This window comes from Proteus sp. PR00208, assembly GCF_016238545.1.
GTDB lineage: Bacteria > Pseudomonadota > Gammaproteobacteria > Enterobacterales > Enterobacteriaceae > Proteus.
In genome coordinates, this window is the sequence record NZ_JAEHQE010000017.1 from 1 (window position 1) to 55861 (window position 55861).

A 55861-nucleotide genomic window follows, 5' to 3' on the forward strand; every position below is an offset into this window, starting at 1 on the left:
CAGATAAAGGTGTCGTTGTTTCAACAGCGACTTGATTTTCATCTTTAACTAAAATAGGCGTTTCTTCATTCGTTTGAATTGAAGGTAATAACGTTGAATCATCAATCAGTTCAACTGAAATATCTGGATTAAATTCTAATCGCCCTTTTGCAATAGTAACAATAATGTTTTCAATGCCATAATGACGAAATGTTTTTCGTAATAAACTCAAATATTGGTTTAAATTACTGTTTGATGAAACTAATCCGTTATCATCCCAAACCCGTTTTAATACTTCATCACGATTAACAACTCCAGGGTGCTGAATAAAATAAAAGAGTAACGCATTTGCGGTAATAGAAAGATGTGTATCAACACTCTCTTTTTCTAACGATATCGCGCCATCCGTTGCGTCGTAATAAATTAAGGCATTTATTTTGTATTTCATTGTGCCCTCATTCATCCTGATTAAAATTACTGATTTGCTGTGTTTGCCATATAGTCAAATGTCATTTCAGATAATCGTCTAACTAATGCACTACGCTCTTCTTGTGAAATCGTAGGGCCTTCTGTTAATTCAGATAACCAAAGACCATCGGCAGCATAACGAATTAAAGTCCCTAAATAACTATTATCTAATTTATCGCCTTTGGCTAAATGTTCTAACATCCAATCTCGCCAGCATTTGCGCATAATAGGTTCATTTGGCATGGCTAAAGACAATATGGCTAATTGGCGACTTTCGTCTGACTGTTTTAAATCAGAAATATAAGTTAAATATGCGCGAGAAAAACGCCCCGCTTCAATAGGATCATTGTCCATAATAACGGCAATACGGCTATCCATAATACCTAATAAACGTTTAAAGACCGCGTGCACCAACTCTAGCTTTCCGGGGAAATGATGAAGTAGCCCACCTTTACTCACTCCCGCTTCTTTTGCTACGGCATTTAAAGAAAGAGACGCTATACCTTCATTAGCCACAATAATACTTGCCGCTTCCAATAATTGTTCTTGAACTCGGATAGGATCTTTTTTTCGGTGATGCGCAGTTGTATTCATACATAGGATGATACCGACCAGTCGGTATGTTCCTTATTGATCGAAATCAATCCCTTTTAGACTCAAGTCGATTAATTATAAATATTGTAGTTCACTTCACACTCCCTTATTTATTTAACTATATTATTTTTGAAAATATAAAATAAAAATATAAATATTGATTTCATCTTTATATTTATAAATTTGAGATAATAACAATTTGACTATTATCAACAAACAATAAACCATTAAAAATATTTACTTATTACTTGTCAATTTTACCCATTATTTTACTATTTAACCAAAGGAATACCTTTAGCCAAAGCATAAGCAGCAAGTTCAATAAGGATCTCAGGACTATTAAGCATGTGAGGGCTTCTATCAGCTTTTAATTGATGAATAATATCCTCTAATGATTGGTTATTTTCCCCACTATTATTTATAGTATCCATTATCTCCTTTATAACAAAGAACTCACTTGTTCTATTCATTCCATCAGTTCCATGAATAAGGAAGTTATAGTTGTCTGTCTCTAACTTTTCTTTTTCTATAAACTTAATCGTGTTTTCTAAGATAAAAGGATCCATTAATGTTCCAGCTCTCCAATTATTTATATGAACAAATTTAATATACTTTTCTTTATCTCGATCGCTTACATTATTAGTATATAATTCAAAATTTATAATAGGATAATTATCATACATCTCACTTTGTTTTTTTTCATAACTATTTCCTATTACAGCCACATCATTATTATTCATAAAATAATCAAAATACTTAAAATATTTAAATTTACCCCCATCAAGCATAAAAGAATTATTATTAACATTGTTTCTTTCAATTGATTTTATATCATTATAATTAAAAATCTCATTTTTATCAGATAAAATATAGACAACATCAATATTTTCATTTAACAACATTTTTAGATATTGATTTAATTCTTCCTTCGTATGTAATGGATATTCAGATAAAATAGCCTTATTCTCTGAAGGCGTTAATATTTCATTAGCTGGAAAAATTTGAGATGAATTTTTAATTAGTGTATTTTGACAAAATTGACTGTGCTTATTCCTTTGATTATCTACTTGGGTATATTTATCTTTAGGATAAACATAATTATTTAGATTATTAAGCAACTTATTACTTTGCTTACCAATTTCTTTAAGAGTTATATTTTCCAATTTAGATAAAACACTATTATTTATACCATTTAAATTCATTTTCCTCAGTTTTTTTTGATAGAAATTGAGTTTATCTGCCACATTCTCTATAAAATAAGGTAATTTCATTCCATTCATAGATGTATAGTAACTGTCTTGATTTTCTATAACATTTCCTCCATTCTCAAATAAAATATAATCTTTCTTATTTACTTCTCTTTTTTTACCATTCCCTAGCTCTGTATTTTCCTTTAAATCACTACAATTATATTTATCATTGCATTCATAAATGAGATTATCCATATCAACTCTATTATTAATATTTATTTCTTCTTTAATTTTCTTTAACTCTCTAGCAAACAGAATTTCACATTCAGGTTTAAAAGATTTATATTCAACAGAAGTATTTTTTATATCTAAAAGATATTCACCAGAAGGATGAGAATATCCACAATCACAATTTATTTCAGATACTTTTGGTAAAACTTTATTTTCGCCAATAGGTTCTAGCATGATTATTCCTTATTTTAAATAAATCCATTTCACATTCCATAGAAATAAAAAATCTTACCAAGCTTGGTAAGATTTTCATAAGAATAAAATATAAAGTGTTTTTTTATTTAAATACTGGCCATTAATGCCTGCTCTAAATCTGCAAGAATATCGTCAATATGTTCAATACCAATAGATAAACGAATTAAATCACGTGAAACGCCTGCACGTTCTAATTCTTCATCATTTAATTGGCGATGAGTGGTTGATGCTGGATGACATGCTAATGATTTTGCATCACCGATATTCACAAGGCGAACAATGAGTTGCAATGCATCAATAAATTTCGCCCCAGACTCTGCCCCCCCTTTGATCCCAAAAGAGAGAATACCCGCAGGTTTACCTGACATATAACGTACCGCTAAATCATGTTCAGGATGATGAGTTAAGCCCGCATATTTAACCCATGCGACTTGAGGATGACTTTGCAGATATTCTGCCACTTTCTGTGTATTTTCAGTGTGGCGATCCATGCGTAGCGCCAACGTTTCTAACCCTTGTAGAATTAAAAAAGCATTAAATGGCGATAGTGCCGCCCCCGTTCCACGCAAAGGAGCAACACGACATCTTGCTATATAAGCAGCTGCACCAAAATGCTCAACATAATTTACCCCGTGATAAGAAACATCGGGTGTATTTAATATTTCAAAGCGATCTTTATGTTCAGCCCACGGAAATTTACCAGAATCCACAACAATACCGCCAATCGAATTACCGTGACCACCAATATATTTGGTTAACGAATGAATAATAATATCCGCACCATGTTCAAAAGGACGGCACAAATAAGGTGTTGCAACCGTATTATCAACAATTAAAGGCACACCATGACGATGAGCAGCATCTGCTAATGCTTTAATATCAACAATATTCCCACTTGGGTTTGTTATTGTTTCGCAAAATACCGCTTTGGTATTTTCATCAATTAGCGCTTCAAGTGCAGCAATATCATCATGAGGAGCAAAACGCGCTTCAATACCAATTCGTGGAAATGTATGCGCCATTAAATTATATGTGCCGCCATAAAGCTTCGCGACAGAAACAATATTGTCACCCACTTGGGCAATAGTTTGAATAGCGTAAGTAATTGCCGCCATACCTGATGCCACAGCAACAGACGCAATTCCGCCTTCTAATGCCGCAACCCTTTTTTCTAATACGTCATTGGTTGGGTTCATTATTCGGGTATAAATATTTCCAGGCACTTTTAAGTCAAAAAGATCAGCACCATGTTGCGTATCATCAAACGCATAAGAAGTCGTTTGATAAATAGGCACAGCAACAGCTTTTGTGGTTGGATCAGGTGAATAACCGGCGTGAATAGAAAGTGTCTCAAGTTTCATAGCAATCCCTTTTTATTGCATTTGTTCTTATCGTATTACTTAGATACTAAATCGAAGTAGGATCTTTTAGTCTATAACTAATATAGATAAGCTGATATTCCACCTATCGCATAGTGAAATAATTTCAACTTCGATTAATTAACTGGAAGACGAATAAAATTCACTTCTCAATAAATACGCAATTTGGTTTATATTGAAGCTAATTTTTGTGCTATTTAGCCATTTTAAGTGGTTTTATCCTTTTTTGACGAGTGGCTAACCAGCAAATTAAAGAGCCACCAGTCACCATCATTACGCCTTGCCAAAATGAGAAAGAGAGTGCGGTAGACAATAATATTGATGAGAATGCAGTAGAAATAACGGGAGTAAAATAAGAGAGTGTGGCTAATAAGGTCACATTGCCTCTGATCATGCCGATTGTCCAAGCCGCATTTGCAAGCCCAATAGCCGCACCCGTTATTAATAGTAGTGTGATACTTTTTGTATTCACGATCCACTCTACTGGTGCTGAAAATAGGTATTGCCCCCACAATGCAAGTGACGTTAATAAAAAGAAAGGTACAATGCCGTTATTCCCGCCAGACATAAGGCGAGTTAAATTGCTATAAAACGCCCATAGAATGGCACCTGAAAACGCCAATATATAGCTTAATGGATTGCTTTGAATATTCTTCCATAAACCGTCAATTGTCAGCGGATTATCGCCACTCACAACCCAGACTAATCCACTAAATGCACATAATAATCCGACAATCAGTAAAATAGAGAATCGCTGCTTATTAAGTATTACGGCAAGCGCTAGTGTAAAACTAGGCCATAAATAATTCACCATTCCTAGCTCTATGGCTTGTGTTCTGTCTGTTGCAAATCCCAAAGCTAAAGATAAACAGACTTCATAAGTAACAAATAATAGCCCTCCCCAGAAAAGATAGCGTTTAGGAAAGCGTGATAACTTAGGTACACCTAAAATCAAAATAAGAAAGAGTGTACCTGTGGTATAAATCAGTGCGGCACCCCCTACAGCACCAAAATACTCACTAATATTACGAATTAAGCCAACAATGGTGCTCCAAAGTAGAATGGCAACAATGCCATATAATGTCCCTTTTGATGAGCTAGATATCATTTTTTTGCCTTCGAGTTCAAGATCCGGTCATTAGAACCGATATTAAAACAGAATCAATGTAATTGCTTTAATTACTATCATGCAAAAAATGAAAAACGAATAGGCAAAAATAAAAAGGAAATCTTGAGCAATGAAACATTTTGTTACAATTTATATTGAAAATAAAATATATTGATCCACTCCCCTTGGTTGTAAAAAAAGAGAGAAGAATTATAAATTGTAAAATTATGACATCTAATTTCAAAAAAAAATGAATTAATATTACTTCTATTTTTTTTTGAAAAAGCAAATTTAAATCTTTTATTTCTGTAAAAAAACATTCTATTTCGTTTCTTTTCCCCTCAATACGTGTAAATTTTTGTTTCACCATGTAAATATTTTTATCATAAAATATATATTATGAAACATAATGTTATACGTATAAACACCTTATCTATTTTGGATAATCATTATTTGACTGCAAAAAATACAATAAATATCAATCAGATAAATTCAAAATTAACATACATTATATAAACTTATGTATTTTCCCATTTCTTAACATTAATTTTTACCTATAGTTAATAGAATATCCGTAGTTTTTAACTATCGAACCTATCAAAAATTATCGTTTTAAACGATTTCTATAATTTTTTTAGCCCATCTATAATTTTCGCTAATTTGACTTAAGTGCAATATGAATTTTATTCCTGTTTAATGTGAAATTTGATCTATTCGTTCTTATTTTAATAGGTGTATTAATAATTCTATTTACGCTTCTCAAACCTATTTTAATCACTGCTTCTTCATTTATTAAGCAGGGTTAAATATAGCTTATTTTATTAAGCTAAAAACAAAGATATATATTGAAAATATAGGAACAATGCATGAAAAAGTTATTATTATCTGCCATTATTACTTCAACAATGGCAGTTATTGCAGCACCTGCATTAGCAGCAACTACCACCACTGTAAATGGCGGTTCTGTTAACTTCGAAGGTTCTGTCGTTAATGCGGCTTGTGGTGTTGATAGCAGCTCATCAAACCAAACCGTTCACTTAGGTCAATTCCGTGTTGTTGAATTCGCAGCGAAAGGTGATGAAACAAACCGTATTCCTTTTAGTATCAAATTAAATAATTGTGATACTACAGTATCAGCTAATGCTGCAATTACCTTCAACGGTACGGCTTCAAGTGGTGATGCAAATGCGTTTGCATTATAAGGTGCTAATTCAGCAGAAAATATTGCTTTAAAAATTACTGATTCTACTAGTGCCATTGTTGCACCAAACCAAGCTTCTACAACTCAAAAACTGATTGATGGTGAAAACCAATTACATTACAACGCCTCCCTTATTTCAACTGAAGATGCGGTTAAGGCAGGTAGCGCAAACGTCACCACAAACTTTATGATTACCTACTCTTAATTGCTAATTATTTTTGATTGATATCTTATTGCCAAGGACGGCATATTTTTCTATCAAAAATACAATTGCCCGTATTCATTACCTAATGTATCTTTATTATGAAAAAAATACTTATATTCCTTGTTGTTTTTCTCTTTCCATTATTATCTTATTCTAATGGTGTTTCATTGGGTGCAACACGTATTGTTTATAATTCTAATATTAAACAAACGAATCTTGTAGTAACGAATTCAGATAAAGAAAATAATTTCCTCATTCAATCATGGGTTTCAGATATCGATGGAAATAAAACAACTGATTTTATTGTTACGCCTCCTTTATATATTTTAGATGCCAATAAAGAAAATGCATTAAGAATTATGTATGTCGGTAAATCATTACCAAAAGATAAAGAAAGTTTATTTTGGATGAATGTAAAAGTTATACCTTCATTACAAAAAGGGCTTGAGAAAGAAAATACCATGCAAATTGCGATACAAAGTCGAATTAAATTATTTTATCGCCCAAGTATTTTACCGGCTTATAGTGAAAAATTTGCTAATGAAATTAAGTTTTCTTATCAAAATGGGGAACTTATTGCCACTAATCCAACGCCTTATTATATTACGATGGTAAATCTAGCCGTAACAGGTAGTCAACTTCCATCAAGTATCATGCTCAATCCTTTATCCCAATTAACATTGGGAAAAATAAATCGAAATGAAAATACAATTTCATTCCAAACAATTAATGATTACGGCGCACAGACCCCAGTATTAAAAAAAGAAATTACTCATTAACAATTACATCTGCTTTTAGCTTGTTGGTTAAAAATCATGGTTAATAAAAATACAGTTTGTTTTCTTTTTTCTGGCATCATTACGATTTCATTAATATTGCCATTTCCTTCATATAGTGCAAACCGATTTAATCCTGCATTTTTATCTGATTCACCTGAAGCAGTCACTGATTTAAGCTATTTTGAAGCAGGAAACAGTATTAAACCCGGTGATTATCCTCTGGATATTATTTTTAATAATGAATATCTACGAAATGAAAGTATTCATTTTATTAGCAATAATAAAAATGTGATCCCTTGTTTAAATAAAGCTTTTTTACAGTCACTAGGGATTAACATTAAGTTAATTACTGACTTTGATTTAAAATCAGAAAAAGAATGTATTGATATTTCGGATTCTATTCCTAATACCAGCGTTAATTATGATATTGAAAAACAAGCATTAAAAATTCAAGTACCTCAAGCCGCATTAAATCTCCAAGCACGAGGTTATATTCCACCGGAAAAATGGGATAACGGAATTACCGCAGGTTTATTAAATTACAGTTTTAGTGGTGCCAATAATTGGGGAAATTCTCATAATAATAGCTATTACCTTAATCTACGTAGCGGGATCAATATTGGCGCTTGGCGATTGAGAGATTATTCCACATGGAATTCATCAAATGGAAAGCATCAATGGGATCACATCAATACCTATCTTCAACGAAATATTGTGTCATTAAGAAGTCAGTTAAAAGTTGGCGATAGTTATACCTCATCAACATTATTCGACAGCGTTAATTTCCGAGGTGTTTCTTTAGAAAGTGATGACACCATGTTGCCAGATAGCCAACGAGGATTTGCACCTGTTGTGAGAGGTATTGCAAGTGGCAATGCCAAAGTTGTTATTCGACAAAATGGCTATGTTATTTATCAGACTTTTGTCTCTCCTGGTGCATTTGAAATTCGCGATCTTTATCCCACTTCAAATAGTGGCGATTTATATGTCTCGGTTGAAGAGAACGATGGAAGTAAACACGACTATATTGTGCCTTATTCTGCTGTACCTATTTTACAACGAGAAGGTCAAAAAAAGTTTGTTATTCAAGCGGGTGAAGTTCGCCAAGATAGCCAAAATAAAAAGCCTCGCTTTATCCAAGGTCATCTTATTTATGGTCTTCCTTATGACAGTACCGCTTACGGTGGTGCATTAATTACCTCTGATTATCAATCTTATGCGCTAGGTGTAGGTCGGAATATGGGAACTTTAGGTGCATTCTCAACGGATATCACCTTTGCCCATAGTAAATTACCTGATAATTCCACTTCTGAAGGGTACTCCCTGCGCTTTCTCTATGCCAAATCATTAAACCAATTTGGAACAAATTTTCAATTATTAGGATATCGCTATTCCACTTCGGGTTTTTATACGCTAGATGAAACACTTAATACTCGAATGTCAGGCTATCTCTATGAAAATAATAAAGAAGAACCATTACGCTATTTTAATTTACACAATAGAAAAAAAGGCAGTCTTCAAGTGAATTTATCACAGCAACTTGGAGATTATGGTTCTGTTTTCATGACAACCAATTGGCAAAATTATTGGGAAACCAATGAAAAAAATGTTCTGTTTCAAGCTGGTTATAACGGCAATGTAAAAGGCCTCTCTTACAATATTATTTATGGATACAACCGCATGATGAATAGCGGTCAGCGCGATCAAACACTCTCTTTGGGTATTTCGATTCCATTGCAATTATTAATGCCTTCAAGCTATCAATCCGTAAATAGTGCTTATCTCACTTATAACTATAGTCATAATGATAATGGTTATTCAGCACATAATGCCGGTGTAGCAGGCACATTATTTGAAGATAACACGCTCAATTACAGTGTTCAGCAAGGCTATAGTAATCAAGGCGGAAGTTATACGGGTAACGCAGCATTAGGTTATCAAAGTCGCTATGGCAACCTTAATGTGGGTTATAACTATAACAAAGAGGCTCAACAACTGAATTATAGCGTTGCTGGGGGGATGTTACTTCACAGCGAAGGTTTAACGTTAAGCCAGCCTTTAAGCTCAAATACCATTCTTGTTGATGCTCGCAAAACCGCAGACGTTCCCATCGATAATGCAACGGGGATTTATACCGACTGGCGTGGATTTGCCGTTATTCCTTATGCAACCGCTTATCGCCAAAATAAAGTCGCGCTTGATACCACAGCACTTCCTGATAATGTCGAAATTGAACAGAATATTCAGCAAGCTATTCCGACCCAAGGCGCTGTTATCAAAGTCAATTTTGATGCTAAAACAGGATATCGTCTACTCCTAACACTGCAGCGACAAGGGCGCCCACTTCCTTTTGGTGCCATAGCATCCGACAAGCAAAATCACCTATCCGGCATTATTGGTGATGATGGCTTACTTTACCTTTCTGGTGTCCCTGAATCAGGCGTATTAGATATTCGTTGGGGAAGTCGTGCGTCTGAACAGTGCCAAGTAAATTATAAATTACCTGAAAATCAACAAGATGAACCTTTTGTAAAAATGACACAGGAGTGCCAATAATGCATAAACTCACGCTTATTTTGGCTCTATCACTCCTTTTTATGACTAAAGGATATGCCTATGACACTTTAGTGCAAATTCATGCACGAGTGACAGGCAACACCTGCACCGTTGAGACAAACTCAGAAAATATTACAGTGAAACTTGGCGACATTGCGACGAAAGACTTCACATCAACGGCGATGAGCCAACAACGAACACCAGTTATTCCTTTTAGTATCAAATTAGTGGACTGTCAGCCAGAGGCCAGTGCGGTGAAAGTCAGTTTTAACGGTACGGGTGATCTCTCTGATAATACATTACTGGCGATTAATGATAATGGCGCAAAAGGTGTCGCTATTTCAATTATGGATAAAAATAGAACATCAATCGCAGTTAATGATAAAAGCCAATCTTATCCCCTGTTACCTAATCAAGATAATACCCTGCAATTTTACGCTCGCTATGTCGCCACTCAAGTGCCAGTCAGTGCAGGACAAGCCAATGCAACCACCACATTTTTATTGGAGTACCAATAATGAAACGTATTTTATTCCCCCTTACATTACTGGTTTCCCTTGTTTGTCTTCCCACAGAAATGGCATGGGCGGTGGCAGATCCTCTTGTAGTTTCACCGCCGCCAATGAATTTTGATGGCGCAGCGGATGGTACACCCACAGGCACTCCCATAACCTCAACGTGGATAGGTGAAACTTCCGTTTTTAATGGCTTTAAATGTGAAAATCAGTTCTTACAAAAATGTTGGGTAGAAACACTGTATGCCAATGCGTTAGGCTCAAAAATTAGTGGTATTTACTATTACGAAGGGGGAGATCGTTACCCAATTTATTCACTACCCGGAGTCAAAGGTATTGGCTATGCTTTTGGCCTAAAAGATAACAATGACAGTGTTTCTTATGTGCCAATTGATGTTAATAATGGTTCTGGTGCAGCCATTATTTATCCAGCGGCAGGCTCTACTGTTAACCATAATGTTGACCGCATTTCATTAAAAGGCAAAGTAGTGTTTGTTGTCACAGATGAACACTTAGAAACGGGTATTTATAATATTCCTTATACCGTTATCGCCAATACTTGGTCTGAATATGGTGGTGCACATAAAGGTAATAACACCTCTCTCGTTGCTATTAACCCTGTGACAATCACCATTAAAGCCAGAGGTTGTACGGTCAATACGAAAAATCTCACCTATGAATTAGGCGATATCTCAATGCGAGATATGGCAACCATTGGTTCAACGTCAAAAACACAAAGTAAGCCCATTTCTGTCACTTGTGATACCAATGTTCACCTATATGCCAGCATGACCGACCAATCTACCTATTCTAATAATACAGATGTACTCACACTAACATCAGACTCTGATGCTTCGGGTATTGGGATACAGTTTCTTTTTAATGATAATCCAACCCCCGTCGTTTATGGGCCTGATATCAGCGCGACTGGACAACCTAATCAACGTTTACTTCATATAACAACTTCTAATAACGAAAACTACACATTAAACCTGTCAACTCGCTATATCACGACTGGAACACTAAAACCTGGTAAAGCAAACGGGTTAGCCAGTCTGACTTTTTCTTATCAATAATGATTTGAATTTCTAAGGCTGATTAAATGATTGATAACAGCAAAACCATTAATTTTCGTATAGGGCAACGAATACGTCATTTACGAAAGAAATTAAAATACTCAGGAGCCCTTTTTGCTCAAGAGTTAGGAATAAGCCAACAACAACTTTCTCGTTATGAACGGGGAACAAATAGGATAAGTATTGAATTTATTTATCTGATTTCTGAAAAATTTGATGTTCATATTAGTTATTTTCTACAGAGCAATTATTTAATTAATATTGAACAACAACGCAAAACGCAAGAAAAAAATAGTCGACTTGTTGCTGAATGTTGTATAAAAAAATAATACAAGTCACGCTTATTTTCTTTAATTATCTTTGGCTTACACAACCTCTCTCATTTATTTTTATTGTTAACTTAATGGAAACCTTATGCCTTTTTCGACATAAAAAAAGCCACCTTTATAAAGGTGACTTTTTAGCAAATAAGATGCGATTAGCGTCCCGCTTTTAATTTTTGATAATAGCTTTCATACAACACTGTCGCATCACCCACATCATTTTGCCATTCGCCTTTATTGATAATCTCTTCTGTTGGATAAAGAGAATTATCTTTAGTGATCACATTTGGCAGTAGCTTTTGCGCAGCGAGATTAGGTGTTGGGTAACCAATGTTTTCAGCCACTTTTGCTGCGATTTCTGGGCGTAATAAGAAGTCGATAAGTTTATGCGCACCTTCGACATTTTTGGCATTAGCAGGAATAGCTAAGCTATCCATCCAGAAAATACCCCCCTCTTTTGGCCACACCATTTCAATAGGTGCACCAGCATCGCGAGCAATAAATGCAGAGCCATTCCAAATCATTCCTAAATTAACTTCCCCTTGCATATAAGGGTTAGCAGGATTATCTGAATTAAAGGCCAATACGTTTGGCATCAGCTTTTGTAGCTCTTTATAGGCTTCTTCAATCTCTTTAGGATCGGTTGTATTACCCGAATAGCCTAATTTTAATAATGCCATTTGGAAAACTTCACGGGCATCATCGGTTAATAACAGGCTATCTTTATATTCAGGTTTCCATAAATCTGCCCATGAAGTAATGCTACTCACATCAACTTCATCGCTATTAATACCAATAGCGGTCGCACCCCAAATGTAAGGAATGGAGTAATCGTTTTCTGGATCGAATGATTTATGTAAGAGGCTAGGATCGAGATTATCAAAATTGGTTAATTTTGATTTATCGATTTTTTGTAGCATACCTTCATGACTCATTTTAGAAATAAAATAAGTAGAAGGAACCACCAAGTCATAAGCACCTTCTTTATAGGTCTTTAACTTGGTATACATGCTTTCATTGGATTCATAGGTGGAATAAATCACCTTAATCCCAGTTTCTTTCGTAAACTGTTCAAGCAGACCAGGCGGCACATACTCCGTCCAGTTGTAGAAATATAATGTCTTACCATCATCAGCCGATGCTGTGCCGATACTTAATGCCATTACGCTGGCAGCAAGTACTGAGGACCACTTTTTCATTTATGTTTCCTTCAGTGGTTGATGCGTTAATATCAAATAGGCAGCGAGCCTACCTCCAACAGATTGGTCTTCAAGACCCCAAAAAGTACGAGAAACTCGCACTAATGCATGTTTACGCTTTGCCAGTTCTGTCTCTTAAGATCAACTGACTAATTAATACTAATACTAAAGATAGACCTAAAAGGATGGTTGCAAGCGCATTCACTTCTGGCGAAACGCCCACTTTTACCATTGAGTAAATTTTCAGTGGTAAAATTTCATAGCTTGGCCCTGTCACAAAAGAGGAAACGACAACGTCATCCATAGATAACGTAAAGCTTAATAACCAACCTGAAGCTACTGCTGGCATTGCCAGAGGCATAATGATTTTACGTAAAATAGTAAATTCACCTGCCCCTAAATCTTTAGCAGCTTCCAGCATTTTTACATCAAACCCACTTAATCGTGAATACACAGTCACCACAACAAAAGGCAGGCAAAATGTAATATGTGAAAATAGAAGCGACCAAAATCCTAATGAAACACCTAGGATCATAAACAGTACAAGTAACGAAATCGCCATCACAATATCCGGCGACATCATGACGACAAACAACATACCACCGACAAATTTTTTGCCACGAAAACGGTAGCGATAAAGTGCAACCGCCGCTAATGAGCCGATTAATGTGGCGAATGTCGCAGAGGTGACCGCCATTGTTAATGAATGTCCTGCCGCTTGAAGCAGACTGTCATTATTAAATAAAATGGCGTACCAATCTGTGGTAAAGCCTTTCCAGTTGATCCCGAAACGTGATGAGTTAAAAGAGTTAACTATCAGAATGATGATCGGGATATAAAGATACGCGTAAATAATGGACATAAATCCACCACGCAATAACCGTCCTATCATTCTATTTCTACCTTCTTATGCAGTAGCTTCACGGCTCGGTAATACACAAACAGCATTAATCCCATCACCAATGTTAAACAAATACTTGTGGCTGCACCGAAAGGCCAGTCACGAATATTTAAGAATTGGCTCTTAATTACGTTACCAATTAATAAGTTTTTCGCACCACCCATTAAATCAGCAACAAAGAATAAGCCCATCGCAGGTAACATCACGAGTAAACAACCCGCAATAATGCCCGGCATTGTTAATGGAATAATAATACGAATAAAGGTTTGAAATTTATTAGCACCTAAATCGCGCGCTGCTTCTAAACAAGGTTTATCTAACTTTTCAATGCTGGAATATAACGGTAATACCATGAAAGGTAATAAAATATAAACCAGTCCCAGCACAACGGCTTCTGGGGTATAAATAATTCTGAGTGGCTTATCAATAAGTCCAATCCACAACAGGAATTCGTTAAAATAACCTTTCGTACTTAGGAATATTTTTAATCCATAAATACGAATAAGCGAGTTTGTCCAAAAAGGTACAATCAATAAAAACAACATTAATGGCTGTATTTTCTTAGGCATTTTTGCGAGGAAATAAGCAAAGGGATAACCTAATAATAAACAAGCTAATGTTGCGACTACCGCCATATTAATAGAATGCAGTAACACTTCTGCATACATCGGATCAAATAAGCGATAGTAGTTATCGAGTGTAAAGACCATCTCGACAAGGTTGGCATCATTACGCGTTAAAAAACTGGTCGCAATGATCATGATATTCGGCAAGAAGACGAACAGCATCAACCAACCCACAACACCAGTAATAACGATGTTTTGAAATAGTTTACGTGTTTTCTTCATCTGCCAGTACGACCTCCCAGCTTTCAACCCAAGTTACTGCAATTTTTTGGTCTAACGAGTGATCAACATCTGGATCATCTTCATTAAAGAATTCACTGACCATCACCACCTTGCCATTTTCCATTTCAACAACAGAATCTAGCGTCATGCCTTTATAGTTACGTTCACGAACATAACCAATTAACCCAGGAAGGTTTTCAAGATCGTGAATTTCTTCAACACGGAGATCTTCAGGTCGAAGTAATACTTTGAGTTGCTGATTTTGTGTCACAGGTAATGTGGTATAAATATCACATTCATGACCTTCAACATCAGCACGAATACGTGTTTCATCAATACGATGGAGCACACGCGCATCAAAGATATTAATTTCACCTATAAATTGCGCAACAAACAGATTTGTTGGCTCTTCATAAATTTCACGCGGAGTACCATCTTGCTCAATACGCCCTTCACGCATCACCACGATCCGGTCTGACATGGTCAGCGCTTCTTCTTGGTCATGAGTCACGAAAATAAAGGTGATCCCTAATTTACGTTGTAAGGCTTTTAATTCATTTTGCATCTGTTTACGTAATTTGTAATCCAGTGCAGATAATGATTCATCAAGCAATAAGACCTTTGGTTTATTCACAACAGCGCGCGCAATCGCAACACGTTGTTGTTGTCCACCAGAAAGGTGTGCTGGGCGACGTTGTGCGAAATCTTCAAGTTGCACCATACGCAATGCTTCTTCAACGCGAATATTAATCTCATCAGCAGGTGTTTTCTGCATGCGAAGACCAAATGCGACGTTTTCAAAAACAGTCATATGTGGGAAAAGCGCGTAACTTTGAAAAACCGTATTTACAAAACGTTGTTCCGCTGGGATATCCGTAATATCTTGTCCATCAAGGATAATTTGCCCATCGTCAACGTCTTCTAAACCCGCGATTAAACGCAAAACCGTCGTCTTACCACAGCCCGAAGGACCGAGGATGGTTAAAAACTCGCCATGGTTGATAGTGAGATCGAGGCGGGAAATAATTTGTTTTCCGTCGAAACCTTTACTTAAGGATTTTAATTCGACAACTGGTGTCAGAGATGTTTTCTCAGTCATTTAAGGTAATACTCTATCCCGAAGAATAATGCAGATAGAACCGCCACTGGAAAAGACTGTGTGAGCTGCCGGAGCATTATGCTCCACAGAAGCCCAAAACCAGCGACGCCGTATGTATAGTACAAGCGGAAAATGATAAACGCAGTGACGTGAAATTGAAAGCAAAAAGGTGCATAAACAATGAAAAACTATTCATATTTAAGTTTTTCATCATAAACCATGCCCTTTAGGGTTTATGCTAAAAACACAATAAAATCATAATGCTATTAATTTATATAAATCGTAAAAATCGATTAAGTTTATAATTAAATAAATTTTCTCTTAGAAGTTGTCTAATCGCCTTATTTTCCTATAAAAACTTATTAGCTCGTTTATTTGCAACGCTATTTTATGGTCGTTGTTTATACAAGAAAAGTTTATTAAATTACGCTTCTTTTTATATTTTCATCTTATTATGATGATAAAAACTTTATATATCATATAGATGAAATTTAAATAACACCTCCTAATATTTAGGAGGTGTTAAGGGAATTAATACTATTGTACTTAATGACGTTTTATTAATTTTTTTAAATACAAAATTGCGTTGTTCACATTTGGTAAAGGGCCGATTTTGTCATTTAACAGTGGAAAAGTGCCTGTTCTAATTAATAAGTCACGCATTTGTATCGGCGTTAACACACTGTTTGTACGGTCTTTATACCAAGATTGGATCACAGCAGCGGCTCCCGCAACTAAAGCACTGGCTGACGATGTTCCACTAAAATTAGCGGTATAAGTATGGTTATCATCACTTCGAAACAGATCACCATAACCCGCTGTTGCAACATCCTCTCCCCACGCTTGTACATGAATAGGTGAACCATGCGTTGAGAAAGGTAATCGATTTAATGTATAAGGCGAACCTGCACCAACACGTATTGAGTTATTATCATGGCGTTGTCGGTAACTTTCATAAGCAGGTAAATCCAGATCTACGCCCCCATTACCTGCTGCCATAATCACAATGATCCCAGCATCTGTTAATGCGCGAGTCGCTTCCCAAATATGCATTTCATAATCCGCAGGTACATAAGCTTGATGTTCACAAATTGTCTGCATTTCATATAAAACAATATCACCAGCATGTAATATGCGTTTACTCGCAATAATCGCATCAATACGCCCACAAGTTAATTCAGAGATGGCATAAAACATATCTAATTTATAAGCGAGTCCAGTGATCCCTTTACCATCATTTTTTCCCATTATTAATCCCGCAACCGCTGTACCATGATCTGCCTGACTGGTTTTTTCATTAAATGGTAATAACGACGTAATATTATCCGTTGATAAATCATGATGAGAAAGATTGAAATCCCATTCAATATCAGCGACTTGTATTCCTTGCCCATATGCTTCTTGCTTCCATGCTTCACAAATCCCTAATCCTTTAATTTTATTAATATTCACTGTTTTTTCTGGCGTATTTAAGTATTGCTGATATTGAGTAAAATCAGGCGTAATATTAGGAGGTTCAATAGGTTGTATCGGTACCGTTTGTACATATTCAATATCAGGGTGTTGTTGTAATATTTTAATCACTTCATCTAAAGAATAATGATTATTCTCTGGTAAATTAAGGTAATAATATTTATTTAGATCATTAAAGTTTATTGTAATAGAATCTATATAATTTTTGGGTGGTAATTGATGAACAGATGATATTACCGGAACTAAAGGTATATTAGTTAAAAGGGAATGATGCATTTCATGGGAAGTAGAAAATGACAGTTTTTTATTATCATAATCAAGATTATTTAATTTTATAAGGATCTTTCTTTTAATGTTCATATTCAATGCTCCTCTTTTTATTTTTTCGCTTTATAGCGTAAAACCTTGAGCAGTGACTATTTCCATTTTTAATAGAGATAATATAAATAGGCTATTTTATAAAAATAAATATCAAGTCTATGTTCTAAAAAATAGACTTAATATTATTTGAATGATGTTCATTAACTAAAATCAATATGTAGGCGTAGTTTTCCACAACAATCACATATAACGGTATCATCTGTGATAAAAGCTCCTGTTTTTATCGGTTCAGGATGATATTTAATTTAAAATAAGGCAATGCTCTTTTTTCTGTTGGCATATAAGTTCCTATTTTGTTGTTTCTGACGACTCTTCTTGAGTTCATTAAAACACAGATCCACCATGCGTTAGTTATTCTCTATGCTATAATGCGCCCTCATTTTCTACCCTCACAAAAAAATAAGGGTAGCAACGCCTAAATAGACGAAAGAATTACAGCATGTCAGAAAATACAGAACTCAATAAACCAACAGAAAATCATCGTGTTAATAGCCATTCAAATACATATAATTTGAACCGTTTCTCTGTTGCGCCGATGCTCGATGGAACCGACCGAGTTATATAATCAATCAGTTATCAATTTCTGGTGCGCTATTGGTGTCCTGATTTTATATCACTTAAAAATACCAGAACTCAAATCAATAAAATGCTCTAATGACAACTTACCTTCAAACTTGTCTCCATATTCCCGATTCATTGTCTGCATGTCTAATTTGAATGATATATTCTTAAATTTACCTGATTTATTTATAGGAATTAATTTATTATCTAAAAAAAACTTAATAACTTTTTTATGCCCTTCAATGTCATCAATATTTAAGTAAAAACACGCAACTCCAGATTCAGCATTATTCGTATATTTACAATGCTCGACTACACTATTTAAAATTGCTTTTTGACATATTTTATCTGTGAATTCCGCATCATTAAAAAAATACATCCACTTACCAATTTTGTCGTTATTTGTGTTATTACTTTCATTTTTAGATGAAAAATAAACCCAAAAATCATTTTCTCTAATCTTCATAAAACACCTAACTTATACATGATAATATTTTAGTGTAGCACTCTAATTATTATATTAAACTTCCTCTTCTTTTTGTCTACGTTCCTCTTCCACTTTCTGCGCTTCTTCCATCTCACGCATTCTCACGTTATAGATGGATTGCTCAGGCATCTGCACACGAACGGAAATAAAGCGACCGGCTGGAATATCAATTGGATCCCCGTTATTGAAACCGTCAATATCATTACGGGCAAACTCAAGCGCACTAGGGTGAGTACGGTGATACGTTTTAACGAGAATCGAACCGTCTTTGTTAACTTTAGAGTTAACCCAAATTAACGGTTGTTTATTAACATCGAGAGGAATTTCAATACCGCCGTCAACACCGCCCCATCCTGCGTCTGAATTAAAACCTAGCACACCTTCAATGAGATATTCACCCTGAGCTACTCGAGTAACCGTAGAGCCTTCTGATTCGTCGTTAGTTGTAAATGCGCCATCGGAGTTGATGTTAACGATTGGAGAAGCTTTTTTGATGAACCCTTGTGGATCTGTTGTTGTATTTGATGTAGAAAGTACAGTTTCTATATCCCTAATAGCCATGCCATTTTGAGTTCTGAATGTTTTTATTGCCTTTAGAGTTGGGTTGTAAAATATTCCACAACCATACTGCGGATCGGCTATATGTATACCGTATCCCCACCCTAGAGTTTCACTACCCCCTGAAATTGAAAAAAATTTAGTAACATGTGGATTTGCGATTTCACTATCTTTTATATATCCATTGAAAGTGCCTAAGCCATAATCACCACTCCTCATCACTGGTTTACCATTTATTACGCATGCTGATTCAGTTAAAACAATAGAGCCTCCGTAGCTAATATCCAACGCATTAACATAACTACCACCACCACTAGACCAGCCCGCTATTTTAAATTTATCATTATCACCTTCTGTGCTCATTCCTGCTCGCCAGCGAATAACCCCACTATCAGATAAAAATGCTAACCAAGACGCTTGGTCTTTATTTCTCTTCAATACTGTTTTATCAGCCCCAGTGTTAGCTAGTGTTAAATTAGCCGATGTTGTTAAATTACCAGTAATTACACCGCCTATTTTATCCAACTTTCCACTAATATCCCCCTGCATTTTTTTAATACTATCGAGAGTGACAATTTCACCATTCGGCATTTCAATTTTTGTCTGGCCCGTTTGAGTCATCCATGTATTCATTGCATCAAGGAAATACTCAACATAACTATTAATAGCGACCATTGTTCTTGCTGCATCACTATTATTATCTGGCTCAGTAATATGAATTGAGAATGTGGTGTTAGTTGCTGTTACTAATGCGGATTGTGCTAATACTAATTCAGTATCGGAATTAACGGATTTAATCATGTACGGAATATTCGTATTTCCTGATTTAATTAAAATCGTCATTCCGATATTAATGGCGGGATTATTATTTTTAAATTTAGTGCCAGTGCCTTTGACAATAGCAGACCCTGACACTGTGTTAACAGTGCCTGTTGTGTATATCATGGATATGTTTTCCTAGAGGTATAAATGAAGAGTTAATTAAATATTGAAGTAGTCGCTGAGTTCTATGCCGTATATATCAAATTCTATTTTAAACGCATTACCCCCATCAGCTCCCCATGGCCCACCGTACTCGGATCTGATACTGTATATGTCATCCCAATAGACATTATTCCCGTCATTTCTAAAACCAAATCCTGTCCGCATATAGATAACATCATCTCTATTGCTTCCCTGTATTCTCCAGTTAACGAATTGTGCATCTGGAATAATCATTGGTTTTTTGAGTTTAGAAAACGAAGCTCCATTTCGATTACTAAATCGCGTTGTCTCTCCGAGCTTCATGGGTTTGTAGTTAGATGAAAATGTAATTTCTTTTTTATCGTTATAAATCACAATGCCATATTTTGGAGGAGTTAAAGTAAAGTTAGTGCAAAATATAACAACATACATTTCACATGAACCACTAACAACTAAACCCCTTGCTTTATTATATGAGAAGACAGTACCTGAATTTTTCGGTCGCACGAAAATAATGGGATTCATTTCATCAGTAATATTTGATGGCATTCTCCAGCCATTATTTTTACCTGCATTTATTTGTACGATGTCAGCAAATACACAATACCCTCGCATTGAGGGCGTTAATTCACTAATACCATTCATTCCATGTAGACGTATTCCGTATGATTCACTATTTGATTTTGGGTAACCATAAAAATCAAACATGAATTCTGGGTCTCTTTCGTCATCTTCTGAATCTACTCGCGATCCGGCTGGCCTTTCATCAACATAAAAATTAAAATTATCACCGGATATATTATACGCTGTTACATTTGATGAGAACCAATAATAGGAACCGGGTATTTTGTATGTCCGAGATACCACTCTTGGGATAATAATAATATTGTACTTTCCATATTCAGGAATATTGTGCTTCATTGTATTCCACCCTTCATTTATTGGGTAGAAATGGTTATTGTACCACCCTATTTTTGCTGAACCTAAATACCCCATAACCTGATTATCATCAGCATCTAAATAATATTCGTTGCCTATATCTGGTTTAACATAAACACCATACATGGTTATCTCCCTTCTATTTTTCCTATTTCAATCCTAATTTCTCCTTGAGCACCGTAAACCGCAATCCGTTCATTGGTGATAACGGTATGCGCACCCGTTTTATTTGTTCCTATATCTAATTCACCCCGGAACGTTCCTTTATTCATTTCAATATTGCTAGTTTTACCGTCAATCAAAAAACCATCCTTACCGGGTACATAATCACCAGATTTAATATATTCGGTAACAACAACGGAATTAAGCCATGCCTCGTTAATAAAGGCCTCACGCATAAACATCTGGCCGTTTTTAACATACATGAATAATTCCATTTTTCCGTTACTTGGGTTGTACCACGCAAAATTATTAGCATTATAGCCTATGAAACTTTCGAGCTTTCCATTCTTAACTTGAGCACTAATGACCTGACCTGCTGCATTGTATTTAGTGCCGTTATGAACAATCGTGATATTGATGGAATGAGTGACAACACCATCACCAGATTGACTAAATTCAGCCTGCATTTTTTGCTGTATCATTCCCTCCTGTTCATCAAACTTAGCTTGAACTTGCGTTTTATTTTCAGCAAATGCCTTGTTTGTGTTAGAGATGGCCTTAGAGTTTGAAATGATATCAGCCTGAGCCTTATCCATTTCTGTGCGGACCTCAGTAAATCGCTGACCAAAAGCTTCGTCAAGTTTGGTAATTGACGTTTGAGTTTCTTTAATTGCAGACGTGTTATCACCAACAGCGGAGTAAATTTCTTTGACTTCCTGCGCCCAGGCTTCGTCTTGAGTTGCGTTAGCCTGCCATAGCTCACTAATGCCGGCTTGAGATTCAGCATGTTTTATTAGCAACTGCCTGAAATTACGATGACTTGCGTTACTTAAAATAATTGCGGTCTCAGCATTCCAATCAAGCTTATTATCCAGCTCTTTAAACGCATCCGTTTCTCTAACCGTGTTATCTAAATCATCAAATATGTCGTCTGGCAATGAAACTGGAATACCTGAAGCTTCTACAAATGCAGATTTACCATAACTATTGATCGTTCGGATATAGAAATAGTAAGTGTGTCCCGCTTTTAAATTCTCTTGCGTCCAGAAATTCCCTTGACCAACTTTGTTTGTTTTGGTGATCACCTCATTTTCAGAAAGATTAGCGAGTTTCTTTTCACTAAACCAAAACTCAAAAGTATAACCAAATACAGCGCTATCCCCCTGTTTAGGATATGCCGTTAAACTGAACATACTCGGTGTTATTTCAACGCCAATCGGTGCAGGCGGTGCCTGAATAGCAAAATCACTAATAGCAGGCGCAGACATGGCGCCGGCCACATTAATTGCTCTCACCTCAACACGATAAGTGCCTCTTGTTAAACCGTTTATATCAACACGCTCACCCGGTACCTGAATAGACTGTATAACCTTTCCATTCTGGAGAATATTAACCGTGTTATAGCGAATATCCGATGCCACGTTCTGCCATGAAATATACCCTTGAACAATATCGGTGACAGCAAGAGGAATAAAGGCTAGGTTGATAGGTGCGGGTACGCCACCAGTGGGTAGTTTAGTGAATGGAGGTCTAACAAAAGGTTTACTGGCTAAGTCTTCATAGATATAAGAACCATCTTCTTCGAGAGTAATCTCTACCCCCTCTGATGGGTGAAATTTCCAATCAGCAATACGAAATTCTAAATCACTGATCCCCAATGAAGGTAATTCGAGCTTGATAACATCACCGGGGCGATAAGCGTAGCCATCTAAATTCATTCGCAATTGAATCCGACGGCCAGCTCGTTTTTTACGTAAGTAAAGGTTGGCTAGTCGATTAGCTTGGTATGGGCTAGTAACAAAGCGATAGTCCATATTCTCTTTGATTTCTAAACCATCTTCCTCTATCCATTCATCAACAACCACTGGCTCAAAATCGGTTTTGTTATATTGCTGTTCTGCATCGACAAATGTACCGTAAATTGCATTGGTTGCATCACGCAATGAAAGTTCAGGCGTTACAGTCACTGTATCGATAATTTGTGATTCATCAATTGTGAGTAATGCGGGCCCATTATAAACTTGCATCATAATGCCATGCTTACCCGCTATATAAGTGGGTTCACCAGCAATGCATTTATGCATCATCTCTAATACAGAGGCAGGACTTTCTTCAAGTTCATAAGCGCCATTTAAGGTATATCTAGGCTCACTTTTTCCATCTGGCGTTTGTACGGTTTCATCACAAATATCTGCTGCACTTTTAAATGCATCCCAATCAATATCGGAGTCTGGAACACCTAAGTAATGCCGATAGTAATCTAATATGATCAAAGCACCGTTATTTGACCATACTGTTTTCTCATTGCGAGGATCGTAAATTTCTTTTCCCCATAGTTCACTTTTAACATTAGGCACACCATAAGGGAACTTTTCTTGATCAAAGCGTAATGTTAAGCGTAACCATGCAAGCCCTCGACCAATCATATCCTCTTTCCATGAAGGGGCATGTTTTAATAGGTATGGATCCGCCTCAGTTCTACCGTTATGAAATTCGTATTGTGCGCTGTCGCCTAAATCTTCAATTTTGTCATCATTGAAATAAATTTGACCTAATTTATGAATGGGATGAGATGCAATCGCTAAAGCCATGTAGAGCTCTTCATTTTCGTCTTGCTCGCCTTCCTCTTCTTCAGCAAAGAAAAGTAAGCCCGACATCATTGTTTTGCCTACAACGACCGTTTCTGGTGCTGATGCTGAACGTAGCATTTGCTTACGTTCGGACTGATCCCGATAACCTGAGCCAGGTACTTTATCTTTAAAGATAAACGCACTTGCTGCCTGAACAGCGATACCGGCTACAATTAATGCGGCACCCAAACCACCTGTGGCAATAACCCCTGCTATCATTAAGCCAGCAGAGACAACGCTTGTGACTGTCTTACCCATTTATTGTACTCTCCATGCTTTAATTGGTTTATTGCTCACCGCACGAACGCCATCTGTTGAAACAGCCCATAGTTTACCCGCCCACAAAACACCTAATGTATTTCCTTCATCCCCTTCAAACATCACAATGTCACCACGCCCTGCTTCGTTTGTTGGAACTTCATCAAAAAAACGGCTCACAGCGCCGTCCAATGTCCCAAACTCTTTTTGTAATACTCTGAATGCACCTGTCTTTGTTTTGTAGCGTCCACGAATGCTTTCGCAGGGATCGAAATCACAAACAGCAATGACGCAATCAGATGCAAACAAACAACAATCATGCTCACCCCATACAAAAGGGCGATTTATGGCATTCTTTAAAGTTTCAGGAAGGCGAGTAGTCCATTGTTGGTGTCTCATGGTTTTCTCCAGACAATAAAAAACCCGCCGAAGCGGGTTGACGAAAAAGTGTATTTAATTACTTTTTATTTCTAGTTTTTTAATTAAACGCTTTTTATATTCTTCTAGGTTTTTTATTTCACAGTCAATTTTTTTACTGCTTTCTTCTAGATATTCTTTTGAGTGCTGCTGTAATTCTTCAACTGTTTCTACTCGTCCTCCTTTTAAGTTTTCTATTTCTTCATTAGTATATTTAGGGCATCCCTCATACCATTCCTTATTGGAGTCAAAAGAATAAGTTGAAGCAGAAAAGCAGAATAATAACGTTGCCGTAATAAATATATTTTTCATAGCAAACCTTTAATCATTTATAAATAAACGCAGGTGCATTTTTCTTGCTACCCCAGTAAATAGCCCGATCAGCCATCTGCGCCACATAACGGAATATCCTATCTCCATTTTTACGTTTAGACCATGACTCATCAGTAAATCTGTCGGGTAATCCATAAGACCAACGTTCGAAGCGGTTTGAAACAGTAACTGCTATTTCATTCTCTTCACCCGTTGTCACTCCAATGGTTGATATTTGGCCTGCAAATAAAACCTCAGCAAGCGCAGGTTTTCCTTCTTCATTTAATGCAACTAACATCAACTGTGCATTTCGCCCACGAACCCGCTCGTTCATCACTTCTCCAATCAAGGAAGAATCGAAGCCTGAGAGTTTCATAATGAGTTGTTGTGGGCTAGTGGTCATATTTTCACCCACAGACTCAATGGCACCAAATTGCCCTACACCTTGGTAAACTTCACCTGCAATAATGATATTGCCCACACCAGTATGTGCTCTTACAACACCTGATTTGAGATCTAAACGAGAGGCAACAACCAAATAATACCCCTCGTTAATTGCCTTAACCATGTCATTACTAAAGGGATGATATTTCATGTTAATGCCTCCTCGAATGACAAAGAAGTGCTTGTGAGGATGCCCGGTTTACGTTGGAAATTACCCTGATCGTTACTAGTTAGTTTAAAAATACCGTATGGCGCTTCATTTTCTATCAAATCATTGACTGCCGGTGCATAACGCAATATAGGGGCAATAGGAATTGTTGCATTTCCTTGTGCATCACTAATCACATTAGCCGTCACTCGCTTTAGTTCATCATTTACCGTGATATAATCACCAATGCGTAAAACAATGCTATTGGGTAACCAGTCTTTACTCTCTAATAATTTTCCAGATTGATTGGGTTGGCTAACTTTAGGTTTACCGCGTTGAGTTAAACCAGAACGCGCCCAATCACTAATTTTCACTCGACCACTTTCACCATCTAACTCGGCAACAAACGCCTCTAAAACCCTTGCTTGCTCATCGGTCAAATTATTAAATGACATACTGCAACGCCAACGCGAGCCGGGAAAGCGTACTGTCTGCACACTCCCCGTAAAAGTTGATGTAAAGGTTTTACTGTTACTCACGAGTTGCCAGCTTAATGTGGCTGGCACGATAGATTGTGGCCACGATAATATCGTTGCCATTTATCGTAGGTTCCTTCTTAATGTTCCATTGGTTTGAAAGTCTCGCATAATGTCAGATTTCGCTTTTGATGCACCTTGCTCTGCTCCCATTCTTGCTGCTTCCTGTATAGCTTGATAAAGCGCTTCATCGCCATTACCTGTTACATGAAATGTTTGATGAATAATGGTATCGCCTGACGCAACAGAGTTGCTTCCGGTTGCTCTAACGCCTAAAGATCCATCAGGTCCACGTTTTAAAGGCATGATCGCCTCGCTTCCAGCTTCCCCCATCAAGCCAAGATTAGGCGTACCACCTTTTGCAAAAGCAAATAATGTCGGTGAACTAACCACCTGATTGCTATATTGGCTGAGGCTTGGTGAGCTGTAAACATCCCCTTTGGCGTTCGCTTTTACACCCACCTTACCCGCTTTAGCGCCACTTGCTGCACCGCTACTGCCACCAGCAAAACCGCCCATTAATCCCGTCAATGCATTGGTAATTTGAGCTTGAATTGCAATACGAATAAGATCAGAAATAATTGAGCTGGCTAATGATGAAGAAAATTCTTTAATGCCCTCTGAAAAGGACTTCGTTCCCATCAACATGCCTGTCATTGCATTAGCGGTTCGTTGTTCAACAGCATCAACTAAATTCATTTGCATACGCTGCCACATACCTTGGGAGGCATACAGCTCTTTGCTTGATTGATATTGTGCTTCTTTTGACTTATTTGTAGCCGCAATAACTAACTGTTCATAGCGTTCTTTGCTAACTAAACCATCCTCATAGTAAGCCTGATAAAGCGCCTTTTGTTCTTCCAATTGGTTTCTGAGTTGAATAACAGGATCTATTTCGCCAAGAATGCTGATATTAGGGAGAGAAATACCTTTTGCTTGCTCTGATAATCGATACTTTGTCGTATCTTGTGCCATTTGGCGCCGTGCATATTGGTATTCTTTTTCAGTCAACAATTGTTGCTCAAAGAGTGATTTAAGCTCTTTGGTCATCTCTTGTTCATTGCGGATGGATGCGCGCATAGGAGAGTATTTTTCTGCTAACTCTGCACGCTGTTTCATGTGGTTTTCAGCGTTAAGTGTTTTTAATCGTTCATACTCTTCCTGCTTCATACCACCAGCTTTTAAGTTTTCCTGAAGCTTGCGCATTGTTTCCGATTCGCTTAATGATATGCGCTCCAAGCTCGTTGCATGCTCTTGTTCTATTTGCATACGTAATTGATGATATTGGCTAACTTTTTGTGTAGAACCTTTATTGCTTTCTAAATCATTACCACCGCCACTACCACTACCATCCCCTACTGGTTTGTCTTCCTTAGTCGGTTGGCTAAAAACGCCTGTTTTTAATGTACTCTCTCGATTTGCAATTTTTTGCTTCCGAATTTCAATTTCTTTATCTATATCCTCGATTTCGCTTAATACTTTTCTTCGTCCTTTTGCAAACTCTTCAGAGTCTTTTCCCCAAAGGCTAACTGCGGCATAACCAAACCAACTGCCATTTTTTATCGAAGACATTTCGCCTTCGCGTTTTTCTGAATAAGTAGCCTGCTCTCCATATAGACGCTTCTTTTCTGCCTCGAGTAAGGAGAGCTCTTCTTTAATTTCATCAAGTTGAACTTCTATTTTCACCCTAGAAAGACGCTGAAGTTCAGTAATAGTCTCGACCACAGCCCCTTTCATCCCTTCTATTTTCAACTTAGCCTCATCAGCTCTAGTTGCAAAATAATAAATAGCTGAACCCGCTAAAGCCAACACACCAACTGGCCCACCTAAGGCGGAAACAACACTTCGGAGTCCTAAACTAGATGCACGCAATGCTCTTTGGCTATATGAAAGTCGATTATTAGCTGCTGTAAGCTGATCGGTATATTTGGTTCTTAACGCTAATGCTTCCGCTTCCTGCCTCACAAGACGATTTCGCTCACTCGCTAATCCTTGCATCTGTAAACCATGCCGATTCATTATGGCGCTCTGTTGAGTCAATGCCTGACCTTGCTGAGCTAGTTTATTAATGGTGGCATCAGCTGAAGCAATCCCTCTTCTGGCGGTTTCAGCCTGTTGCTTAGCATTACTTCTGACTGCTGCTTCATTTTTCACCCATTCTTTGGTTTGCTCTTGAAGCCCTCTAGTCATTCTGGCACCAATGACAGGTAAAACAGCGTAAGTTGCAATGTTAGCTAAAGTTGAGAAGTTATTATTTAGTGCATTTACAGCGGAAGTAACATTTTGCACCCCTGTTCGTAAAGGACCATCGGCACTGGTACCGACTTTAATCGCCAAGCCTTCAAACGACTTTTCCATTAATTCTAAATCAGCATTTAGATTTTGTGCCCTTTTCCCTGCTTGCTCATACGCTGTTTCGGTATCAGTAAGCGCCTTAGTTAAATCAACAAGCTGATCCCGATTTTTAACTAAAATAGTACCTGCACTGACATTGGCGCGACCAAATATTTTTGTGGATGCAGTGGTGGAATAGTTTTTCTTATCGAGGTTTTCTAATGCAGTAGATAGACCGACAACTGAAGGGCGTAGATTTTTATCTGCCGATCGCTCTAGGGCTAAGAACACGTTACGTAACATCGTACCGGCAACTTCAGCCTTGATCCCTTTTCCTGCTAAAACTTGGATTGAAGCATTAAGTTGCTCAAATGAAACACCGGCTTGAGAAGCAACGGTACCACTTTTCACAATGGCTTGGGCTGTTTCGTTTATTTCAGATGCACCATATTTCGCACCTGCTGCTAACACATTAATGTAACGCTCAGATGAGACAGCGGACTCACCAAACTGATTAAGACTTAAGGTAAGAGATTTCGCCGCATCAGCTAACTCAATACCTGAAGCTTGCGCCAAGGTAATCGATTTAGCCGTTACATCTTCTAAGGCTCCCGCTGTCTGCAGTAATGACGGTTTTGCTGACGCAATAAGTTTCATGGCATCCGCAACTTTTATTGCGCCAAATTCCGTTGTTCGCCCCATTTCTTGAGAGGCAATACTGTACTCTTTCATGCGCTCAATAGACGCACCCGTAATCGCACTGAGATCAGAAATAGCCTGACTATACTTACGAGAAATATTTAAAATACTACCAATGGATAAGCTTATTCCACCTAACATTGCCAGCCTTCCTGCAACATTTGTCACCTGATGACTGATTGAATAAAATCCATCTGCAACCGCTTTTGTTTCACGTTTTGCTTTATTAGAAAAACGCTCTGTTTCTCGCCCTGCATGATTTAATGCGCCGGATATATTGCTTCTAAAACTGGCGTCATTCAGCAATAGTCCAACCCGTAAATCGGCTAAATTAGTGGCCATAATTATCTTCCTATCATTTTCATTACGTCAGAACATTGCTGTTCAACAGATTTAGAGGTGGTTGTGGATTGATGTGGATTTTCAGGTGAGGGATTGTTTTTAGGTGGCACAACTACGCCTGCCTTTTCTGATTTAAGCGTAAAATAAGCCTGCCAGCCTAACAAGGTATTGGCAGGCAAATTAAGGACACGATAGGGATCAATTTCACCCAACTCTTCAGAAAGTTGATAAGCAAAATAGAGTAATGGGCTATCCGTTAGTTTTTTTTTGCCTCGTCTAACGTGCCAATGGAGTGTTGCTTCACGACGTTAATCGCTTCGATGAGGATCGCATTATCATGGATGTTAACCAATTCTTCTGGTTTGGGTAGTAACGACTTATTGATTGGTTTACCTTCATCATCAACCAAGCAATTCAGCAACATACCTACGTTTCGTAATGATGCCTCACGTAATTTGCCATGTTGATTTAATTCAGAAACCTCAAGTTCCAAATTCATCAACTCGTTAGCCGTCATACGACGAATGTTTACCTTTACTCCACATAGAATATCGACTTCGATAATTTGAGGTTTCGCTGTAAGTAAAGAGGCTTTTAATCCTTTCATTAACCCTGATCTCCTGTTGATGTTGCAGAAGAAGTTCCCCATACAAGGTTATTTTGTTTTCCTTTTACTGTGATCTGGATGGCTTCATTAGCAGGCGCTGAGATGTCATTTAATTCCCAGCCTGACAATGAAAGGATCATGGTTGCGGTACGTTTATTAGGAAGTTCGCAGTAAAACTGCACCGTTTCACGCTTTTCTGCTGCATTCAGGAACGCCACAAAGTTTTCATTTTCTGGATCATCAATGAAGCCTAACGACTTTTCAGGCCCTTCGGGTAAATCAGAAATAAATTGTTTGTTTTTATCAATGAGTGTCGTGACGTCAACAAAGCTCCCTGATTGTCCTGTGGCACCTAATGCCTTACAGTTAACCAGTGGCTTCATTTGTTCAACGGTATCACCCGCTTTACCAAATTTCACAATAGTGCCTGCGGGAAGCATGGCGTATTCTGGCGATGTTTTTTGATCTGCCATTATTTTTACTCCTAAGTATATAAAGAAAGGGCATGGCGAATATGCTCAGTTAAGGTATTGAGCACCGCACGTTGGTTGTAATCGAGGGCTGGACGAATAAAAGGACGAGCAACTTGTTTGATGGTGCCGAACTCTTGAGCGCGAGCTTTCATATAATGAGGTTTTGTCGGTCCTACGGTGACCATGACACCCCCATTTGTGTTTTTTACTCGTGTCGTTTTGATGGTGATATTGTCTCGCATATGAGGCTCAGTGCTTTTTGCATCAAACCCTGCATGCGCTTCCATATCCTCTTTCACGACTTGCATGGCTTCTCGCCCTGCTTCACGTAATATCTTGGTTTTTAACTCAACTTCTAATTGCTGTAATTTTCGCCCTAATTCATCCAACCCTGTCACGCTAAGGTTAGTTATCACGCTGCACCCTCGGGATAAGTGATAATAAAATCACGATAAATACGGTAAATTTTACGGTTCTCCGTTTGCTCAATCATGTCCTGCAGAAAGTTGCCTCGCTGAACAGTTTGAACGGGATAGTTACCAATATAACCGTGTTGAATAGCTTCCCACTCACGACAGAGAATCGATTCCAGCTTTAATGCCTTTGGATAATCATCGGGAATTTGGATAACGATTTGAAAGCGAGCTTGAACCAGTGAGGTGCAGGCTAGCCCTGTGTTTATCTTGGGATCACTAATCCGTTGATAGATAACTCCTTCTAATTTATCGGAAGGGAGTTTCAGCGGATAAGCTAATAGCCCCGTAATACGCTCCAGGTCGACTTTAATATCAGTTTCTATCATGTTGAATATTCGCCTCCGTGGTAATAATGGTTCTATCAGACTGATTTCGGTCAACAGCGCGAACGGTAAATAGTCGCCCCTGATAACCCACCAGCCACCCCATATCAACATCAGAACGAGGACGAACAGTGAAGTGATAGGTCTCAATTACCTGCTCTTGGTCAGCGGTGCGAATTTTACGGTTAGACATTGATTCGGCTTTGGCCCATACCTCAGCGACTTTTTTTGAAACGACTTTTTCACTCCCTAAATCATCACGTTCTGTAACATAGTGAGAAAGGGAGATGCGTTTATTGAGTTCACCGGCTTTCATCATTCCTCACAGATTAATATGACGATAGGGATCGAGTAGTAATTTAAATCCTGCTGGTAATATGGCTGTTTCTCTATTTTCATAGAAATTACCAACGGCCAGCATAAGAGCTAATTCAATATCATCAGTGATCAATAAACCGTCAGGATCTTCCTCTGGAATATCCTTTTCGTAGAGATGTCGATTGATATACCCTTCAGCTCGTTGCTTTGCCGCCATCAGATAAGTTTTCAGTAATTCATCTTCTAAGGTATTACCCTCATCCAATCGACATTGCTGCTTCAATTTTTCTAGTGTGGGTAGTGGCATAAATCCCCCAATACCTGCGACCATCCAGATCGCAGGCACAAAAAAACCGCAATTAAGCGGTACTTGATTGATTCAGTGTTATTTAAAACTATTTTGTCGCGCTTTTACCCACCAGCGCTTTAATTGCAGAAGTATCTTCAAGTACGCAATCAAAACGATGGAAAGCTAAGAACGCAGTTTGGTCATATTCTGCGTAACGTTCAACTAAACGCTTCAGGGTCATGTAGGTCACACGACGTAAAATGAAGCGGTCAAAGTCACCACAGAAGATGAATTTTTTACCCGCTTCCATTTTGTCGATCGCCTGATCAACTACATACTGCATACCTAAAATTTGTGCAGGGGCAACACCTGAAATGGACGGAAGCCATAAAGGGCGTTTTTGCGCATCTTCCATTAATTTTAGGTTTTTCAGTGTGTCATCATTAAAAGCAAGACGGAATTTAGGGCTATTACGGTACGCAGGGTCAATCGCATGTTCTAACTCGGTAATATCTTTCCAACTTAATGAGGCGCCGGCGACATCAACAGTATTAGTCACCGCTGTTTCTAAGCCTAATGGTTGTACAGGTGATCCCTTGCCAGTGCCTTTAATCAAGTATTTAGCTTCACCACGACCAATGCGCTGAGCAATACGTGAAGCCAGATACGCTTGAATATCTACACCACTGTCTTGCAATAATTCATTGGAAACGCGGATAATTTTTGATGTAAGTTTTTTAGCCCCTAAAATGGCAGTACCAAACTCAACATCTTGTTCACCTGCTGCGGTATTTTCGCCCAACAATTCCCCTTCTTCATCAGTACCATCGGATGTTGACCAGGTAATATCTTGACCGGTGGCAGTTGATAAAATTTGAGCCACACTTGCGATACCACCATAGGCTTTCATTTGATCAACAATTTTATTTAACATCTGAGTAGGAACGGTATAGCCACCTTTCTCATCGGGCGAAGTACCCTGTGCACGAAGTTCTTTGACCGCTTGGCGCTCTTCTGCAGTGAGTTCACCAAAACCACAGCGCAGGAAGCGGTCAAACGCTTGATTGCGACGCTCTGCTTGCTCTGTTTCAGGGTTATTCGGTTGTTGACCACGCTGTTCTTTCTCTTTGTCATCAACCAAATCTTGATCTAATGAGCGTAGTTGCTCTTCACGCTGAATTTGTGCATCTAAATTTTCAAGTTCAGTTTGCGCTTGATTCCATTGCGTGCGTTGTTCTTCGGTCATCACGCTATCACCCACTTTTTCGTGAATGGCGCGCATATCAATCGCGATAGTATTACGTTTTTGTTTTAATTCATGAAGCTTCATAGTCATAGTATTACCTTATGCATTAAGTAAAGTCATAAGACGCTCTCGCGCCAATTTTTGATTAATTGCCTTTTGGAGATCGCCACTGTCTCTGGCTTCTTTCCACGCATTCATTGAACGAACTGCCGAGTCTGCATCTTGATACGCAGGATAGGTGACAGGACTGACATCATAGAGCCGAGAAAATCGTGTTATTTCACGAATAACAACCCCCTCATCATCTTGGTACCAATCCTCGCCATCTCTGGCTACACGAAAGGCAAAAGAACTTTGGTTGATATCGCCACGTTGCATCGGTGCCAACACTAAATCACGAATGGTTTGTGTATCAGGTGCCGTAATATCGTAAACAAGCCCACGTTCATTGACGCTAAGCGATAATGTGCCTGCGGTTGTTCGCCCTAAAATATAATTTGGATCGTGATTAAATAACCCACGCACATCATCATTGAGTACATCATCAAATGCGCCCGGCTTAATGATTTCACGGAACCCGTAAATCAGCTCAGATCGGGAATCGAAAACAGAGCCTAAACCCACGATATGTGTCGGTTTATTTTCTTCTCCTGCTTCCGCCCGAACCTCACCGACATAACATCGTGTTTCTTTTTCACTGCTCATCGTTATCCCCTTTCGATTCTTCTGTTTTTCCCCCTGCGAACTGAGTGGCATTGACGCTCACTAACATTTCATCAAGACCATCAACAGGATTCATATCCTCAAAGGCACGCGCCTCATTACGGCTCATCCAACCATCTGTAATCGCAAAGTGGTAGAAATCAGCACGTTCTTTTGGTGTTCCACGTAGTAATCCCGCTAAATTAAATCGCACATAAAAGCCAGCCGTTCGCTCTTGTCGAGTAAACAAACGTCGGTTTAATTCCTGCTCCCAGTTCACTACCCACGGCATGATGGTATGTCGTACAAACTGGATGGATTGCTCTGAGATGTTTGAGAAAGTGGCTTTTTCGAGGTCGTTAATCATGTGAGCCGGCACATTGAAGATCCCTGCAATCATTGAGCGATTAAGTTTCAGCATATCAATCAATTGAGCATCAACAGGCGAAACCGTCAGCGCCTTGTAATCCAGATCCGCAGGTAAAAGCATGGTTTTATTTTCTTGGCTACGTAACATTCGAGATGCTTTTTGCCACATATCTTTCAGTCTGATCCAGCCGTCTTTCTGTAAATCTCCTTTTACTGAAACAATCCCCGCAGGACGAGCATTTCCCCCAAAGAAGGAGCTAGTGTACTTCTGCCCACTCATTCCCATGCCAATGGTTTCCGCATGTTGAATGATGGGACTAATTCCCATTCTTTGATTGTTCCCCAACGCCCGAATATGGATCATGTCATCAGGGCTAATGGCAAAATTACCCAATTCGTTATAAACGCCATACGTATATCGACCACCGGTATTAAGCAGTGTCGTTTCCCACGGCATACAAGCTTCTAAATTTGTCACCTCGCCTTTTCGGTTACGAATAACTTGGGTATAACCATTTCCCCAACCCAACACATGACGCTCTTTTGTTTCACGCCATTTATAGCTGGTTTGCCACTCGTTAGGCTCATCATGAACTAAATAAAACAAAGGATGATCACGCGCAGTTTCTACCCTATTACCTGATTTTCGCATTACATGCAGTGGCATCTGGGCAATAGACGATGAAAGCACATAAATACAGGCATAGACTGCTGCTAATTTCATGGATGTTTCAGGGCTAACATATACATCAGCCGTAAATAATCCGTCATTATCAATAGAGTCAGCCGTAATCGGTGTGTTAGGGTTCTCTAAACTGGGTGAGTCGTTGCGAAACAGAGCATCAATTAGCACGCTTCCCCCTCATCGCTGCCACTAATGCATAAACCACCAGCACTGAACCGCCGATAATTAATGTATTGGGGAGCCCGTAATTTAGATAACAGCCTGCCATCACCGCACTGAAACCAACTAATGCAGTGATATCGAGAAATAAGTTTTTCATAGGAATAAAAGGTCTTCGTTAGGATCTAAAGAGGAAAGGAAGTCACGCTCTTCATGTAGCATTGCTCGCCCAATTGCCATAATTAATGCAACTGCACCGTCAATTTTGTTCTCGTTCTGCTCTTTAATGGGCCTCACCACATCGTCATTACCTGGTAGATATTTACCAACCACATTCCCCATACACCATGTCATAATCGGATTACCATCATGATGAAAGCGCCCAGAAGCAATTGCAGCTTCAAGCTCTTTCATTGGATCTGACATATTTGTGTAGTTTTGAACGATTGTGATAGGGTTTAGCCCTTCATCGGCTAACTGATGCGATAAGTTAGTTGCTCCATGAGGGTCAATTGGGCTTTCACTAATGGGTGTATTGAGGTTATCTGCTATTGCATCTTCCAAAATAACGCGGTAATCAATCTCCGCGCCATCAGTGAGGGTTAAATGTTTTGTTTCTACCCATTTTTTAAATCGCTCTGCAGTACGCTGATTTTCAATATCAGCACTAAAAACTGCATTGTAGGGCACATAAAAACTGGGTGAAATGCAGTAATAATGACGTTTGCCTTCTATTTCACGAGTAAACAACTTTACCCGCGAATTCATATCGATTTTTCTAGCTAAGTCAAGAGCTTGATAGCAAGACTGACCTTCAAACATCTCTAACGTGAGTGTTTTATCTTCACACGCTCGCCAACTCAACATGTTAAAGAAAGCCGAACGAGCAGAAACCCAAATATTTAAATGTTTAGTTTTGAAAATACTGGCTAATCGAGGGTTATTTTTAGCTCTATTTTGCTGACTAATAAGAAACTCACTATAAACAGAAACCCCCATATTGGGATTAGCTTTCTTCAGTGTATTCGGATCAGTCCAATCATCTTTTTCATCAACGGTATAAATGACACCAAATAATTCATCATTAGGCACTGTTCCATTGAGCATTTCGATCACTTCACGGCGCTTATCGTAACAAGGCCCTTCGATATTATAACCCGCCGTTGTGATAGCCCACATCAACGGCTGACGTCTTGCCCCCATTCCGGTTAGCATTGTTGTGTAAAGGGAGTCAGTATCATGCTCATGGTATTCATCCACGATTGCACAATGTGGAGACTGACCATCACCTGGGTCACCAATCAGCGGTTCAAAACGCGCCCCATCTTCAGGGCGATTCATGTTTTTTGCATTAACCTCAATGCCAAATGCCTCGGTTAACAACGGAGTGCGTTTACACATCAACTTAGCTGGTCTAAATACTTCCCATGCTTGTTTTTCTGTCGTAGCACCAGAATAAACCTCCGCACCAAATTCGTTATCACAAGTAAAGCAATACAGCGCAACGCCTGCGGAAATAGCTGATTTCCCATTTTTACGCGGAATTTCGGTATACACCTCACGAAAGCGACGAAGTTTTGTTCCTTTTTGAACCCACCCAAATGCACTGCAAACAATAAAGAGTTGCCAAGGTTCAAGCGTAATAGGCATTCGTTTAAATGCCCACTCACCTTTGGTGTGGGGCAATAACTGAATAAACTTTGCAGCTTGCTCGGCTAAATCCTTATCAAATCGATAGCGAAATTTTCGCGATTTCTCTTGTGCCATATCATCAATATGTCGCTGACAGGCATCAATCACATACTGACATGCCACAATCTTGCCACGCACCACATCACGCGCATATTGATTTGCCGCATTGACGTTCGGGTAAGATTTACGACTCATGATGAAATAATCCTCATAAAGGGGTTATCTTGCTTTTTTTGCCCCGCAAGGCCAATTAATCGCTGACGACTACTCGGATCTAAACCCAACATTGCGCCCGTGCGATCCATTTCACTTTCTTGTTCTTTTTTTGTCGTTAAATCAGGGTTTTTTATTGGCCCTCCCGTGGCGCCAATTAAGCGAGTACCATCACGCATGATCGCAATTACCGCATTACGCCAAATATGATAGGCGACACACCAACGCTCAAGCACAGCGAGATCGGTAATACATAATATGCCTTGACCACAAAGCTCCTTGATTGTGACTTCCCACATAACAACAGCAAGCTCTAGTTTGTTTTCGGTAAACCAATCTGGTGGCGCCACGCCTTTTAGTGGTGTGAATACCGGCTCGTCTTTATTGAGTGCTCGTTTTCCCGGATTACCGGCCAATTCTTTTCTGGCGGTAGGCTTCGGGCGACGACCAGATTTGCCCGGAGTGCCAGCCATAAATAAACCTCCAAATAATTCAGGATCCGATGCATAAATATGGCTAAACAATTAGCCAGTTTTAATTTCATTTTTCGCGGGTATAAAAATTGACTTAAGGGGGCGGTCCTAGGTGGCGAGAGTGGTAGGGATTTGACCCGCCCCTCCCCTATGAGGAATGGCACTGTTATCCTTGACCAAGATTACCTTTCATCTGCTGTTCTGCACCGATATAGCCCACAGCAAGCAATGCTTCACCATCAGGGTATTTAGTCAGTAACTTTTTTATTTCAGTAATACAATGTTCAACCTTCACTTTGCTTTGTTCGGGAAGTTCAGCAACCAACCCTTTAAACATAAGTAAGGTCTGCTCATCTTGCGTCATTTTATTCTTTCCTTTGCTGTCTTAGCTCTATGACAGGACCAGCACAGGCTTTGCAGGTTACTATCATCATCGGTACCCCCATGTGCTTTGGCAATGATATGGTCCACTGTTTTCGCTTCGGTGGCTCGTCCTGATCTTAGGCATTCTTGACAGAGATACTTATCACGCTTGAGTATACGTGCTCGTAGCTTATCCCATTGGGTACCATAACCACGTTGATGACGAGACTTACCACGCTGGTGCATTTCCCATCCTAGGTTCTGATGATCTTCACAGTAACCGTTGCGTTCTGTTGTTGTCTTGGCGCATCCTTGTTTGCGACATGCGCGAGGTATGCGAGGTGGCATGTTATTTCCTATAATTTAAAGAGGAGAATAATACCCTTTATTGAACATAGGGTATTTTCACCTTTACTTCTGACTGCACCACGTTCTGTTATTTAGTTCACTCACAGCTTGTGCCCACGCTTGATGCTGAGTTTCCATTGCTTTCTTAAGCTCAGTGATAGCAATATCTTGACTATTGGCTCGCATGCGTAAATCTGCCAACTCAGCCTTAGCGTCCTGCTCTAGCTTATTACTGACAAGCACACCATTGAACACAGCCGAATTAATAAGGGCATCTTTAATAAAAAACTCACCTGAGGATTGAATGAAGAAAGGTGGAATTGATTTAGGTTTCATACCTACATCTTGCATTAGTTGCTTAATGCGAGTGAGTTGCTCTTCTAGCTTATCTAACTCACTTGTATCTACTGAGACTTTTAATTGAATAGTGTTATCTGACATATCTATCTCCAATAAAAAAACCACCAGTTATTAACTGATGGCTATCGATACAAACTCTATCAACGCCACTCAATGAATGACGTTTGTAGAATTAATATATTATGTCTCTCCATAGTCACGCCGTTTCTTCTACCTACAGCTGACGTTGCTGATAATGACCGAAAAATAACAAAATGGTGGTATTCATTGTTTTTGATTCTCACTATGCGCTATCTGTCGAGAATAAAACAGGTCATGGCTAACATAGGAGACAACGACAACGCTACGTTTTCTTCTATTGGCACGAAATAAAAATAGCAGTATGATTAATATGTATTTATTTTTTGCTTAAATTCAGCCGCCCTGTGAAATCAAACTCACAGGGTTATTTTTATATTGCGCTGTTTATTTAGGTAGGAGATAGATAAGAATAATCAATCTGGTATATATATTTACCTAAGCTATACTAAGTAAACATCGCTATACTTTAATTGATATCTTGTTAGTTTGCCCTCGTACCCTACGTAGGGCTTTTTTTAGTTCACACACTCCGTCCTAATATAATCCTGTAATCCCAATATCACTTGCTCTGATTCTGCAATTCGCTCTCGGAGTAACCAATAATTTCTGATAGCGGTGTCAGTAGGTCGGGCGGTGGTTGCATCATCCATGCTGGTGGTGGGATTACTGGTGCTCTTTGGACACTCGGCTTTGATGTACACCCGCTTAGAACCAGAGCTAACAGCATCACGAAGAGTGTCGATTTCATTCTTTGCACTGGCTAGCTCCTGTGAGTGACGAATATCGAGTTGGTTTAATCGAGTGATACGAGATTGATAGTCTTTGTTGATTTCGACTTGCTGAGATAACTGATTGGTTGCTGTGTTGTAATCTTTGCTCAGTTTGCCGTAGTCATCTATTACCCACCATAGCCAGAATATAAGAATGAGAAAGCCACCAGCTAAAAGTTTAGTTAACATATTCATGGTTATTTCATCTCCTTGAAATCAAGGACACCTCTTTTCAAAAAAAAGAAAAAGGAGACTCTAAAACCGGAGGCTCCTCATATCAGTGCATGCAACCTTGCAGGCTGAATGCTTTTAATCTTCCCTTTTTTGTATCTGTTTCCATTTGAGCTAAATCTTCTAGGAGTCCTGATATTTCTTCTATAGCTTCATCCGTTAAGTTATGGTTAGGGAATAGAGAAATAATGACACTAGGTTCTGCCTCTGTGTTATTTTTCAACATGGACATGAAATGCATTGCGATATCAAAATCAGATAACATTCCTGCGCTATAGTAAGAAAGAAGGAAGCTCTGTAATGATTCTACGCCAAACCTAATGTCTCCTAATGAGGTTCTAAAAATAGGGCGGCAGTGCATAGCTACCTGCCTGATTAAGAACAATTCACAGACGATGTAAGAAACCGTTTTAATTTTCTTATCTAGATCATTTCCCCACATATCGCTCATTACTCTTCCCTTTCCATTAATGACACCAAATCAGGATCCATTTGAGCAATAATATTCAGCCTTGCCGTTTCAAGCATTTTCTTGCGTCCACCGACCCCCCAATTATTCATTCGTTTACCGCAGTAACTAAGCTCCCCCTTTTCATTACTAATTTGTAAATCAAGACGATTTAGCTTAGTCATATTTGAAATTCCATTAAGCGTTGCCTCACGGAATGTTTCATACACACTGATTTCAAATTCGGGCTTAATCCATGCGGCATAACGGATGGCAAGAAGTTCAACAGCCCAGACACCTTGTTCATTACCACCATTAACAACCTTAAGTGACTGATTTTCTTTCAGACGACTTTTTTGTCGTCTGGCATCAAGAGCCAAAATAAAGCGCTTAACTGATGCACTTCTAACAAATTTATTCGGTCGTTGAGATTCATCTGCCTCTCCTTTTAGCACAGCAGCTGCATGCAGATCATTTAGGTTATATCGACCTACGTTATCAACTCGTACTGACACACCATTAATTATGACTTTTGGGTGTTTCATTGCATATTTCCTATAGAAAGGGAGCCTGTTAGCACAGAAAAGCCGCCCCAAGAGAGCTTGCCAGCTATAACGGCAGTTCTCAGGCTCACTTTCTGTAGGCTCTTGGTTATTTAAATGTGCGTGCTATGCACAGAACGTAAACGTAAATACAAAAAAGCCCCGCAAATGCGAGGCTATGAGATAGGATTAATTATTGAGTTAAAGTAACAACCAAGCATCTTCAAAGACTTTTTGTGAATACGGTTGATAGCCCAACTCAACGCCCACGATTGCTTTTGCTAAAGAGATAGCAACTGACTTTGATTGAGTATCTATCTTGTCATTAATACCAACACCAATCTCTTTTGATGCACGGCTAATATAACCATTCGTGTTGTTCTCAACTGGCGGTGCATACTTATTAATGATTGCTGATACTGAGTTCAAACCATATTTACGTTGATAGGTTTGGGTTAACTTATAAATTGCTCGGATGCCGTATTCTGGCGACTCAAAGACACAGAATCGAGGATTAGGCACTCCTGTTTCAATACCGACCAAACCTTTCCATTTATTATGTGGATTATAGTCAATGTTGCCGGGGTTATTATTACGTTCACCGCGAGCCATCTTTGCCATGCCTAACACCTCTGAATATTTGCATTATGTTTCCGCGACTCAATAAGATGAGTATGCATAACGATAAATTAATACCGACTTCAAATGGGTCAGCATGAGAATAATCATCTATTAAGATCCGCAATGGCACCGAACCCAATAAGATAATTAATACCCACGCAATGAATGACGCCCCAAATTTATATTGAGCGCCATTACGTCGATAATTAATGAGTCGAATCACTGCGAGTAAACAAGAAAAGAAATTGATGTAAATCCAAAACATTGAGATGGTCATCTGCCACCTCCTCTGAATTTATCTATCAGATTATTAATAAACTTATTTATTCCGTCAGTCATTGCACCAGGTTTTGATATTGAGACCAAAACCCCTACCAGCCCTGCTGACGAAAACATTGCTCCTACTGACTTATCGACATCACGCCCACCAGTTATATCGCTAAGAATACCTGACATAAAATCAGCGCCATAAATACCAATAAGGAACGCAACCGCAAAATAAGTCCAACGCTTTAATAGACGAATATCATGAGCAGATAAAACAAAAATAACTGCTCCTGCAAACGCCCCAATAACAACGCCAGCATCCATACCAGCAAACAGGCCCACAATTGAAACGCCCGCTAGCGATGCTGTTGTAGTGCCCGTTAACGGCTCATTCATGTGTGTAGTCCTGTTATTTGGTTAAAAAGGTGCAGACACACAGCTCTTGTGTGAAGTGATTAGTGTGTGATTGATACTGTGGTCTGCATATAAATAGATGGTGGGCACAACTCCACCTAGTGTGCAATTATCGATATCTCTGCATGAGGTTTTCGATAATTAATGAAATACGGCTCGCCAATAAGCTTTATATTTAGATCGGGTAACGAAATAATGAAATGACCAAGCTAGATTTAATTGCTCTTTAGTCTTACCAGATAGCTTTACACATAGATTAATAAATAAATTTTTCATATTTTCTCCAATAAAAAAGGCCACCTAAGTGACCTTACTGGCAAGCTTTTCTGCCTCTGGAAATAACCCGAACAGTATCGCCTGTTACTGTCGTAATGTAAGCATGATCTGTTCGATTAATATCAAATGATGGGATGGCATCTTTCCTTGTGTGCTCAACTCTCGCCACGATATCTTTATTTTCTGATTCTGGGTAAAACTCTAGGCGGTACATTTCCCCTAAGCAGTGGACTTCTTCCACTTTACGACCTTCACGTTCAGTAATTAATTTAAGTGCGTACATAATTTCGTTCCTTATTTTAGATAATAAAAAACCCCGCCGAAGCGAGGTTATAAACAATTTTGGCAATATACCAAATTAGACTTAAATATGACCTATTTTGTTCATTTTTGCAAGTTGTCGTGATTATTTTTATTAATAAACTCGATTCTAACTCGCTTCATAGAAAGTAATGCCGACTTATCTAACTCACAACAAATATCTAAAAGGCTATTCCAATATATATCATAATTCATTTTCCAATTATTACGCTTAACACCCACCAAGCGAGCCAGATCTGTTTGTGAATAATTACGCCCAGTGCAAGTCTGAACCGATAACCAGACTAATGATCTAAGTCGTTCTTTAACCTTTTTAGTTATCTTTTTACCGTTATGCTGTTTTTCAAATTCAGACCATACATGAACACTGATATTCACTTGATGCTCAAATTTCAAACTATATCCATAACAATACATTATCCATGAGTGTTGTTCTTCACTTAATGCATTAATAGCCCTACGCCAAGAGCATAATAAAAAATCCACAGGATCTATCATCGGCTTTGGAGTTCGACGACAGCGAGTTTCTAATACATAAATTGGATCAGTATCACGACAAACAAAACGTCCGTTTAATTTTAAATCTCGCATTCTAACTCTCGGTGTTGCTCTCGTGTCTGTTAACCCAAAATCTTCAAATGCTTCTAACTGACCCTTTGTTGAAGCTCTTAAGTTTGATGTAGCTATCGATGCCATATCACTTAAATATTCCAAGTCATGCGCATAAATTGGCATATTTCCTCCACTCGTGCCGTACACACGTTAAATAAATGCACCGATGCCTAATGAACGGTTTAAAAAATGAAACAACAATTCGATTTGATTGCCGTGAGTGGCTTCCCATTGCTTCGGGTCTCGATGCAACTCGTCATGATGAATACGACACAATGGAATGGTGAATAAGTCGTGAGCTTTAGTACCCATGCCTCCCATGCCATGACCTATGATGTGGTGCGGATCATCAGCCTGTTGCCCACACACGCAACACGGTTGAGTCTTTACCCATTGAAGCCAGTTAGTATTTTCCCAGCGTTGCATTTTAGGCTTCAGCAGAAACGACGCTGGTGGCTCAGGATCAACAGCAACTTTAATAATCGGCTTTATCGCATCTAAACGTTCATTCATTGCTGATAATGCGGTTACGTTACTTGGAATAATGTCAGCTTCAGGAAAACCGCCGTGAACTCTCCGTTCTTCTTGTTTATCTGACCAATTTAAAATCTGGCGTAATATTGGTTCAGGCAATTCATCAACCAAGTTATGCATTACTGCAAATGAGAAAAAATCAGGTATTGTCAGTTGGTGGCCATTATCTAATCTCAAACGACTACGAATAGTATCTAACATCCAATTAATACGATTTTTATGAGCTAATTCAGCAACCCAACCTGCTGATGAATGACGAATATGATTATCGTGATGCCAGCAAGTGCGGATCACGCCAGCCTCATTAAATGTCGTTACTAACTCATGGTGATGATAATTATCTTCATCGTTATCAATCTGACAGTATTTGATATTACTAATAACCCACGAATCCATCGGTGCCACTTTATCAATGGTGTGGATCACTTTTTTGCTATTGAGAAATTGAATGATGTGCTTATTGTTTAAAATCGGCTGTTCATCACCCTTTAATGCGCCTGATGGCAACACATCTAAACTTTTTGGCACATCACTAATAATCACGCGGTGATGCTTTTTAAATTGCTCGAGTAATTCAGCACCAGGTTTAAGTAGCACAACACCAAGTTCTGGCTGAATATAAGGCGTTAATAATAATTTCATGCACTCACCTGTTTATTCAGCATCACCATGCGGATCAATTCATCCGTTTTACTCTCAAAGAAATGCGGTTGGGTTTCACGAGGATTATTAGGGCTGGTCATATTCTTCCCAAACTGACAACCTCTTGCCGTAACAGACCAAAACTCTTTCATTTTATTGGCAGTTTTCGTACTTGGACGTGATAAACGCTCAACAATGCCTAGTTCGGCTAATCGTTTATAGGCTTGCTGTGCTGAAATAGGTAAGTTGTGTTTGTTGATCAGCGTTGATAATGCAACTGTTGGACGACTGGAACCATCCATGGAGCCACTTGGCGCATCAATCGCATAAACAGGTGCTAACTCAGGTAAGCCCGCCATGGCCTGTAATTTTTGATAAGCACCTAATTTTGATGAATTCGAGAAGTTTAAACTTTTCGACATTGACTCAAGTAGTATCACACCCGCCTGCACTTTATCGCTGATTTTCTCCTGGTGCTGTTGTGACATTAAAGCATCGAAGGTACGGATCACTTTTAAATGAAAAGAAGCACTAATCCACATTGCGTAGGCATACACTAATTCTTTGCAAACATAAGTACCTTGGTTATATCCACCAGCCACAGTGACAATAGGCGCTCCTGTGATCTCAGGAGCGGTCGAAATTTCATCAATTAACTCTTTAGTTTGAACCAGTGAACTCCAATTCGATGGCTGATGGCGTTTTTCACCACCTGACACTCGATGTAAATCATTTAAACAATAGCGACCGGCTACATCTCTACGAACCTGAAAACCATCAATAACAATTAATCCATTCATGCTATTTCTCTCCACGTTTTATTCGTGACCGTACATCACGCTTTTACTATGCTGACGAATAGTTATTTCAAGCTTCCCGCCTTTAATAACGCCCATCCATTCAACATCCATTTTTTTAATCTGTTTATCATCCACCCATACACCGGCATGAGTAAGGGCATCAAAAGGTGCTTTTAAGAAATTATCAATATCTCTAGCCTGCTTAGTTGGTGGATATAATTTCACTGAAACAAACAAATCACTCTCAATAGCCTTAGGTCTACGCTTTAATTGTTCATAGACTGCTGCAATCGCATTTGCTCTAAAGACTCGCCCTTTTGCACTGACTAAGGTTCCTCTTTGAGTATTTCTCCAATACGAGTTAACACTGGGTGGAAATGGCAATGTGAGTATGAGTTCAGGCATAAGTCCCCCATAAACCAATCAGTAATGTCACCACAAACCAAAAACCTATAAACAGCACGTATTTAGTTAGCATTACTCACCTCTCTTTTATTCCAAGCGTTCAAAGCACCTTCGAAGTCATTAGCAATAGGCCCTCTTGCCCCACATTTCTTACAACGAGTAAATGTATTGAACATCACTTGCATGACTTCTAATTTATTAGAGTTACAAAACGGGCAGTGTTTATTGTTCATTAGTGATTACCTCTTACAGCTCTCACTAATGAGTCATAAGGCTCTGTTGGTAATTTACCCATCTGCGAAAAATTAGAAGTAGCGTGTTTTACCCATATAATTGTTGGAACGCCTCTCTTTTTAGCTTTCTGAGCATTTAGCTTTTCGAGGTAGACGGATTCTCCTGACTTACGCTCCTCTATCATTGCGTTATGAACTCTTTTAGCCTCATTCGTCACTTGATAGTAAAGCGGGTACTTTTCACTAACTCTGGTTAATGCACCGAGACTATGGAGATGAGCAAGTGCACGAGAGGCACCACCTAAAGTGGTTTCTAAATCACGAGTAATAATGTCGCGATCTACTACTTCACCGACTTTGTACAACGCTAAGATTTGCTCTGTGATTTTCATGCAACACCTCTCGATACAAGCCATTTTGCTTGTTCAATAAATGTTTTGCCGATTTGCTCTAGCTCACTACGTTGAATGTAATCAATGGCTTTACCATTCCACGTTTTATCAAACACCACGATAGCACCAGAAAAAAATGCCCCTGTTGGTACTTGGTTTTCATCTGCAGGAACAAACCATTGTGGAACATCAAAACCAACACGACCGCGAATAAAACAAATATGATCGGCTTCTTCACACCACCATGTTTCGCTTGTGGCCACTTTCAACAAGAAAACATAGCGCCCGCCTTTTTCACGCATCGCCAACGCATGATTCATAATGTGTCTAACACCAGTAACAGCTTGTTTTTCATGATATGAACTACGTGAATATGGTGGATTAGCAAAAGCTGCACCGCCAATTTCTTTCAGTTTTTCCGACCAGTCCTGAGTAAGCGCGTTATCTTCAACAGTGTAAAAATTTGGGCATTTGCTGTTTTGTGCATCGGTAAAGAGATCTAGCGTGAAAGGTCCATAGAGCGAATTGATACCCCAATACAGATTTTCAGGTGTTCGCCATTGATCGCCAATTTCTTTTAATTTATGAGAAGATTGGCTTTTTAATTCCTGTAATTTCAGTGCGTAATCAATCATTACTGAGCCTCCTGTGCAACTTGATCTGTCGCCTGTTTCCAGATACCACGAAATGAAGCTAAACCAGCTACTTCATTCATACGACCGATGCCATTTTTCTTTGCTTGCTCAACCGCTAATGCTTGAATACGGTTCTCAGGTTTCCAGCCGGATGTGAACATTTTTCTAAAAGTTTCATCGCGCTCAACTGTATTAATTTCCACTGAAATTTCACCAGGCTTTAACCAGCGACCATTCACACATTCAGGTCGTCCAGCATCACGCCACTTAATGGCTTTGTCTTGGTATTCAATGCAGTTTTCAGGAATGAATAATGTTTTAGGGCGTAAGTAGTCCCGCATTTTTGGATCTTTCTGCCACTTGGCCGTAAGGTAATCCGTAATTAACATCAAGTCTTCAGAAGTAAATCCCTCTGCTAATCGAGCCTTGATATGCCCTGTTGTGGTTTTCCCTTCACGATATTTGGAATTTGTCACCTTGTTGAAATAATCTAAAATTAGTTTTTCAGGCTGGTTGTCGGGTTCAGCAGGAACCTGACAAGAAGAGTTAGTCTCTGTTGTACTCTCTGAAGTAATCTCTGTTGTATTCTCTGTAAGAACAGGCCATTTTGACCCGTTCAGAACAGCGCATTTTGAACTGTTTGAAGGTTTCAATTTGCGCTTATCGATAAGGTCATTTTGAACTGTTCGATCAGATGAGTTATCACTATTCGATTGGGTCATATTGACCTCATCGGTCAGCAAGTGGTGATCGTAGTTAATCGCATAATAATTAGTACGGTCATGGTTCGATTTATTGATTTGCTCGATGCGTAAAACGCCCTGCTTTTTTAAATTAGTAAAAGCACGTTTAATCGTTGATTCAGAGAAAAAAGGAAATTGATTCTTCCACTCTTCGACTGTGTTATAAATCCAGCGTGAGCCGTCATATTCAACACCTGAAGTAGTTTCAGTTAGCCAATATTGAATTTGCTGTAACAGCATCGCCTCATTTAAACCAAGACGTACCGCTAATTCAGGAATAACGACTAAAGGGCGACTTTTTAGTAATAATAAACTCATCTTGCCACCTCATTACTTAATACGTGTGTACTTCTCTTTGAATCGTTGCAAGGGTTCACATTGCGGATCGTCACAACCATCAAGCATAAAAATGACACGCTGTTTTTCTCTGTCATAACGAACAACATGAACAACGATACCCCTGTGATTTTTGTAGTAGCGATCAAGTTGGTTTGGGTTCTCATTGTTCATTGCCCGCCCTTAAACCATGTTTTGAATTGAAATCATCTACAAGCCAACGCATAAATTGGTAGTTTGTTTCTTCATAGCCTTCTGGTACTTTAATTTCATAGACAAAACGACCATCACGCATTGAAGCCCGTACTTGCGTACGGCATGCTAAGTTTGATAATCTACTCATGCTAATTTCTCTTCACACAATTGAAATTTGCAAACCGAAGCCAGCGACCGTACATCGTTGGCTTCACCCTTTCTGGATATAGCCATCTTTAATTTCTCTTTTGATGTAACGAAACAAACGCATTCATAAATGTGCGGGTCTGTGAAATTAATCCATCCAACATCATTTTTATCTTTTGCTCTTCATCACCATCAATAACGCCATCAGCTAAACTATCTTTCATCAATAAGGCTAAACGTCCCTGCATTTCGTCAACACCACTACGCAGTACAAACAGTTCCGTTTCATCCAGTTCCGCAGGACTAATTCTGTCAACGAGTAAACGATTTGATTCACGAGCGACAAATTCAGCAAATAAAACGGTCTTAGAAATATCTTGCATCGCTAACAACTCGTTTAAATCAAATGAGCGACAACCATTTTTCTCATAAAGCTTGTTGTTGAATGACGTTAAAGACAGGCCAAGCGCACCAGCCATTGCCTCACGTCCACCAGCTGTTGCCTCACACATTTCTTTCACTACCTGTTTTATTGATTGGTTACTCATTTCCTACCACCCTTGATGATTTCTTGTAGTTAACTGCTTTAATCGGTTTTGCTATTGTTTTAGTTGTATCTATTGAGCTAATAACTCACCTAATTCAGGAGAAATATCTTGAGCACGAACTTGGTGACTGGTCGCTTTTACAATTTTCACGACATACTTAGAGTCCATTCCACCGCCGTGAAGCCAGCGCCATACCGTTGGTTGAGACACTCCACATAAAGCAGCTAGCTTTTGTTGGCTTCCAACAATGCTTATTGCTTTTTCAATGGCTTTGTTTTTCATAAATAACCTCAAACGTATAAAAGATGGATAAATAATAGCAATGAGTATTAAAACATTCAATAGCAATTGCAATTTGATTTTCGATACTCAAACTTATAAATTTCGTGACATGAAAACGACAATTGCAGAACGCTTAAAATTAGCGATGAAAACAAGAGGAAATATGACGCAAGCTGCTTTAGCAGAAGCGTCAGGTGTTGCTCAACCAACAATTTGGAGATTGGTTAATGGCAATGCGAAAGGTTCTTCTAAATTAGTGGATATTGCTAATGCATTAGCTGTAAACATTGATTGGCTGGCTAATGGTGTGGGTGAAATGGAATCACCTAATTCAACTCCACAGTTTAGGGCTGATAGATCTCTAGAAATACCTGTGTGGGATGAAAATGGTTACACTGGAGAAGCAATATTGTCACCAGTAGGAAAGTCATTAAAAACATATAAAGCTTATATACTTAAAAAGAATAGCGGATGCTCAGAAGCTCCCGCTGGAAGCATTGCAATCGTTGATACTCAACTACAACCTGGTACTGATGATCTGGTAATTGCTCAAATAGGTAGCTCTTTCTCTGTTTATAAATTCCTTGAAGGTGGTGCTCAAGGTTTCCTTGCTGTTGATGACTCACGAGTTCCTTTAATTGACATTTCATCTAGTGTTTTTCTTGGGGTTATTGTTTTTCTTGTTCGTGATTTTAGAAGATAGTCTTCACACGCCATTCCGCTAACGACTATCTTCCTGTACGAGCCTGCTCCTACCCTTTCTAAAATTTCCACCATTCCATAATCCTTTAAGATACCATCACCACTGTTTATATATACAGTGGTTAACTATAATGCAAATATTCTTTATCAAAATCAAGCAATATTACCCTCAATAAAAATAATACTTTATGTTATTTTTCTCGTTAGCAATACCTATATATCATTAAAAATCAATACGATAAATAAATTCACATTAAACACCTAAAAATAGCATTTGCTATTATTAATACTCATTGTTATATTTAATACATATAGCAAATTGAGTTTCGCTTTCGATGTTTAGAGGTGTATTTATGACAACTGAACCAGTAATCATACCGCCAGCCAATTTCACTGATGAAGATATCGTTGCTTGGATGAAAGATAAATTATCTTCTGTTGATCATCTGCTTGAGCTTTATGCTAAACGTGGGAAGCTGGTGGCTGACTTATCAGAATTGGATGATGAAATAGACGAGTACAGAATCAAAAGTGCTATTCAGACCCAAAGAAAATGATTTTTATGTGTGAAGAGAACGTGTGAAGAGAAACAATGGCTGGCTGAGTCTTAAACCATTAACGGGGGTGTGGTGATAATGTTCTGCTCAGTCAGCCATTTTTATAAAGTTAGTTTTATAACCAAAGAGCGTGGGCGTGAAAAAAAGTAACCTGCAGTCAGCTAGAAATCCGAATCCCAATCGGGCTGATGAAACCACAGGTGGTCCGCTCTTTTTGATTATGACTCTAGCAATAAGTAAGGGTGCTGGCATTCATCCATGACAGTCCATATCAGGTATCTACTGTAGCTAGTGCCCTTTCTTATTGTGTGAAGTGATAATGTGAGGTTATAGAAATGAGCCAAGAAGATCGTAAGACAAATGTTCCCGACTTTCTTTCCGAATTGGACGCTGGCGTTTTTGAAAATAAAGTCTCTGCTGTTTTAAATGATGTGGCTTTAGGCGTTTTGAATAATGGTGGAAAAGGCAAGGTCACTATTGAATTAGATATTGCTCGCCTTAGTAATTCAATGGAAGAAAAACGAGTTGAAATAACTCATAAACTTAAATTCTCTGCACCAACACCACGCGGAAAACGGGCTGAAGAAGACACCACCAAAACGCCAATGTACGTGGGTAAAGGTGGTAAGTTGACCATTATGCAAGAAGACCAAGGTCAATTATTTTCTTTGCAAGGTCAGCCCGACGGGAAATTAAAATCCGTTAATTAGTTTCCTTATTTTTAATTAAACCTATCCATTTAATTTAATGCTTTTAAATAAGTAGGAGTTTATTCATGTCTCAATTAGACGGCACTGCTATTTCGCAAATTCAAAATATGGCTGTGGCTTCATTAAGTCTCGATGCAATAGAGAAGTCTCTTTGCCCTGCTATTGTTCTTCCGAACGACTTTAAAGTAAGTAGTTTGGAAAATTTACAAGAAGGTCGCTTCCGTTTTCGCGGTGAAATGAAAACAACCAGCATTAGCGACTTTGTTAAATACTCAATCAAAAATGCAGTTGAAGAAGGTGTTAGTTGCTTTATTGATGCTGATGAAATGAGTGCCGAAACTATTTTTAATATCGGCACAATTGGTGAGCCTGGTCATGCTGATAACACAGCACTTGTAAAATTAAAACAAACCGCTCCATTCTCAGCACTATTAAAAATTGATGGTGTTAAATATCGTCAAAAAGAATTAGCCGAGTGGTTAGAAGATTGGCGTGATTATTTAATGGCGTTTGATGCAGAAGGTAATGTTTTAGATATCAAACAAGCTATTTCTGCTGTTCGCCGTATTACGATTGAATCAACACGCTCTGCTGAACATGAAGATCACGATTTTAGTGCTAAACGTTCAGTATTAGAAAATGTTGAAGCAAGAAGCAAAGATGTTATGCCAACTGCATTCCAGTTTACATGCACTCCGTATGACGAGTTAAAAGAACGTAGCATTAAATTGCGTTATAGCGTGCTCACTGGCGGTGATGTTCCTGTTTTAGTGCTCCGTATTGTTCAACTTGAAAATCTTGAAGAACAAATCGCTCAAGAGTTTCGCAATCTGCTTTGTGATGAATTCGATGAAAGTGAAATCGAAACATTCATTGGCAAATTTTCAGCTTAATTATTAATTAATCGCCATCTTATGGGTGGCGATATTACTCAAATAGGAATAACTGAAAATGGCTAACGGATCAGTAAACAAAGTAATTCTTATCGGCAATTTAGGTCGTGATCCTGAAATTCGCTACCTGCCTTCTGGTGGTGCTGTTGCCAATTTAGCTGTGGCCACATCAGAAAAGTGGCGAGATAAACAAACGGGTGACAACCGAGAAAAGACAGAATGGCACCGTGTCGTTCTGTTTGGAAAACTCGCTGATATCGCCAGTGGCTATTTGTGCAAAGGTTCTCAAGTTTATATTGAGGGACAACTACAAACGCGTGAATGGGATGATAACGGCGTTAAACGCTATACAACAGAAGTTGTTGTAAAGGTTGGAGGCACAATGCAAATGCTTGGTGGTGCTAGTAAATCAGCAGGTTCACAGTCGGCACAGCAAAATCAGCCACCAGCTCAACCTCAAGCCCAAAGTAGTCAACCACCAATGGATTTTGAGGATGATATTCCCTTTGCTCCAATTGGGCTTATGTATCCACGCCATTTAATTAATGTGATTTAAGGAGATCTTTACTATGGGGCGCTTCCATGAAGATACTAAAATGCACGAAATGGCATGCATTAAATCCGATGGGTTATATCGTCATTACCACTTTTCTAACCCAAAAAATTCAGCATATTGGTTTGATATTGTGACAACACCTTATTATCTATATATGACTGGAGATATGGGTACTTGGGTATTTAGCCGTATTAAAGATATGCTTTATTTCTTTAATAAAGATAGCCTTAACTTAGGTTATTTAGCTGAAAAATTGCAGATTGGATCATCTCGTAGTGAAGCCACGGCAATTTATAAAGAAGTTGATGTTAAAAGAACACTAGAATATTTAAACAATGAACTCCAGCAATGGAAGAATGATATTTTAGATGAGGAAGAAGATCGCGAAAAATTAGCTGATTTAAAAGAGGCTTATAAAGATTTTTCCAGAAGAATTGGTGAGTTGAAATCATTAATCAATGATTACTGCATTAGCGGTTCAATTTCGGAACAGTCATATTCCTTTGCTATTGAAAACTCCAGTTTTACAGATCCGTCAATAGGAGGCATAGAATCACCTTGGGATTGGGAGTCACTATATCCTGTAACAAAGCCAACATCTGGTTTTGTATGGGCATGTGAAGCTATTCAGTATGCAAGTAAGCAGATCCTGATAAAAGAGTTAGCAAGCAACGCTATGGATAAATTCCTAGCTATTGGGGATTGCCATGAGTAAAGAGCGTGGAATTATATTTAATACCGAGATGGTAAAAGCCATTTTAGATGGGCGTAAAACTCAAACTCGTAGAGTAATGAACAACCAGCCTTGCACACTATCAGGAGAAACTATTTCCGTACAACAGGATGATTTTAATTTCAGATGGGCTGGCGATTTACATAACGATACCAGCGGTTGGTTTCCTTGTCCTCTTGGCAAGGTTGGTGATCGCCTTTGGGTTCGTGAAACATTTAAAACAGGGGTATGCACTGAATCAACAATTGCATATAAAGCTACACATAAACCATCTGATTTAGAGGAAGGATGGTATGAAGAAATTAAGTGGACTCCATCTATACACATGCCTCGTAGATATTCGCGCATTACGTTAGAAATCACCGATGTTCGTGTTGAGCGTTTAAAAAGTGCTGATGATAATGAATTTAAAGCCGAAGGTTATCCTTTAGATAGAGAATTAACTGGGGGCAGTATGGACCCGTTTTGTTGGTTTCGTAATCTTTGGGATTCAGTATCACCTACTAACTTTAAATATGCAGATAATCCGTGGGTATGGGTGATTGAGTTTAAAAGGATTTAATAATGGAAATAAAAGGACAATTAATTAGTAGTCAGCGTTATTTAAATGAATATGTTGTTTTAGATAAAGTTAAAAGATTTAAAGTGTTTATTGTCGATATATTGCATGTAACTTTAAGAGGTAAGCAATATACATTATTAGTAAATGGGCATCATAATTTCGCAGCTGCAAAAAGGTTAGGGATAAAACCACAATACAGAACACCTAAAAAATTATTAAAAGCATTTAACTCCTGGTCTCAAAGTGAAAGAGAAACTTTTATTATAAATAACCTAACTGATAGCCATTTATATGATGTAAATACAGGTGAGGTTGTGCAGGAGTTAATGGAACCAGATTTTAATAATATGTCATTTCAACGGAATCTAACAAACGGATTAAAATTGTATCAGCAATAACCACCAGCATTAACTAATATCTATTTAAACTGTGTACGGACAGTGTGGAGAGAAAATATGAATACAGTATTTTTATTGTTAGCTGAATATGAAACGTCTCAAATTCCTCTATCTGTTGTTGCTGAGAAATTCCTTAGCATATCGCCTTCTTGGGCTGATAAAAAAGCTAACCTTGGCGAGTTACCATTTCCAACATACAGGGATAATCAAAAATCAGGAAGATTGGTGCATATTGTAGATTTAGCGGAATGGATAGATAAAAAAAGAGAAATAGCAAAACAAGAATTTGAACACCTTCAATGAGAAAAACAAGCTGGAAAATAGATATAATCCAGCTTGTTATCTTTTACTTATCAAAATATTCAAGCTCATCAGAGTTAGACGACTCAACCTCAGGCATCCAGCTTGTATCGCTCCATATTTCTTCTAATGCATCGGTTATTTTGTCTTTTTTTTCATTTTTCTTTAGTCCATCAATGATTAACTTTGTTTGTGACCCCCACAAAGCACTAACCTCCAACTCAGAATAAGAAGGGGAAAGTTTCTTTTTTACTTCTTTTTTCAGCGCGTTAAACATATCAGGATGGGTATTTTTTTGAATTGCTTTATCAAAAAATAATTTTATATGAATCATGAACACCTCCATTTACTGTTTATTTATACAGTATAATTTAGAGGTGAAAAAGATCAACTTTTATTCAATTTATCAAATTTATCATGCAATGATTTGGGGTATAACTCTGTATATACCTGCCAAAGAACATTTAAAGATCTGTGCCCTGTCACTTGAGCCACCTCTTCAATACTAAAGCCAGCTTCAAATAAACGACTTGCCCCTTCTCTTCTTAAGTCATGATATCTAAGATCTTCAATCCCTAATGCGTTCCTGGTGCGCTGAAAACCTGCAGTAACTGATTTAGGGTTATAAGGGAAAATTCTATCACTTGTTTTTGGTTGGCGACTCAGTATTGCCCATGCATCCCCCAGTAAAGGCACTGACATGTGGTTACCTGATTTTTTACGCGGATCTTTTCTATCTCTAACAATTACTGATCTGTTTTTCTCGTCAACGTCTGCCCATAGAATTTTGCACACTTCACCAATTCGCATGCAACTAAGAATAGAAAAATCTAAAATATCAACATAAGGGATAATGCACTCTCTGTGTTCGCTTCGTTTTTTAAGCGCTTCTCTTAGTTGTTTTAATTCTTCTTTTTGAGGTCTACGACTACGCCGTTGTGATTTACCAATCAATCCCATTTGAATGAGTAACGGGCGTGCCTCATACGCTGGATTAGCCGTATATTCTATACCATAGATAGGTTTTGCCGATTTTAATACCGAGGTCAAATAACTAACATCATGGTTAATGGTTGAGGGTGATGCACCTGATGCGTGTCTATGTCTGCAATGATCAACAATATGTGAAACGGTAAGCTCTGTTAGCCCATATTTAGACAAATCAGAATCAAACAGCATTTCTAAAACATACCGTTTTGTTCTTCCTGCTTTCCCGCCAAGATCTGGATCATTTAAATATTTAAACAGTAAATCTCTGACTGTTATTTTTGTTGCATCAGTTGGATCTGGTATGCCGTTTTGCTCTAGCTCTAAAACACGTTTAGTTCC

73 protein-coding genes (1 of these 73 cut by a window edge) are annotated in these 55861 nt (G+C 38.4%); 16 read left to right on the forward strand and 57 right to left on the reverse strand.

Annotated features, from left to right (window positions below; genetic code table 11):
* From JEP36_RS12205 to yddG, 5 genes are all read right to left on the reverse strand, one after another.
* Positions 1–427, reverse strand: a 427-nt coding sequence (locus JEP36_RS12205) for a winged helix-turn-helix domain-containing protein (RefSeq protein WP_232805455.1), incomplete at its 3' end; no start/stop codon positions are given.
* A gap of 26 nt (positions 428–453) precedes the next feature.
* Complete coding sequence (locus tag JEP36_RS12210) at positions 454–1041, reverse strand: TetR/AcrR family transcriptional regulator (protein WP_198626488.1); 588 nt, start codon at positions 1039–1041, stop codon at positions 454–456.
* 272 nt (positions 1042–1313) lie between these two features.
* The gene (locus JEP36_RS12215; protein ID WP_198626489.1) at positions 1314–2696 is read right to left on the reverse strand and encodes a protein-tyrosine phosphatase family protein; all 1383 of its coding nucleotides are present in this window, start codon (positions 2694–2696) and stop codon (positions 1314–1316) included.
* A gap of 107 nt (positions 2697–2803) precedes the next feature.
* Positions 2804–4078, reverse strand: a complete 1275-nt coding sequence (locus tag JEP36_RS12220; RefSeq protein ID WP_198626490.1) for a bifunctional O-acetylhomoserine aminocarboxypropyltransferase/cysteine synthase — start codon at positions 4076–4078, stop codon at positions 2804–2806.
* A 211-nt stretch (positions 4079–4289) separates the two neighbouring features.
* Complete coding sequence (gene yddG, locus JEP36_RS12225; RefSeq protein WP_198620603.1) at positions 4290–5204, reverse strand: aromatic amino acid DMT transporter YddG; 915 nt, start codon at positions 5202–5204, stop codon at positions 4290–4292.
* Positions 5205–6070: 866 nt separating this feature from the next.
* Here yddG and JEP36_RS17785 point away from each other — a divergent pair.
* The 6 genes from JEP36_RS17785 (at position 6071) to JEP36_RS12255 (ending at position 11865) form a co-directional block, all read left to right on the forward strand.
* Positions 6071–6406 (forward strand): fimbrial protein, encoded by a 336-nt coding sequence (locus tag JEP36_RS17785; RefSeq protein WP_232805456.1) that lies wholly within the window; start codon positions 6071–6073, stop codon positions 6404–6406.
* A 302-nt stretch (positions 6407–6708) separates the two neighbouring features.
* Complete coding sequence (locus tag JEP36_RS12235; protein WP_198620605.1) at positions 6709–7389, forward strand: fimbrial biogenesis chaperone; 681 nt, start codon at positions 6709–6711, stop codon at positions 7387–7389.
* 36 nt (positions 7390–7425) lie between these two features.
* Entirely contained in the window at positions 7426–9945 is a 2520-nt protein-coding gene (locus tag JEP36_RS12240) for a fimbria/pilus outer membrane usher protein (RefSeq protein ID WP_198630261.1), read from the forward strand.
* Positions 9945–10463: a fimbrial protein gene (locus JEP36_RS12245; protein WP_109373217.1), complete on the forward strand. Its 519-nt coding sequence runs from the start codon at positions 9945–9947 to the stop codon at positions 10461–10463. Before JEP36_RS12240 ends, JEP36_RS12245 begins: the two co-directional genes overlap by 1 nt.
* Complete coding sequence (locus JEP36_RS12250) at positions 10463–11536, forward strand: fimbrial protein (protein WP_198630262.1); 1074 nt, start codon at positions 10463–10465, stop codon at positions 11534–11536. Before JEP36_RS12245 ends, JEP36_RS12250 begins: the two co-directional genes overlap by 1 nt.
* A 26-nt stretch (positions 11537–11562) precedes the next feature.
* Positions 11563–11865 carry a helix-turn-helix domain-containing protein gene (locus JEP36_RS12255; RefSeq protein WP_198620608.1) on the forward strand — a complete coding sequence of 101 codons (303 nt, stop codon included), beginning with the start codon at positions 11563–11565 and terminating at the stop codon, positions 11863–11865.
* A 149-nt stretch (positions 11866–12014) separates the two neighbouring features.
* On the opposite strand, the gene potD is transcribed toward JEP36_RS12255, so the two are convergent.
* The 6 genes from potD to JEP36_RS17930 form a co-directional block, all read right to left on the reverse strand.
* Positions 12015–13058 (reverse strand): spermidine/putrescine ABC transporter substrate-binding protein PotD, encoded by a 1044-nt coding sequence (potD, locus tag JEP36_RS12260; protein ID WP_069366989.1) that lies wholly within the window; start codon positions 13056–13058, stop codon positions 12015–12017.
* Between the two features lie 112 nt (positions 13059–13170).
* Positions 13171–13950: a spermidine/putrescine ABC transporter permease PotC gene (potC, locus tag JEP36_RS12265; RefSeq protein WP_036934543.1), complete on the reverse strand. Its 780-nt coding sequence runs from the start codon at positions 13948–13950 to the stop codon at positions 13171–13173.
* Positions 13947–14807: a spermidine/putrescine ABC transporter permease PotB gene (gene potB, locus JEP36_RS12270; RefSeq protein WP_109373214.1), complete on the reverse strand. Its 861-nt coding sequence runs from the start codon at positions 14805–14807 to the stop codon at positions 13947–13949. Before potB ends, potC begins: the two co-directional genes overlap by 4 nt.
* The gene (potA, locus tag JEP36_RS12275) at positions 14791–15906 is read right to left on the reverse strand and encodes a spermidine/putrescine ABC transporter ATP-binding protein PotA (RefSeq protein WP_098941766.1); all 1116 of its coding nucleotides are present in this window, start codon (positions 15904–15906) and stop codon (positions 14791–14793) included. Before potA ends, potB begins: the two co-directional genes overlap by 17 nt.
* A 546-nt stretch (positions 15907–16452) precedes the next feature.
* Positions 16453–17739: a S8 family peptidase gene (locus JEP36_RS12280; protein ID WP_198626496.1), complete on the reverse strand. Its 1287-nt coding sequence runs from the start codon at positions 17737–17739 to the stop codon at positions 16453–16455.
* 161 nt (positions 17740–17900) lie between these two features.
* Positions 17901–18005 carry a CbrC family protein gene (locus JEP36_RS17930; RefSeq protein WP_198630301.1) on the reverse strand — a complete coding sequence of 35 codons (105 nt, stop codon included), beginning with the start codon at positions 18003–18005 and terminating at the stop codon, positions 17901–17903.
* 194 nt (positions 18006–18199) lie between these two features.
* On the opposite strand from JEP36_RS17930, the gene JEP36_RS17855 reads away from it, so the two are divergent.
* Entirely contained in the window at positions 18200–18325 is a 126-nt protein-coding gene (locus tag JEP36_RS17855) for a hypothetical protein (protein WP_269812705.1), read from the forward strand.
* A 48-nt stretch (positions 18326–18373) separates the two neighbouring features.
* Here the strand turns inward: JEP36_RS17855 and JEP36_RS12295 are convergent, their stop codons facing one another.
* From JEP36_RS12295 to JEP36_RS12510, 44 genes are all read right to left on the reverse strand, one after another.
* Positions 18374–18787, reverse strand: a complete 414-nt coding sequence (locus tag JEP36_RS12295) for a hypothetical protein (RefSeq protein WP_161737893.1) — start codon at positions 18785–18787, stop codon at positions 18374–18376.
* Between the two features lie 54 nt (positions 18788–18841).
* Positions 18842–20311, reverse strand: coding sequence for a phage tail fiber protein (locus JEP36_RS12300; protein ID WP_198630263.1), 1470 nt, complete (start codon positions 20309–20311; stop codon positions 18842–18844).
* 36 nt (positions 20312–20347) lie between these two features.
* Complete coding sequence (locus JEP36_RS12305) at positions 20348–21394, reverse strand: hypothetical protein (protein WP_198630264.1); 1047 nt, start codon at positions 21392–21394, stop codon at positions 20348–20350.
* Between the two features lie 2 nt (positions 21395–21396).
* On the reverse strand, positions 21397–24318 hold the full coding sequence (locus JEP36_RS12310; RefSeq protein WP_198630265.1) for a phage tail tip protein J-related protein: 2922 nt from the start codon (positions 24316–24318) through the stop codon (positions 21397–21399).
* A complete protein-coding gene (locus tag JEP36_RS12315) occupies positions 24319–24717 on the reverse strand; it encodes a DUF6950 family protein (RefSeq protein ID WP_198630266.1) in 399 nt (132 codons plus the stop codon).
* Between the two features lie 54 nt (positions 24718–24771).
* Positions 24772–25047: a hypothetical protein gene (locus JEP36_RS12320; RefSeq protein WP_198630267.1), complete on the reverse strand. Its 276-nt coding sequence runs from the start codon at positions 25045–25047 to the stop codon at positions 24772–24774.
* 13 nt (positions 25048–25060) lie between these two features.
* Complete coding sequence (locus JEP36_RS12325; protein ID WP_161769687.1) at positions 25061–25642, reverse strand: hypothetical protein; 582 nt, start codon at positions 25640–25642, stop codon at positions 25061–25063.
* Complete coding sequence (locus JEP36_RS12330) at positions 25639–26238, reverse strand: hypothetical protein (RefSeq protein WP_163826727.1); 600 nt, start codon at positions 26236–26238, stop codon at positions 25639–25641. The genes JEP36_RS12325 and JEP36_RS12330 overlap by 4 nt, the downstream gene beginning before the upstream one ends.
* Positions 26239–29550 (reverse strand): phage tail tape measure protein, encoded by a 3312-nt coding sequence (locus JEP36_RS12335; RefSeq protein WP_198630268.1) that lies wholly within the window; start codon positions 29548–29550, stop codon positions 26239–26241.
* Positions 29551–29552: 2 nt separating this feature from the next.
* Positions 29553–29729 carry a hypothetical protein gene (locus JEP36_RS12340; RefSeq protein ID WP_232805457.1) on the reverse strand — a complete coding sequence of 59 codons (177 nt, stop codon included), beginning with the start codon at positions 29727–29729 and terminating at the stop codon, positions 29553–29555.
* A gap of 77 nt (positions 29730–29806) precedes the next feature.
* Positions 29807–30157, reverse strand: a complete 351-nt coding sequence (locus JEP36_RS12345; RefSeq protein ID WP_198630269.1) for a phage tail protein — start codon at positions 30155–30157, stop codon at positions 29807–29809.
* Positions 30157–30630: a hypothetical protein gene (locus JEP36_RS12350; protein ID WP_006533916.1), complete on the reverse strand. Its 474-nt coding sequence runs from the start codon at positions 30628–30630 to the stop codon at positions 30157–30159. The genes JEP36_RS12345 and JEP36_RS12350 overlap by 1 nt, the downstream gene beginning before the upstream one ends.
* Positions 30631–30641: 11 nt before the next feature.
* Positions 30642–31043, reverse strand: coding sequence for an HK97-gp10 family putative phage morphogenesis protein (locus tag JEP36_RS12355; protein WP_198630302.1), 402 nt, complete (start codon positions 31041–31043; stop codon positions 30642–30644).
* Positions 31043–31432 carry a hypothetical protein gene (locus JEP36_RS12360; RefSeq protein ID WP_198630270.1) on the reverse strand — a complete coding sequence of 130 codons (390 nt, stop codon included), beginning with the start codon at positions 31430–31432 and terminating at the stop codon, positions 31043–31045. Before JEP36_RS12360 ends, JEP36_RS12355 begins: the two co-directional genes overlap by 1 nt.
* The gene (locus tag JEP36_RS12365) at positions 31419–31745 is read right to left on the reverse strand and encodes a phage head closure protein (RefSeq protein ID WP_198630271.1); all 327 of its coding nucleotides are present in this window, start codon (positions 31743–31745) and stop codon (positions 31419–31421) included. Before JEP36_RS12365 ends, JEP36_RS12360 begins: the two co-directional genes overlap by 14 nt.
* A 6-nt stretch (positions 31746–31751) precedes the next feature.
* A complete protein-coding gene (locus tag JEP36_RS12370; RefSeq protein ID WP_373370097.1) occupies positions 31752–32093 on the reverse strand; it encodes a head-tail connector protein in 342 nt (113 codons plus the stop codon).
* Positions 32094–32142: 49 nt separating this feature from the next.
* Positions 32143–33366: a phage major capsid protein gene (locus JEP36_RS12375; RefSeq protein WP_198630303.1), complete on the reverse strand. Its 1224-nt coding sequence runs from the start codon at positions 33364–33366 to the stop codon at positions 32143–32145.
* 15 nt (positions 33367–33381) lie between these two features.
* On the reverse strand, positions 33382–33987 hold the full coding sequence (locus JEP36_RS12380) for an HK97 family phage prohead protease (protein WP_006533922.1): 606 nt from the start codon (positions 33985–33987) through the stop codon (positions 33382–33384).
* Positions 33977–35206: a phage portal protein gene (locus JEP36_RS12385; protein ID WP_198630272.1), complete on the reverse strand. Its 1230-nt coding sequence runs from the start codon at positions 35204–35206 to the stop codon at positions 33977–33979. Before JEP36_RS12385 ends, JEP36_RS12380 begins: the two co-directional genes overlap by 11 nt.
* Positions 35196–35357 carry a hypothetical protein gene (locus tag JEP36_RS12390; protein ID WP_198630273.1) on the reverse strand — a complete coding sequence of 54 codons (162 nt, stop codon included), beginning with the start codon at positions 35355–35357 and terminating at the stop codon, positions 35196–35198. The genes JEP36_RS12385 and JEP36_RS12390 overlap by 11 nt, the downstream gene beginning before the upstream one ends.
* Positions 35354–37084 (reverse strand): terminase large subunit, encoded by a 1731-nt coding sequence (locus JEP36_RS12395; RefSeq protein WP_161769682.1) that lies wholly within the window; start codon positions 37082–37084, stop codon positions 35354–35356. Before JEP36_RS12395 ends, JEP36_RS12390 begins: the two co-directional genes overlap by 4 nt.
* Positions 37081–37575, reverse strand: coding sequence for a phage terminase small subunit P27 family (locus JEP36_RS12400; protein ID WP_198630274.1), 495 nt, complete (start codon positions 37573–37575; stop codon positions 37081–37083). Before JEP36_RS12400 ends, JEP36_RS12395 begins: the two co-directional genes overlap by 4 nt.
* Before the next feature lie 166 nt (positions 37576–37741).
* Positions 37742–37939, reverse strand: a complete 198-nt coding sequence (locus JEP36_RS12405) for a hypothetical protein (protein ID WP_109850079.1) — start codon at positions 37937–37939, stop codon at positions 37742–37744.
* Complete coding sequence (locus tag JEP36_RS12410) at positions 37936–38286, reverse strand: HNH endonuclease (protein WP_198630275.1); 351 nt, start codon at positions 38284–38286, stop codon at positions 37936–37938. Before JEP36_RS12410 ends, JEP36_RS12405 begins: the two co-directional genes overlap by 4 nt.
* A gap of 63 nt (positions 38287–38349) precedes the next feature.
* On the reverse strand, positions 38350–38727 hold the full coding sequence (locus JEP36_RS12415; RefSeq protein ID WP_198630276.1) for a hypothetical protein: 378 nt from the start codon (positions 38725–38727) through the stop codon (positions 38350–38352).
* Between the two features lie 515 nt (positions 38728–39242).
* Positions 39243–39692 carry a lysis protein gene (locus tag JEP36_RS12420; protein ID WP_198630277.1) on the reverse strand — a complete coding sequence of 150 codons (450 nt, stop codon included), beginning with the start codon at positions 39690–39692 and terminating at the stop codon, positions 39243–39245.
* An 82-nt stretch (positions 39693–39774) separates the two neighbouring features.
* Positions 39775–40179, reverse strand: coding sequence for a hypothetical protein (locus JEP36_RS12425; protein ID WP_232805458.1), 405 nt, complete (start codon positions 40177–40179; stop codon positions 39775–39777).
* The gene (locus tag JEP36_RS12430) at positions 40179–40721 is read right to left on the reverse strand and encodes a KilA-N domain-containing protein (protein ID WP_198630278.1); all 543 of its coding nucleotides are present in this window, start codon (positions 40719–40721) and stop codon (positions 40179–40181) included. Before JEP36_RS12430 ends, JEP36_RS12425 begins: the two co-directional genes overlap by 1 nt.
* A gap of 198 nt (positions 40722–40919) precedes the next feature.
* Positions 40920–41339 carry a structural protein gene (locus JEP36_RS12435; RefSeq protein ID WP_198630279.1) on the reverse strand — a complete coding sequence of 140 codons (420 nt, stop codon included), beginning with the start codon at positions 41337–41339 and terminating at the stop codon, positions 40920–40922.
* Positions 41317–41616: a phage holin family protein gene (locus tag JEP36_RS12440; protein ID WP_198630280.1), complete on the reverse strand. Its 300-nt coding sequence runs from the start codon at positions 41614–41616 to the stop codon at positions 41317–41319. The genes JEP36_RS12435 and JEP36_RS12440 overlap by 23 nt, the downstream gene beginning before the upstream one ends.
* On the reverse strand, positions 41613–42002 hold the full coding sequence (locus JEP36_RS12445; protein WP_109373189.1) for a putative holin: 390 nt from the start codon (positions 42000–42002) through the stop codon (positions 41613–41615). The genes JEP36_RS12440 and JEP36_RS12445 overlap by 4 nt, the downstream gene beginning before the upstream one ends.
* A 328-nt stretch (positions 42003–42330) precedes the next feature.
* Positions 42331–42579 (reverse strand): hypothetical protein, encoded by a 249-nt coding sequence (locus tag JEP36_RS12450; RefSeq protein ID WP_115370633.1) that lies wholly within the window; start codon positions 42577–42579, stop codon positions 42331–42333.
* A 101-nt stretch (positions 42580–42680) separates the two neighbouring features.
* Positions 42681–43352, reverse strand: coding sequence for a bacteriophage antitermination protein Q (locus JEP36_RS12455; RefSeq protein WP_198630281.1), 672 nt, complete (start codon positions 43350–43352; stop codon positions 42681–42683).
* Between the two features lie 27 nt (positions 43353–43379).
* Positions 43380–44405 carry a DUF968 domain-containing protein gene (locus JEP36_RS12460; RefSeq protein ID WP_198630282.1) on the reverse strand — a complete coding sequence of 342 codons (1026 nt, stop codon included), beginning with the start codon at positions 44403–44405 and terminating at the stop codon, positions 43380–43382.
* The gene (locus tag JEP36_RS12465; RefSeq protein ID WP_198630283.1) at positions 44402–45205 is read right to left on the reverse strand and encodes a KilA-N domain-containing protein; all 804 of its coding nucleotides are present in this window, start codon (positions 45203–45205) and stop codon (positions 44402–44404) included. Before JEP36_RS12465 ends, JEP36_RS12460 begins: the two co-directional genes overlap by 4 nt.
* Positions 45206–45223: 18 nt before the next feature.
* A complete protein-coding gene (locus JEP36_RS12470; RefSeq protein WP_198630284.1) occupies positions 45224–45610 on the reverse strand; it encodes a RusA family crossover junction endodeoxyribonuclease in 387 nt (128 codons plus the stop codon).
* A 62-nt stretch (positions 45611–45672) separates the two neighbouring features.
* On the reverse strand, positions 45673–45843 hold the full coding sequence (locus tag JEP36_RS17935) for a Lar family restriction alleviation protein (protein ID WP_198630285.1): 171 nt from the start codon (positions 45841–45843) through the stop codon (positions 45673–45675).
* On the reverse strand, positions 45843–46259 hold the full coding sequence (locus tag JEP36_RS12480; RefSeq protein ID WP_232805459.1) for a hypothetical protein: 417 nt from the start codon (positions 46257–46259) through the stop codon (positions 45843–45845). The genes JEP36_RS17935 and JEP36_RS12480 overlap by 1 nt, the downstream gene beginning before the upstream one ends.
* Positions 46232–46870 carry a phage N-6-adenine-methyltransferase gene (locus tag JEP36_RS12485; RefSeq protein ID WP_198630286.1) on the reverse strand — a complete coding sequence of 213 codons (639 nt, stop codon included), beginning with the start codon at positions 46868–46870 and terminating at the stop codon, positions 46232–46234. Before JEP36_RS12485 ends, JEP36_RS12480 begins: the two co-directional genes overlap by 28 nt.
* Positions 46870–47931 carry a conserved phage C-terminal domain-containing protein gene (locus JEP36_RS12490; protein ID WP_198630287.1) on the reverse strand — a complete coding sequence of 354 codons (1062 nt, stop codon included), beginning with the start codon at positions 47929–47931 and terminating at the stop codon, positions 46870–46872. Before JEP36_RS12490 ends, JEP36_RS12485 begins: the two co-directional genes overlap by 1 nt.
* A gap of 12 nt (positions 47932–47943) precedes the next feature.
* Entirely contained in the window at positions 47944–48123 is a 180-nt protein-coding gene (locus tag JEP36_RS12495; RefSeq protein ID WP_069369408.1) for a DUF4222 domain-containing protein, read from the reverse strand.
* Positions 48113–48292 carry a hypothetical protein gene (locus tag JEP36_RS12500; protein WP_109395845.1) on the reverse strand — a complete coding sequence of 60 codons (180 nt, stop codon included), beginning with the start codon at positions 48290–48292 and terminating at the stop codon, positions 48113–48115. The genes JEP36_RS12495 and JEP36_RS12500 overlap by 11 nt, the downstream gene beginning before the upstream one ends.
* An 88-nt stretch (positions 48293–48380) precedes the next feature.
* A complete protein-coding gene (locus tag JEP36_RS12505) occupies positions 48381–48839 on the reverse strand; it encodes a YmfL family putative regulatory protein (protein ID WP_198630288.1) in 459 nt (152 codons plus the stop codon).
* 69 nt (positions 48840–48908) lie between these two features.
* Positions 48909–49121 (reverse strand): YdaS family helix-turn-helix protein, encoded by a 213-nt coding sequence (locus JEP36_RS12510; RefSeq protein WP_109395844.1) that lies wholly within the window; start codon positions 49119–49121, stop codon positions 48909–48911.
* A gap of 40 nt (positions 49122–49161) precedes the next feature.
* On the opposite strand from JEP36_RS12510, the gene JEP36_RS12515 reads away from it, so the two are divergent.
* From JEP36_RS12515 to JEP36_RS12555, 9 genes are all read left to right on the forward strand, one after another.
* Complete coding sequence (locus tag JEP36_RS12515; RefSeq protein WP_198630289.1) at positions 49162–49824, forward strand: helix-turn-helix domain-containing protein; 663 nt, start codon at positions 49162–49164, stop codon at positions 49822–49824.
* A gap of 352 nt (positions 49825–50176) precedes the next feature.
* Positions 50177–50380 (forward strand): hypothetical protein, encoded by a 204-nt coding sequence (locus JEP36_RS12520; RefSeq protein ID WP_198630290.1) that lies wholly within the window; start codon positions 50177–50179, stop codon positions 50378–50380.
* A 335-nt stretch (positions 50381–50715) separates the two neighbouring features.
* Positions 50716–51090, forward strand: a complete 375-nt coding sequence (locus JEP36_RS12525; RefSeq protein WP_006533955.1) for a hypothetical protein — start codon at positions 50716–50718, stop codon at positions 51088–51090.
* Positions 51091–51155: 65 nt separating this feature from the next.
* Positions 51156–51983, forward strand: a complete 828-nt coding sequence (locus JEP36_RS12530) for a YfdQ family protein (RefSeq protein WP_163827226.1) — start codon at positions 51156–51158, stop codon at positions 51981–51983.
* A 58-nt stretch (positions 51984–52041) separates the two neighbouring features.
* Positions 52042–52539, forward strand: a complete 498-nt coding sequence (gene ssb, locus JEP36_RS12535) for a single-stranded DNA-binding protein (RefSeq protein ID WP_115370623.1) — start codon at positions 52042–52044, stop codon at positions 52537–52539.
* A 13-nt stretch (positions 52540–52552) separates the two neighbouring features.
* Positions 52553–53254 (forward strand): hypothetical protein, encoded by a 702-nt coding sequence (locus JEP36_RS12540; protein WP_115370622.1) that lies wholly within the window; start codon positions 52553–52555, stop codon positions 53252–53254.
* Positions 53247–53834 carry a hypothetical protein gene (locus JEP36_RS12545; RefSeq protein WP_156734251.1) on the forward strand — a complete coding sequence of 196 codons (588 nt, stop codon included), beginning with the start codon at positions 53247–53249 and terminating at the stop codon, positions 53832–53834. The genes JEP36_RS12540 and JEP36_RS12545 overlap by 8 nt, the downstream gene beginning before the upstream one ends.
* Before the next feature lie 2 nt (positions 53835–53836).
* Entirely contained in the window at positions 53837–54232 is a 396-nt protein-coding gene (locus tag JEP36_RS12550) for a chromosome partitioning protein ParB (RefSeq protein WP_198630291.1), read from the forward strand.
* A gap of 57 nt (positions 54233–54289) precedes the next feature.
* Positions 54290–54535 carry a pyocin activator PrtN family protein gene (locus JEP36_RS12555; RefSeq protein WP_072065179.1) on the forward strand — a complete coding sequence of 82 codons (246 nt, stop codon included), beginning with the start codon at positions 54290–54292 and terminating at the stop codon, positions 54533–54535.
* Positions 54536–54578: 43 nt separating this feature from the next.
* Here the strand turns inward: JEP36_RS12555 and JEP36_RS12560 are convergent, their stop codons facing one another.
* Positions 54579–54866: a DinI-like family protein gene (locus JEP36_RS12560; RefSeq protein WP_072065180.1), complete on the reverse strand. Its 288-nt coding sequence runs from the start codon at positions 54864–54866 to the stop codon at positions 54579–54581.
* A gap of 53 nt (positions 54867–54919) precedes the next feature.
* A protein-coding gene (locus tag JEP36_RS12565) for a tyrosine-type recombinase/integrase (protein WP_109402803.1) crosses the window boundary here: on the reverse strand, positions 54920–55861 show its 3' portion. The gene runs 141 nt beyond the window's last position; the window shows 942 of its 1083 coding nt (coding positions 142–1083); the start codon falls outside the window, past its right edge; it ends in the stop codon at positions 54920–54922.

Coding starts and splice junctions, on each gene's coding strand:
- potA (WP_098941766.1), bottom strand. CDS start 15,906: ATGACTGAGAAAACATCTCTGACACCAGTTGTCGAATTAAAATCCTTA.
- JEP36_RS12505 (WP_198630288.1), bottom strand. CDS start 48,839: ATGAGTAACCAATCAATAAAACAGGTAGTGAAAGAAATGTGTGAGGCA.
- JEP36_RS12395 (WP_161769682.1), bottom strand. CDS start 37,084: ATGAGTCGTAAATCTTACCCGAACGTCAATGCGGCAAATCAATATGCG.
- JEP36_RS12545 (WP_156734251.1), top strand. CDS start 53,247: ATGAGTAAAGAGCGTGGAATTATATTTAATACCGAGATGGTAAAAGCC.
- JEP36_RS12280 (WP_198626496.1), bottom strand. CDS start 17,739: ATGAACATTAAAAGAAAGATCCTTATAAAATTAAATAATCTTGATTAT.
- potC (WP_036934543.1), bottom strand. CDS start 13,950: ATGATAGGACGGTTATTGCGTGGTGGATTTATGTCCATTATTTACGCG.
- JEP36_RS17935 (WP_198630285.1), bottom strand. CDS start 45,843: ATGAACAATAAACACTGCCCGTTTTGTAACTCTAATAAATTAGAAGTC.
- JEP36_RS12420 (WP_198630277.1), bottom strand. CDS start 39,692: ATGAATATGTTAACTAAACTTTTAGCTGGTGGCTTTCTCATTCTTATA.
- JEP36_RS12425 (WP_232805458.1), bottom strand. CDS start 40,179: ATGAGCGATATGTGGGGAAATGATCTAGATAAGAAAATTAAAACGGTT.
- JEP36_RS12380 (WP_006533922.1), bottom strand. CDS start 33,987: ATGAGCAGTGAAAAAGAAACACGATGTTATGTCGGTGAGGTTCGGGCG.
- JEP36_RS12465 (WP_198630283.1), bottom strand. CDS start 45,205: ATGAATGGATTAATTGTTATTGATGGTTTTCAGGTTCGTAGAGATGTA.
- JEP36_RS12335 (WP_198630268.1), bottom strand. CDS start 29,550: ATGGCCACTAATTTAGCCGATTTACGGGTTGGACTATTGCTGAATGAC.
- JEP36_RS12555 (WP_072065179.1), top strand. CDS start 54,290: ATGAATACAGTATTTTTATTGTTAGCTGAATATGAAACGTCTCAAATT.
- JEP36_RS12520 (WP_198630290.1), top strand. CDS start 50,177: ATGACAACTGAACCAGTAATCATACCGCCAGCCAATTTCACTGATGAA.
- JEP36_RS12410 (WP_198630275.1), bottom strand. CDS start 38,286: ATGCCACCTCGCATACCTCGCGCATGTCGCAAACAAGGATGCGCCAAG.
- JEP36_RS12400 (WP_198630274.1), bottom strand. CDS start 37,575: ATGGCTGGCACTCCGGGCAAATCTGGTCGTCGCCCGAAGCCTACCGCC.
- JEP36_RS12320 (WP_198630267.1), bottom strand. CDS start 25,047: ATGAAAAATATATTTATTACGGCAACGTTATTATTCTGCTTTTCTGCT.
- JEP36_RS12305 (WP_198630264.1), bottom strand. CDS start 21,394: ATGTATGGTGTTTATGTTAAACCAGATATAGGCAACGAATATTATTTA.
- JEP36_RS12235 (WP_198620605.1), top strand. CDS start 6,709: ATGAAAAAAATACTTATATTCCTTGTTGTTTTTCTCTTTCCATTATTA.
- JEP36_RS12345 (WP_198630269.1), bottom strand. CDS start 30,157: ATGAAAGGATTAAAAGCCTCTTTACTTACAGCGAAACCTCAAATTATC.
- potB (WP_109373214.1), bottom strand. CDS start 14,807: ATGAAGAAAACACGTAAACTATTTCAAAACATCGTTATTACTGGTGTT.
- JEP36_RS12530 (WP_163827226.1), top strand. CDS start 51,156: ATGTCTCAATTAGACGGCACTGCTATTTCGCAAATTCAAAATATGGCT.
- JEP36_RS12490 (WP_198630287.1), bottom strand. CDS start 47,931: ATGAGTTTATTATTACTAAAAAGTCGCCCTTTAGTCGTTATTCCTGAA.
- JEP36_RS12250 (WP_198630262.1), top strand. CDS start 10,463: ATGAAACGTATTTTATTCCCCCTTACATTACTGGTTTCCCTTGTTTGT.
- JEP36_RS12540 (WP_115370622.1), top strand. CDS start 52,553: ATGGGGCGCTTCCATGAAGATACTAAAATGCACGAAATGGCATGCATT.
- JEP36_RS12515 (WP_198630289.1), top strand. CDS start 49,162: ATGAGTATTAAAACATTCAATAGCAATTGCAATTTGATTTTCGATACT.
- JEP36_RS12550 (WP_198630291.1), top strand. CDS start 53,837: ATGGAAATAAAAGGACAATTAATTAGTAGTCAGCGTTATTTAAATGAA.
- JEP36_RS12310 (WP_198630265.1), bottom strand. CDS start 24,318: ATGGGTAAGACAGTCACAAGCGTTGTCTCTGCTGGCTTAATGATAGCA.
- JEP36_RS12350 (WP_006533916.1), bottom strand. CDS start 30,630: ATGGCAGATCAAAAAACATCGCCAGAATACGCCATGCTTCCCGCAGGC.
- JEP36_RS12255 (WP_198620608.1), top strand. CDS start 11,563: ATGATTGATAACAGCAAAACCATTAATTTTCGTATAGGGCAACGAATA.
- JEP36_RS17855 (WP_269812705.1), top strand. CDS start 18,200: ATGTCAGAAAATACAGAACTCAATAAACCAACAGAAAATCATCGTGTT.
- JEP36_RS12315 (WP_198630266.1), bottom strand. CDS start 24,717: ATGAGACACCAACAATGGACTACTCGCCTTCCTGAAACTTTAAAGAAT.
- JEP36_RS12560 (WP_072065180.1), bottom strand. CDS start 54,866: ATGATTCATATAAAATTATTTTTTGATAAAGCAATTCAAAAAAATACC.
- JEP36_RS12405 (WP_109850079.1), bottom strand. CDS start 37,939: ATGACGCAAGATGAGCAGACCTTACTTATGTTTAAAGGGTTGGTTGCT.
- JEP36_RS12525 (WP_006533955.1), top strand. CDS start 50,716: ATGAGCCAAGAAGATCGTAAGACAAATGTTCCCGACTTTCTTTCCGAA.
- yddG (WP_198620603.1), bottom strand. CDS start 5,204: ATGATATCTAGCTCATCAAAAGGGACATTATATGGCATTGTTGCCATT.
- JEP36_RS12375 (WP_198630303.1), bottom strand. CDS start 33,366: ATGAAGCTTCATGAATTAAAACAAAAACGTAATACTATCGCGATTGAT.
- JEP36_RS12460 (WP_198630282.1), bottom strand. CDS start 44,405: ATGAAATTATTATTAACGCCTTATATTCAGCCAGAACTTGGTGTTGTG.
- JEP36_RS12215 (WP_198626489.1), bottom strand. CDS start 2,696: ATGCTAGAACCTATTGGCGAAAATAAAGTTTTACCAAAAGTATCTGAA.
- JEP36_RS12430 (WP_198630278.1), bottom strand. CDS start 40,721: ATGAAACACCCAAAAGTCATAATTAATGGTGTGTCAGTACGAGTTGAT.
- JEP36_RS12450 (WP_115370633.1), bottom strand. CDS start 42,579: ATGTACGCACTTAAATTAATTACTGAACGTGAAGGTCGTAAAGTGGAA.
- JEP36_RS12470 (WP_198630284.1), bottom strand. CDS start 45,610: ATGCCTGAACTCATACTCACATTGCCATTTCCACCCAGTGTTAACTCG.
- JEP36_RS12390 (WP_198630273.1), bottom strand. CDS start 35,357: ATGAAAAACTTATTTCTCGATATCACTGCATTAGTTGGTTTCAGTGCG.
- JEP36_RS12480 (WP_232805459.1), bottom strand. CDS start 46,259: ATGGCTTGTATCGAGAGGTGTTGCATGAAAATCACAGAGCAAATCTTA.
- ssb (WP_115370623.1), top strand. CDS start 52,042: ATGGCTAACGGATCAGTAAACAAAGTAATTCTTATCGGCAATTTAGGT.
- JEP36_RS12360 (WP_198630270.1), bottom strand. CDS start 31,432: ATGATAGAAACTGATATTAAAGTCGACCTGGAGCGTATTACGGGGCTA.
- JEP36_RS17785 (WP_232805456.1), top strand. CDS start 6,071: ATGAAAAAGTTATTATTATCTGCCATTATTACTTCAACAATGGCAGTT.
- JEP36_RS12500 (WP_109395845.1), bottom strand. CDS start 48,292: ATGAGTAGATTATCAAACTTAGCATGCCGTACGCAAGTACGGGCTTCA.
- potD (WP_069366989.1), bottom strand. CDS start 13,058: ATGAAAAAGTGGTCCTCAGTACTTGCTGCCAGCGTAATGGCATTAAGT.
- JEP36_RS12245 (WP_109373217.1), top strand. CDS start 9,945: ATGCATAAACTCACGCTTATTTTGGCTCTATCACTCCTTTTTATGACT.
- JEP36_RS12300 (WP_198630263.1), bottom strand. CDS start 20,311: ATGATATACACAACAGGCACTGTTAACACAGTGTCAGGGTCTGCTATT.
- JEP36_RS12440 (WP_198630280.1), bottom strand. CDS start 41,616: ATGACCATCTCAATGTTTTGGATTTACATCAATTTCTTTTCTTGTTTA.
- JEP36_RS12240 (WP_198630261.1), top strand. CDS start 7,426: ATGGTTAATAAAAATACAGTTTGTTTTCTTTTTTCTGGCATCATTACG.
- JEP36_RS12435 (WP_198630279.1), bottom strand. CDS start 41,339: ATGGCAAAGATGGCTCGCGGTGAACGTAATAATAACCCCGGCAACATT.
- JEP36_RS12445 (WP_109373189.1), bottom strand. CDS start 42,002: ATGAATGAGCCGTTAACGGGCACTACAACAGCATCGCTAGCGGGCGTT.
- JEP36_RS12325 (WP_161769687.1), bottom strand. CDS start 25,642: ATGAAATATCATCCCTTTAGTAATGACATGGTTAAGGCAATTAACGAG.
- JEP36_RS12220 (WP_198626490.1), bottom strand. CDS start 4,078: ATGAAACTTGAGACACTTTCTATTCACGCCGGTTATTCACCTGATCCA.
- JEP36_RS12210 (WP_198626488.1), bottom strand. CDS start 1,041: ATGAATACAACTGCGCATCACCGAAAAAAAGATCCTATCCGAGTTCAA.
- JEP36_RS12295 (WP_161737893.1), bottom strand. CDS start 18,787: ATGAAGATTAGAGAAAATGATTTTTGGGTTTATTTTTCATCTAAAAAT.
- JEP36_RS12415 (WP_198630276.1), bottom strand. CDS start 38,727: ATGTCAGATAACACTATTCAATTAAAAGTCTCAGTAGATACAAGTGAG.
- JEP36_RS12455 (WP_198630281.1), bottom strand. CDS start 43,352: ATGCCAATTTATGCGCATGACTTGGAATATTTAAGTGATATGGCATCG.
- JEP36_RS12365 (WP_198630271.1), bottom strand. CDS start 31,745: ATGAAAGCCGGTGAACTCAATAAACGCATCTCCCTTTCTCACTATGTT.
- JEP36_RS12330 (WP_163826727.1), bottom strand. CDS start 26,238: ATGGCAACGATATTATCGTGGCCACAATCTATCGTGCCAGCCACATTA.
- JEP36_RS12510 (WP_109395844.1), bottom strand. CDS start 49,121: ATGAAAAACAAAGCCATTGAAAAAGCAATAAGCATTGTTGGAAGCCAA.
- JEP36_RS12485 (WP_198630286.1), bottom strand. CDS start 46,870: ATGATTGATTACGCACTGAAATTACAGGAATTAAAAAGCCAATCTTCT.
- JEP36_RS12495 (WP_069369408.1), bottom strand. CDS start 48,123: ATGAACAATGAGAACCCAAACCAACTTGATCGCTACTACAAAAATCAC.